The organism is Micromonospora sp. NPDC048842 (assembly GCF_040649935.1).
GTDB lineage: Bacteria > Actinomycetota > Actinomycetes > Mycobacteriales > Micromonosporaceae > Micromonospora > Micromonospora hortensis.
Genome location: NZ_JBEZGK010000005.1, coordinates 230,687 through 287,472, shown reverse-complemented (window position 1 = coordinate 287,472; position 56,786 = coordinate 230,687). Strand labels below are relative to the sequence as shown.

Annotated in this window: 48 protein-coding genes, 3 pseudogenes and 2 riboswitches (2 of these 53 running past the window's edge); of the genes and pseudogenes, 27 read left to right on the top strand and 24 right to left on the bottom strand. The window is 71.5% G+C overall.

Translation table 11 applies throughout. The annotated features are described in order from the left end of the window. From AB0C19_RS10095 to AB0C19_RS10080, 4 genes are all read left to right on the top strand, one after another. Positions 1-498 carry the 3' portion of an ABC transporter permease gene (locus AB0C19_RS10095; protein WP_238686279.1) on the top strand. The gene continues 396 nt to the left of window position 1, outside the view, so only the last 498 of its 894 coding nucleotides appear in the window; its start codon lies off the left edge, out of view; it ends in the stop codon at positions 496-498. 34 nt (positions 499-532) lie between these two features. Next, the gene (locus AB0C19_RS10090; protein ID WP_036412239.1) at positions 533-1,309 is read left to right on the top strand and encodes an ABC transporter ATP-binding protein; all 777 of its coding nucleotides are present in this window, start codon (positions 533-535) and stop codon (positions 1,307-1,309) included. Between the two features lie 145 nt (positions 1,310-1,454). Continuing rightward, the gene (locus AB0C19_RS10085) at positions 1,455-2,972 is read left to right on the top strand and encodes a bifunctional cytidylyltransferase/SDR family oxidoreductase (protein ID WP_357182277.1); all 1,518 of its coding nucleotides are present in this window, start codon (positions 1,455-1,457) and stop codon (positions 2,970-2,972) included. 33 nt (positions 2,973-3,005) lie between these two features. Continuing rightward, positions 3,006-4,676 carry a CDP-glycerol glycerophosphotransferase family protein gene (locus AB0C19_RS10080; protein WP_357182274.1) on the top strand — a complete coding sequence of 557 codons (1,671 nt, stop codon included), beginning with the start codon at positions 3,006-3,008 and terminating at the stop codon, positions 4,674-4,676. Positions 4,677-4,680: 4 nt separating this feature from the next. On the opposite strand, the gene AB0C19_RS10075 is transcribed toward AB0C19_RS10080, so the two are convergent. From AB0C19_RS10075 to AB0C19_RS10055, 5 genes are all read right to left on the bottom strand, one after another. Next, positions 4,681-5,427, bottom strand: a complete 747-nt coding sequence (locus tag AB0C19_RS10075) for an alpha/beta fold hydrolase (protein WP_357182271.1) — start codon at positions 5,425-5,427, stop codon at positions 4,681-4,683. Positions 5,428-5,550: 123 nt separating this feature from the next. Next, complete coding sequence (locus AB0C19_RS10070) at positions 5,551-6,399, bottom strand: C39 family peptidase (protein ID WP_357182268.1); 849 nt, start codon at positions 6,397-6,399, stop codon at positions 5,551-5,553. A 232-nt stretch (positions 6,400-6,631) separates the two neighbouring features. After that, positions 6,632-6,772: riboswitch (cyclic di-AMP (ydaO/yuaA leader) on the bottom strand. Between the two features lie 284 nt (positions 6,773-7,056). Further along, positions 7,057-7,821 (bottom strand): hypothetical protein, encoded by a 765-nt coding sequence (locus tag AB0C19_RS10065; RefSeq protein ID WP_357182265.1) that lies wholly within the window; start codon positions 7,819-7,821, stop codon positions 7,057-7,059. Between the two features lie 135 nt (positions 7,822-7,956). Then, positions 7,957-8,379 (bottom strand): hypothetical protein, encoded by a 423-nt coding sequence (locus tag AB0C19_RS10060; protein WP_357182262.1) that lies wholly within the window; start codon positions 8,377-8,379, stop codon positions 7,957-7,959. A 92-nt stretch (positions 8,380-8,471) separates the two neighbouring features. Then, on the bottom strand, positions 8,472-9,707 hold the full coding sequence (locus tag AB0C19_RS10055) for an acyltransferase (protein WP_357182259.1): 1,236 nt from the start codon (positions 9,705-9,707) through the stop codon (positions 8,472-8,474). 299 nt (positions 9,708-10,006) lie between these two features. Here AB0C19_RS10055 and AB0C19_RS10050 point away from each other — a divergent pair, with 299 nt between their 5' ends. Continuing rightward, positions 10,007-11,170: a glycosyltransferase gene (locus tag AB0C19_RS10050; protein WP_357182256.1), complete on the top strand. Its 1,164-nt coding sequence runs from the start codon at positions 10,007-10,009 to the stop codon at positions 11,168-11,170. Positions 11,171-11,303: 133 nt separating this feature from the next. After that, complete coding sequence (gene pseI, locus AB0C19_RS10045; RefSeq protein WP_357182253.1) at positions 11,304-12,356, top strand: pseudaminic acid synthase; 1,053 nt, start codon at positions 11,304-11,306, stop codon at positions 12,354-12,356. Between the two features lie 190 nt (positions 12,357-12,546). On the opposite strand, the gene AB0C19_RS10040 is transcribed toward pseI, so the two are convergent. The 4 genes from AB0C19_RS10040 to AB0C19_RS10025 are packed head-to-tail and all read right to left on the bottom strand — an operon-like array spanning position 12,547 to position 15,322. Then, positions 12,547-13,062, bottom strand: coding sequence for a hypothetical protein (locus tag AB0C19_RS10040; protein ID WP_357182249.1), 516 nt, complete (start codon positions 13,060-13,062; stop codon positions 12,547-12,549). After that, the gene (locus AB0C19_RS10035) at positions 13,046-13,801 is read right to left on the bottom strand and encodes an SDR family NAD(P)-dependent oxidoreductase (protein WP_357182246.1); all 756 of its coding nucleotides are present in this window, start codon (positions 13,799-13,801) and stop codon (positions 13,046-13,048) included. Before AB0C19_RS10035 ends, AB0C19_RS10040 begins: the two co-directional genes overlap by 17 nt. After that, positions 13,794-15,074: an AMP-binding protein gene (locus tag AB0C19_RS10030; protein ID WP_357182243.1), complete on the bottom strand. Its 1,281-nt coding sequence runs from the start codon at positions 15,072-15,074 to the stop codon at positions 13,794-13,796. Before AB0C19_RS10030 ends, AB0C19_RS10035 begins: the two co-directional genes overlap by 8 nt. Next, positions 15,071-15,322 carry an acyl carrier protein gene (locus AB0C19_RS10025; RefSeq protein ID WP_091401397.1) on the bottom strand — a complete coding sequence of 84 codons (252 nt, stop codon included), beginning with the start codon at positions 15,320-15,322 and terminating at the stop codon, positions 15,071-15,073. Before AB0C19_RS10025 ends, AB0C19_RS10030 begins: the two co-directional genes overlap by 4 nt. 100 nt (positions 15,323-15,422) lie before the next feature. Between AB0C19_RS10025 and AB0C19_RS10020 the strand changes: the two genes are divergently transcribed. Beyond that, positions 15,423-15,932 carry a GNAT family N-acetyltransferase gene (locus AB0C19_RS10020; RefSeq protein WP_357182239.1) on the top strand — a complete coding sequence of 170 codons (510 nt, stop codon included), beginning with the start codon at positions 15,423-15,425 and terminating at the stop codon, positions 15,930-15,932. 102 nt (positions 15,933-16,034) lie between these two features. Here AB0C19_RS10020 and AB0C19_RS10015 read toward each other — a convergent pair whose 3' ends face one another. Then, positions 16,035-17,771 (bottom strand): hypothetical protein, encoded by a 1,737-nt coding sequence (locus AB0C19_RS10015; protein ID WP_357182237.1) that lies wholly within the window; start codon positions 17,769-17,771, stop codon positions 16,035-16,037. A 365-nt stretch (positions 17,772-18,136) separates the two neighbouring features. Here AB0C19_RS10015 and pseB point away from each other — a divergent pair, with 365 nt between their 5' ends. From pseB to AB0C19_RS09980, 7 genes are all read left to right on the top strand, one after another. Next, positions 18,137-19,120: a UDP-N-acetylglucosamine 4,6-dehydratase (inverting) gene (gene pseB / locus AB0C19_RS10010; RefSeq protein WP_210816822.1), complete on the top strand. Its 984-nt coding sequence runs from the start codon at positions 18,137-18,139 to the stop codon at positions 19,118-19,120. After that, positions 19,117-20,274, top strand: coding sequence for an aminotransferase class I/II-fold pyridoxal phosphate-dependent enzyme (locus tag AB0C19_RS10005; RefSeq protein WP_357182233.1), 1,158 nt, complete (start codon positions 19,117-19,119; stop codon positions 20,272-20,274). The genes pseB and AB0C19_RS10005 overlap by 4 nt, the downstream gene beginning before the upstream one ends. Positions 20,275-20,284: 10 nt before the next feature. Further along, positions 20,285-21,133, top strand: coding sequence for a hypothetical protein (locus AB0C19_RS10000; RefSeq protein WP_357182230.1), 849 nt, complete (start codon positions 20,285-20,287; stop codon positions 21,131-21,133). Beyond that, complete coding sequence (locus AB0C19_RS09995; protein WP_357182227.1) at positions 21,123-22,949, top strand: class I SAM-dependent methyltransferase; 1,827 nt, start codon at positions 21,123-21,125, stop codon at positions 22,947-22,949. The genes AB0C19_RS10000 and AB0C19_RS09995 overlap by 11 nt, the downstream gene beginning before the upstream one ends. Further along, positions 22,946-23,719: a glycosyltransferase family protein gene (locus AB0C19_RS09990; protein ID WP_357182224.1), complete on the top strand. Its 774-nt coding sequence runs from the start codon at positions 22,946-22,948 to the stop codon at positions 23,717-23,719. The genes AB0C19_RS09995 and AB0C19_RS09990 overlap by 4 nt, the downstream gene beginning before the upstream one ends. Further along, positions 23,716-24,819, top strand: a complete 1,104-nt coding sequence (locus tag AB0C19_RS09985) for a spore coat protein (RefSeq protein ID WP_357182414.1) — start codon at positions 23,716-23,718, stop codon at positions 24,817-24,819. The genes AB0C19_RS09990 and AB0C19_RS09985 overlap by 4 nt, the downstream gene beginning before the upstream one ends. Before the next feature lie 78 nt (positions 24,820-24,897). Next, positions 24,898-25,533, top strand: coding sequence for an alpha-ketoglutarate-dependent dioxygenase AlkB (locus tag AB0C19_RS09980; protein ID WP_357182221.1), 636 nt, complete (start codon positions 24,898-24,900; stop codon positions 25,531-25,533). 12 nt (positions 25,534-25,545) lie between these two features. On the opposite strand, the gene AB0C19_RS09975 is transcribed toward AB0C19_RS09980, so the two are convergent. Next, positions 25,546-28,293 carry a BTAD domain-containing putative transcriptional regulator gene (locus AB0C19_RS09975; protein WP_357182218.1) on the bottom strand — a complete coding sequence of 916 codons (2,748 nt, stop codon included), beginning with the start codon at positions 28,291-28,293 and terminating at the stop codon, positions 25,546-25,548. A 415-nt stretch (positions 28,294-28,708) separates the two neighbouring features. Between AB0C19_RS09975 and AB0C19_RS09970 the strand changes: the two genes are divergently transcribed. After that, positions 28,709-29,281, top strand: coding sequence for a peptidoglycan-binding domain-containing protein (locus tag AB0C19_RS09970; protein ID WP_357182216.1), 573 nt, complete (start codon positions 28,709-28,711; stop codon positions 29,279-29,281). 175 nt (positions 29,282-29,456) lie between these two features. Here the strand turns inward: AB0C19_RS09970 and AB0C19_RS09965 are convergent. The 5 genes and pseudogenes from AB0C19_RS09965 to AB0C19_RS09945 all read right to left on the bottom strand — a co-directional run. Beyond that, positions 29,457-31,538: pseudogene (locus AB0C19_RS09965) on the bottom strand (DNA gyrase subunit A); the annotation flags it as partial. Positions 31,539-31,931: 393 nt separating this feature from the next. Next, positions 31,932-32,813, bottom strand: a pseudogene (locus tag AB0C19_RS09960) (LAGLIDADG family homing endonuclease); the annotation flags it as partial. 12 nt (positions 32,814-32,825) lie between these two features. Further along, positions 32,826-33,227, bottom strand: a pseudogene (locus AB0C19_RS09955) (DNA gyrase subunit A); the annotation flags it as partial. A gap of 74 nt (positions 33,228-33,301) precedes the next feature. Then, a complete protein-coding gene (locus AB0C19_RS09950) occupies positions 33,302-35,410 on the bottom strand; it encodes a DNA topoisomerase IV subunit B (protein WP_357182411.1) in 2,109 nt (702 codons plus the stop codon). Between the two features lie 168 nt (positions 35,411-35,578). Further along, positions 35,579-37,663: a hypothetical protein gene (locus AB0C19_RS09945; protein WP_357182213.1), complete on the bottom strand. Its 2,085-nt coding sequence runs from the start codon at positions 37,661-37,663 to the stop codon at positions 35,579-35,581. A 304-nt stretch (positions 37,664-37,967) separates the two neighbouring features. On the opposite strand from AB0C19_RS09945, the gene AB0C19_RS09940 reads away from it, so the two are divergent. The 3 genes from AB0C19_RS09940 (at position 37,968) to AB0C19_RS09930 (ending at position 41,112) form a co-directional block, all read left to right on the top strand. After that, positions 37,968-38,666 carry a hypothetical protein gene (locus tag AB0C19_RS09940; RefSeq protein ID WP_357182210.1) on the top strand — a complete coding sequence of 233 codons (699 nt, stop codon included), beginning with the start codon at positions 37,968-37,970 and terminating at the stop codon, positions 38,664-38,666. Between the two features lie 183 nt (positions 38,667-38,849). Then, complete coding sequence (locus AB0C19_RS09935; protein WP_357182207.1) at positions 38,850-40,106, top strand: hypothetical protein; 1,257 nt, start codon at positions 38,850-38,852, stop codon at positions 40,104-40,106. Positions 40,107-40,248: 142 nt separating this feature from the next. Continuing rightward, complete coding sequence (locus AB0C19_RS09930) at positions 40,249-41,112, top strand: alpha/beta fold hydrolase (protein ID WP_357182204.1); 864 nt, start codon at positions 40,249-40,251, stop codon at positions 41,110-41,112. A gap of 19 nt (positions 41,113-41,131) precedes the next feature. Here the strand turns inward: AB0C19_RS09930 and AB0C19_RS09925 are convergent, their stop codons facing one another. Beyond that, positions 41,132-41,302 carry a hypothetical protein gene (locus AB0C19_RS09925; protein ID WP_158629581.1) on the bottom strand — a complete coding sequence of 57 codons (171 nt, stop codon included), beginning with the start codon at positions 41,300-41,302 and terminating at the stop codon, positions 41,132-41,134. 197 nt (positions 41,303-41,499) lie between these two features. On the opposite strand from AB0C19_RS09925, the gene AB0C19_RS09920 reads away from it, so the two are divergent. Beyond that, positions 41,500-42,117 carry a hypothetical protein gene (locus AB0C19_RS09920; protein ID WP_357182200.1) on the top strand — a complete coding sequence of 206 codons (618 nt, stop codon included), beginning with the start codon at positions 41,500-41,502 and terminating at the stop codon, positions 42,115-42,117. Positions 42,118-42,311: 194 nt separating this feature from the next. Continuing rightward, positions 42,312-42,683, top strand: coding sequence for a hypothetical protein (locus tag AB0C19_RS09915; RefSeq protein WP_357182197.1), 372 nt, complete (start codon positions 42,312-42,314; stop codon positions 42,681-42,683). Positions 42,684-42,719: 36 nt separating this feature from the next. Here the strand turns inward: AB0C19_RS09915 and AB0C19_RS09910 are convergent, their stop codons facing one another. Continuing rightward, positions 42,720-43,625, bottom strand: a complete 906-nt coding sequence (locus tag AB0C19_RS09910; protein ID WP_357182194.1) for a DUF72 domain-containing protein — start codon at positions 43,623-43,625, stop codon at positions 42,720-42,722. A 133-nt stretch (positions 43,626-43,758) separates the two neighbouring features. Here AB0C19_RS09910 and AB0C19_RS09905 point away from each other — a divergent pair, with 133 nt between their 5' ends. After that, entirely contained in the window at positions 43,759-44,262 is a 504-nt protein-coding gene (locus AB0C19_RS09905) for a DinB family protein (RefSeq protein WP_357182192.1), read from the top strand. Positions 44,263-44,305: 43 nt separating this feature from the next. Here the strand turns inward: AB0C19_RS09905 and AB0C19_RS09900 are convergent, their stop codons facing one another. The 3 genes from AB0C19_RS09900 to AB0C19_RS09890 all read right to left on the bottom strand — a co-directional run bounded on the left by AB0C19_RS09900 (position 44,306) and on the right by AB0C19_RS09890 (position 47,357). Beyond that, positions 44,306-46,363 carry a glycogen debranching N-terminal domain-containing protein gene (locus AB0C19_RS09900; RefSeq protein WP_357182188.1) on the bottom strand — a complete coding sequence of 686 codons (2,058 nt, stop codon included), beginning with the start codon at positions 46,361-46,363 and terminating at the stop codon, positions 44,306-44,308. Beyond that, positions 46,360-46,767 (bottom strand): SCP2 sterol-binding domain-containing protein, encoded by a 408-nt coding sequence (locus AB0C19_RS09895; RefSeq protein ID WP_357182185.1) that lies wholly within the window; start codon positions 46,765-46,767, stop codon positions 46,360-46,362. The genes AB0C19_RS09900 and AB0C19_RS09895 overlap by 4 nt, the downstream gene beginning before the upstream one ends. Positions 46,768-46,847: 80 nt before the next feature. Beyond that, complete coding sequence (locus tag AB0C19_RS09890; RefSeq protein WP_357182181.1) at positions 46,848-47,357, bottom strand: DUF664 domain-containing protein; 510 nt, start codon at positions 47,355-47,357, stop codon at positions 46,848-46,850. 78 nt (positions 47,358-47,435) lie between these two features. Between AB0C19_RS09890 and AB0C19_RS09885 the strand changes: the two genes are divergently transcribed. Both AB0C19_RS09885 and AB0C19_RS09880 read left to right on the top strand, forming a co-directional pair. Then, complete coding sequence (locus AB0C19_RS09885; RefSeq protein ID WP_357182178.1) at positions 47,436-47,951, top strand: 2'-5' RNA ligase family protein; 516 nt, start codon at positions 47,436-47,438, stop codon at positions 47,949-47,951. Positions 47,952-48,160: 209 nt separating this feature from the next. Beyond that, positions 48,161-48,346 (top strand): hypothetical protein, encoded by a 186-nt coding sequence (locus tag AB0C19_RS09880; RefSeq protein ID WP_238677098.1) that lies wholly within the window; start codon positions 48,161-48,163, stop codon positions 48,344-48,346. Between the two features lie 15 nt (positions 48,347-48,361). Here AB0C19_RS09880 and corA read toward each other — a convergent pair whose 3' ends face one another. After that, the gene (corA, locus tag AB0C19_RS09875; RefSeq protein ID WP_357182173.1) at positions 48,362-49,492 is read right to left on the bottom strand and encodes a magnesium/cobalt transporter CorA; all 1,131 of its coding nucleotides are present in this window, start codon (positions 49,490-49,492) and stop codon (positions 48,362-48,364) included. Positions 49,493-49,660: 168 nt separating this feature from the next. On the opposite strand from corA, the gene AB0C19_RS09870 reads away from it, so the two are divergent. The 4 genes from AB0C19_RS09870 (at position 49,661) to AB0C19_RS09855 (ending at position 54,521) form a co-directional block, all read left to right on the top strand. Next, on the top strand, positions 49,661-51,619 hold the full coding sequence (locus AB0C19_RS09870) for an amino acid transporter (RefSeq protein ID WP_357182170.1): 1,959 nt from the start codon (positions 49,661-49,663) through the stop codon (positions 51,617-51,619). An 86-nt stretch (positions 51,620-51,705) separates the two neighbouring features. After that, a riboswitch (SAM riboswitch) is annotated at positions 51,706-51,817 on the top strand. A 269-nt stretch (positions 51,818-52,086) separates the two neighbouring features. Beyond that, positions 52,087-52,968, top strand: a complete 882-nt coding sequence (locus AB0C19_RS09865) for an ABC transporter substrate-binding protein (RefSeq protein ID WP_357182167.1) — start codon at positions 52,087-52,089, stop codon at positions 52,966-52,968. Positions 52,969-53,007: 39 nt separating this feature from the next. Continuing rightward, positions 53,008-53,781: an amino acid ABC transporter permease gene (locus AB0C19_RS09860; protein WP_266303144.1), complete on the top strand. Its 774-nt coding sequence runs from the start codon at positions 53,008-53,010 to the stop codon at positions 53,779-53,781. Further along, the gene (locus tag AB0C19_RS09855) at positions 53,778-54,521 is read left to right on the top strand and encodes an amino acid ABC transporter ATP-binding protein (protein WP_357182162.1); all 744 of its coding nucleotides are present in this window, start codon (positions 53,778-53,780) and stop codon (positions 54,519-54,521) included. Before AB0C19_RS09860 ends, AB0C19_RS09855 begins: the two co-directional genes overlap by 4 nt. A gap of 8 nt (positions 54,522-54,529) precedes the next feature. Here AB0C19_RS09855 and AB0C19_RS09850 read toward each other — a convergent pair whose 3' ends face one another. Then, on the bottom strand, positions 54,530-56,107 hold the full coding sequence (locus AB0C19_RS09850; protein WP_357182159.1) for a Na+/H+ antiporter: 1,578 nt from the start codon (positions 56,105-56,107) through the stop codon (positions 54,530-54,532). Positions 56,108-56,220: 113 nt separating this feature from the next. Further along, positions 56,221-56,786: the 3' portion of a BTAD domain-containing putative transcriptional regulator gene (locus tag AB0C19_RS09845; protein ID WP_357182155.1), read on the bottom strand. Its footprint extends 2,776 nt past the window's final position; the window shows 566 of its 3,342 coding nt (coding positions 2,777-3,342); its start codon lies off the right edge, out of view; it ends in the stop codon at positions 56,221-56,223.

Below are 56,786 nucleotides of genomic sequence, written 5' to 3'. Positions count from 1 at the left end.
TTCCCCCGGGCCAGCCTGCCGCTGTCCACCACGATCACCCAGTTCCAGCAACTGCTGGCCTCGATGGTGGTGCTGGTCGGCATCGTGCTGGTCACCGGCGAGCCACTCACCTGGGAGTGGTTGCTGCTGGTGCCGGCGTTGCTGCTGCAGGCGGTGTTCAACGCCGGAGTGGTGCTGCTGGTGGCCCGACTGGGCGCCAAGTCGAGCGACCTGAAGCAGGTCATGCCGTTCATCATGCGGACCTGGATGTACGGCTCCGGCGTCCTCTACAGCGTCAGCCTCTTCGACCGGCTGCCCGGCTGGGCGACGACCCTTGTGCAGTACAACCCGCTGCTGGTCTACATCGAGCTGGCACGGTACTCGCTGCTCGAGGAGGCGCCGCTGCTCAACGAGTCGCTGACCCAGCTCTGGCTGGTCGGCGCCGGTTGGGCGCTGGTCGCCGGCATCGGCGGTTTCATCTACTTCTGGCGCGGCGAACAGGAGTACGGCCGTGGTTGATCACTTCGACGCCCCCACCGAGGCGAGCGCGACGATGACCCGAACCCAGGAGCGCATCCCGACAGTGGTCGTGGACGACGCGCACATCATCTACCGGGTGCACCAGGGTGCCGCCGGTGGCACCACGCCGGTGGCCGCGCTGCGCCGGCTGGTCAAGCGCACCCACGCGCCGAACGTCCGGGAGGTGCACGCGGTCAAGGGCATCTCGTTCACCGCGTACCGGGGCGAGGCGATCGGGCTGATCGGCAGCAACGGGTCCGGCAAGTCCACCATCCTGCGGGCCATCGCCGGTCTGCTGCCGGTGAACCGGGGCGCCATCCACACCCAGGGGCAGCCGTCGCTGCTGGGCGTCAACGCCGCCCTGCTCAACGACCTCTCCGGGGAGCGCAACGTCGTCCTCGGGTGCCTGGCCATGGGCATGCACCCCGACGACGTGGCCAAGCAGGCCGCGGGGATCATCGACTTCTCCGGCATCAACGAGCGGGGTGACTTCGCCAGCCTGCCGATGCGGACGTACTCGTCGGGCATGGCGGCCCGGCTCCGGTTCTCCATCGCCGCCGCCAAGAAGCACGACGTGCTGCTCATCGACGAGGCGCTCGCCACCGGCGACAAGGGCTTCCGCAAGCGCAGCGAGCAGCGGGTGCGGGAGCTGCGGGAGGGCGCGGGGACGGTGTTCCTGGTCAGCCACCAGCTCTCCTCCGTACGGGACACCTGCGAACGGACGATCTGGCTGGAATCGGGCGTCATCCGGATGGATGGCCCCACCGACGAGGTCATCCGGGCGTACGAGGCGTACGCGAACAGCAAGTAGAGTTCCGGCGAACGTCCGGCACCGACATGCACCTGAGGACCGCGTCGCCCGCGTTGGGGCGACGCGGTCCGCGCGTTAAGGTTCATTCCGTCGCCGCTCGGGCGGAACCTTCCGTTAACGCATCCCTGAGAGTGAGGATCCGGCAATGACGCAGGACCAGACCCCTGGCCCGGACGCCGAAGCGGAGACCCCGACGCCGTGGCGGCCCTCGCGGACAGTGGCGGTGGTTCTGGCCGGCGGCACAGGGACCCGGCTGGGCCTCGGCATCCCGAAGCAGCTGCTGAAGATCGCCGGTAAGCCGATCATCGAGCACACCCTGGCGGTCTTCGAGGCGGCACCGGAGATCGACGAGATCATCGTGTTGATGGCCACCGGCCACGTCGAGGACGCCCAGCAGATCGTCGAGAAGGCCGGCCTGCGCAAGGTCACCAAGGTGATCGAGGGCGGTGACACCCGCAACGCCACCACCCGGATCGCCCTGGACGCTGTCGGCCCGGAAGACTGCAACATCCTCTTCCACGACGCGGTGCGCCCGCTGCTCAGCGGCCGGATCGTGCGCGAGTGCGTCAACGCGCTCTGGAGCTACGACGCCGTGGACGTGGCCATCCCCTCCGCGGACACGATCATCCAGGTCGACGACAACGACTGCATCACCGACATCCCGGTGCGCTCTCGGCTGCGCCGTGGTCAGACCCCGCAGGCGTTCCGCTCCCCCACGATCCGGGCGGCGTACCAGATCGCCGAGGACGACCCGGACTTCGCCGCCACCGACGACTGTGGCGTGGTGCTGCGCTACCTTCCCGGCACCCCGATCAAGGTGATCGACGGTTCGGACGAGAACATCAAGGTCACCCACCCGGTCGACGTACACCTGGCGGACAAGCTCTTCCAGCTCGCCGCCGCGCAGGCCCCCCGACTGACCGACCACCGCAGCTACAGCGAGGAGCTGACCGGCCGCACCATCGTGGTGTTCGGCGGCAGCTACGGCATCGGCCACGAGTTGACCGAGCTGGCCCGCCGCTACGGCGCCCAGGTCTTCCCGTTCAGCCGTTCCAGCACCGGCACCCACGTGGAGCGGGCCGCTGACGTCGAGGCCGCGCTGACGACCGCCTTCGAGGCCACCGGCCGGATCGACCACGTGGTGGTGACCGCCGGCATCCTGGAGAAGGGCGCCCTCGCCGAGATGGACGAGGAGACCATGGACCGGCTGCTCCAGGTCAACTTCGTCGGCCCGGTGACCATCGCCCGCCAGGCCCTCCCGTACCTCCAGCAGACCAAGGGTCAGTTGCTGCTCTACACCTCCAGCTCCTACACCCGGGGCCGGGCCCGCTACGCGCTCTACTCGGCCACCAAGGCCGCCCTGGTCAACCTCACCCAGGCGCTCGCCGACGAGTGGGCCGACGTGGGCGTGCGCGTCAACTGCATCAACCCGGAGCGCACCGCCACCCCGATGCGGACGCGGGCCTTCGGCGAGGAGCCGGAGCACACCCTGCTCGCCGCGGAGGCCGTCGCCCAGTCGTCGCTGGACGTGCTGATCTCCGACCTGACCGGTCAGGTGATCGACGTACGCCGGGCTCCCGGTGACGGGCCCACGCCGAGCGTGCCGGCGCAGTCCGGGGCGGGTCGGGTCGAGGCACCCGCCGGCGCGACGTCCGCCAACTGACGCCGACGGCTGCGGAACCACGAACGGAGCGACATGCGCGGCGACCTGGTCCGAAAGCTGGCCGCCCGGTGCCTGACCACCGGGTTGGCCGTGCTGGCCTTCGTCGTGCTGGCGCTGACCGGCGCGACCGGCTGGGGGCTGGCGTTGGCCGTCGCCGCGCTGGCCGCCTCGGCCGCTGAGCAGCGGATCCGGCCCAGCGCCGACCTGGTGGCGGAGACCGGGTTGATCGCCGCGGCGATCCTGGTCGGCTACTCCCGGCGGCTGGACGACGGGCTCAACCTCGCGCTGGTCGCCACCGGGCTGGTCCTGCTGGGGCTGGTGCTGCTGGTGGGGCCGCTGCGCACCGCCGGCGGTCTGGAGATCCGGGCGGCCAATCTTCCGGTACGCGCCTGGACGCCGCTGATCGCCGACCGGCTCGGCACGGCACTGCTCGGGCTGCTCGCCGCCCTGGCGCTCGCCGCCGCGCTGGCCCTGCCGGCCGGTGTGGCGCTGGCCGCCAGCCTGCTGGTCGGCGCGGGCGCCGGTGCGGTCGCGCTGGACCTGGCCCGGCGACGGTTCCGGCCGCGGGCCGGTGGCGGGTCGGTGGCCGCCGCGCTGCGCCGGCACCAGCCGGAGTTCCTGCTCTACTTCTCCGCGCCTCCCGGCTCGGAATACCAGGTCACCATGTGGCTGCCGTACCTGGAACGGATCGGCCGGCCGTTCCTGGTCGTGCTGCGTGAGCCGGAGTTCCTGGCCCCGATCGCGGCGGCCACCGACGCGCCGGTCGTCTACTGCCCCACCCTGGGGGCGATGGACGAGGCGTTGGTGCCGAGCCTGCGGGCGGCGTTCTACGTCAACCACGGTGCGAAGAACAGCCACTGCGTCCGCTTCACCCAGCTCACCCACATCCAGTTGCACCACGGCGACAGCGACAAGGCGCCGAGCGCCAACCCGGTGTCGGGGATCTTCGACCGGATCTTCGTGGCCGGGCAGGCGGCGATCGACAGGTACGCACGCGCCGGCGTGCAGATCCCGGCGGACAAGTTCGTGGTGGTGGGTCGCCCACAGGTCGAGTCGATCGAGGTACGCCCGGAGCCCGCACGAGGGTTGGCGCACCCGACGGTGCTCTACACGCCGACCTGGACCGGGCACCACGCCGACGCCGACTACTGCTCGCTGCCGGTGGCCGAAAGCCTGCTGCGCCGACTGTTGGAGCGCGGCGCGAGGGTGATCCTGCGAGCCCACCCGTACACCACGCAGAACCCGGCATCGGCCCGCCAACTGGGCCGCCTGACCGAGTTGCTCGTCGCCGACCGGGCCCGCACCGGCCGCCAGCACGTGGTCGGCGCGGCGGCTCGGGAGCTGAGCCTGACCGAGTGCGTCAACTCCGCCGACGCACTGGTCTCCGACGTGTCCGGCGTGATCTCGGACTTCCTCTACTCCGGCAAGCCGTACGCGGTCACCGACATGGGCGACGAGGGCGACCGGTTCGTGGAGCGGTTCCCGCTGGCCGGGTCGGGTTACGTGTTGCGTCGGGACATGTCCAACGTGGACGAGGTGCTGACCGCCCTGCTGGACACCGATCCGCTGGCCGAGGCTCGCTGGGCCACCCGCCGCCGTTACCTGGGTGACTTCCCGGCCGAGGCGTACGCCGAGGCGTTCCTGACCGCCGCCCGCCGCGAGCTGGCACCGGCCGAGACACTGACCGCGTCCACAACGGCGTAGCCGCTCAGCGGTACGGGTGGAGCAGCGCCAGCACCGCCGCCGGGTCCTCCACGTGCGCGTTGTGCCCGAGACCCGGAAGCGTGGCCACCGGTACGCCGTACTCCTTGAGCTGTTCGTCGGTGACCATCGGGTCGTTCTCCCCGCGCGCCAGCACCACCGGCACGTCGGTCGCCGCCAGCAGCGCGGCCAGGTCGGGCTCGCCGACGGCGAAGGCGCTCGGGTCCATGGCGAGGCGCCATCGGCCGTCGACCTGGCGCAGCCCGGCGTCCACCACCGGGTGGTCCGGCGAGACCAGGCCGGCCAGCCCGGAGACCCGCAGGTAGCGGCGCGCCGCCTCGGCGCGGCTGGCGAACCAGCTCACCGGGCGGGCGGCGACCTCGGCGGCGCGGGCCAGCTCGGCGGGTGACCAGAGTGCCTTGATGCCCAGCCCGACGACAGCGTCCACCGGCGTTCCGGCGTCGCGGGCGGCGAGCACCAGGCCGACCACCCCACCCAGCGAGTGCCCGAGCACGACCAGCCGGTCGTCGGGTGCGAGGGCCTGCGCGACCTGCTGGGCGAAGCCCGGGAAGGAGTACGACGGCAGCGGCGACGCCCAGCCGTGGCCGGCGAGGTCCGGTGCCAGCCACCGCCCGGGCCAGTGCTGCTCGAGGTACGGGGCCCAGGGCAACCACACGTCCCCGGTCGCTCCCATGCCGTGCAGCAGCAGCAGGACCGGCCTGCGGCCGGCGTGACCACCCGTTTTCTCCACCACGGCCGCAGTCTCCCACGGTTCACGGCCCGGTACGAGAGCCGTCGACGCCGGACCGCGCGCACAAACGCCGCGGGCGCCGGCCCCTTGTGGAGGACGGCGCCCGCGGCGGTCAGCGTGCCCGGGTCAGGCGGAGTAGCCCCGGCTGGTGATCCAGTTGGCCAGGTCGATCGTGGTGATCCAGTACGACGGGTCGGCCGGGTTCGCCGAGTCGGCGATCCGCACGGTGCGACCGTTGTCCTTGTAGCCCACGACGGCGATGTAGTGCCCACCGCCGTAGGAGTGCCAGCTGCCGTCGGTGTCGGTGGCGTCCCCGACGACGTTCGCCACCACGCCCCGACCGTCGGTGATGGCCTTCACCACGTCGGCCTGCAGCCGGTCCATCTGGGCCGGGCTGGGCGCGCCGGGGAACATCCGGGTCCGGTACGGGGAGCCCTTCACCTCGGCGTTGAGCACCCGGGTGGTGTCCTCGGCCGAGTTGGTGCCCATCTCGGTGGTGCCCAGCTCGGCGCCGAGCTCCTCCTGGGTGCGGTCGATGCCGGCGGCGCTGAGCGCGTTCCGGGTGGCCGCCGGGCCGCAGTTGTAGTAGGTGTTCTGCGCCTCGTAGTCGTAGTCGAGCACCTTGGTCGCGGGCGGCTTCGGCCGCTCCGGCTTCCGGGTCAGGTCCGGGTTGCTGCTGGCCTTGGCGGCGGGCGACGCGGCGGTGGTGGCCGGGGCGGCAGTGGTCGGCGCGGCGCTGGCCGAGGGGGACGCGTCCCGAGCCTCGCCGCGGGAGGCGGCGACGTCGCTGCGCATCTCGGCGACAGTGGTCGCGGTGCGCTGGCCGGCCGGGGCGTCGTCGGCAGTGGTGAGCAGGGCGCCGGTGGTGGTGGCGATCGCGAGGGCCGCGGCGGAGGCGGCGACGATCTGGTACGGGCGCTCGGTGGCGAGGCGGCGGAGCTGACGCTGCAGGGTGTGCTTCACGGGGTCCTCCACGGATCGGGGGGAGAGCGGCACACCGGGGCCGGACCGGTATCCGGGCAGGCGCCAGCGCACGGACCGTGGTCCGCGGATGGTGAACCGCTCAGGGGAACGCCCGGCGCGGCCGGGCGGGGAAGGCGATGACCCGGGGGTCAGCTCACCGTCACTGGACGAGTGAGCGGGTGCACCGCCGCGCCGTGGAGGCGAGGGAACAACCGAGGGGTGGAAAGGTGCTGCACGAGGATGGGACTCCTTCCGACACCGCCTACCGGGTTAGCTGACGGATTCGGGCGGGAAGACGCCCTACCGCGGGCCGTGGCTCGCGGATTCACCCCGGACTTACTGGTGGGTCCCCGGTTCGTTGATCACGATTAAGCGGGTCGATGCGGCGTCGCGTCTTGCGATCGGTTACCGCACCGGACGGGACGACACTACTGGCGTCTCAACGCCCTGCCAAGCCAGGTTCACCTGCGTAAACCCCAATTGGCGCGACAATTTCTGCGCGTATTGCCGCTGATGTGACTCGATGGGACAACGGGTTACGGCGACACCTCCGGGCGACAACCGGACAGGCCGTAAAGAACGCGCCCACAATCGCGGGAACAATCCCGCCGACTGCGTCGGACGTCCGCTTTCGTGATTGGGTGAGCGGCCTCACATCACGGATTGGGCTCAACCCACCCGGGCCGGGCGCCACAGTGCCACGGGACGCAGCGCCCCGGCCACCGTGCGGCGCGCGGGGACCAGGGTCGGGCGTAGCCGGGCCGCCGCCGCGTACGCCTCCTCGGCGAGGGCACGAGCGGACTGTGCGGCCAACTCCGCGTCGCGCCAGGCGGCCCGCTCGCCGTCGGCGGCCACCTGGTAGTCGGCCAGCCGCGCATCCCGGACCACCCGGCTGATCAGCACCTCCTGCTCGACCGGGTGTCGCCGGGGATCCCAGCCACGCCGGTGCCCGAACACGTCGCCGAGCTGCGCCATTGTCAGGTCGCCTCGCCAGTACGCCGCCATCGCCGCCCGGTGCAGATAGCGTTCCCGAGCGGCGTACTCGGCGGGGGTGTGCGGGGTCTGCGGGGTGGGCAGTGCCCCGGCGTCGGCGAAGCGACGCGCGGCGGTGTCCGCCTCGTCGTACCCGGTCCAGGCCTGCTCCAGTTGCTCCTGAGCGGTCAGCCAGGCGGCGCGCCGCCGCTGGGCGGTGGTGGCCGCGCCGGCCGCGGCGACGGCCACCTCCTCGGCGTAGCGACGCAGGTCGACGGCCTCGGCGGCGGCCACCTCCCGAGGCGTGGGCCCGGCCGGGAGCGGGTCGTCAGTGGGCCGGTCCCGTTCGGGGCGGGCGGCCAGCACGGTGAGCAGGCCCAGGGTCAGCAGGAACAGCGTCGACCAGATGGCGGCGGCCCGCGGCATCTCGGTCACGAACTGGTAGAAGACGACGGTCTCCATGGTCGGCACCTCGGGGAGAGAGCAGTGCGATGGGGAGCCGCGCCGATCAGCGGGCCGCTGTGGGCCACGGGTCGGCGGGTCAGGGAGCGGGTGGGTCGACAGGGTGCGCGGTGACGGGACGGTCGTCCCGGTGGCTCAGCGTCCGGGTGGGGCCCGGGAAGCCCGACCGCTCGTACCGTCGACGAGGGGCAGCCGGTCAGATTCGGCCGCGCGGACCGGCAGCACGCCGGCCGCGATGGTGCCCTGATCACCGGGGAGCGCCACCGGCGTGTCGACCGACCAGGTCGGGACCGGCTCCTCGGCGGCCTCCGGCGGTATCGCCGGGGCCGGGCGGGCCACAGTGGGCGCACCGCAGTGCCGGTACGAGGCCGCCAGCGACCCGGCGGCGACCGAGGCCGGCACCGCGCTCGACGTCGGCACCGGGCCGGGTGTTGGCGTGACGGCCGTGGTCGGGCCTGCGCCGAGCGCCAGGGCCGCGACGACGGCGAGGCTGGTCAGCACCCGAGTCGCCCAGCGCGCCACCCACCACAGCGGACAGGTGAACGCGACCGGAAGCACGTCCCAACGGTACCGTCGCGCAGACCCGGGCGCACCGGCCACGGGCGTGTCGGATCACGCCGCGCCGACCCCGTTGACCAGGGTGGACGTTGTCAGCGCAGGTCGACGTACGTTGATCGACCGTCAGCCTGACCGACCTCGTCGGCAGGTCCGTCGACCTCGCCGCGGGCGCTGCTTCCGGGTTCCCGTGCGTCGTCGTCACCTGCGGCGCGTTGTCGGGGGACGGGCGCCGGACGGGCCGCGCGGCGCGGCGCGAGCCGGCGCATCATCGGGGTTTCGACGAAGCGGTGCAGCAGCCCGGCGAGGACCAGGTTCGCCGCCAGGAAGCCGAGCACCACGGCCGGGCCACGCCAGCCCGCGAAGCCGATCCCCCAGGTCCCGCTCCAGCGCAGCACGCTCGTCATCACCAGCACGTGCACCAGGTAGAAGGCGAACGAGACCTCACCGAGCCAGACCAGCGGCCGGGACCGCCACGGCGAGCGCCGACCCCGCACGTCCGCGTCCGCGGCAGCGGTGATCACCAACAGGTACGCGACGGCGAGCAGCGTGGTCCACAGCTCGGCGCGGATCCACTGCGCTGCCGCCACCCAGGTGACCAGGAAGATACCGCTGGCCACTGTCAGTCCGGGACCGCGCCAGAGCCCTCGGCGCATCAACTCGGCAGCCACCGCGCCCAGCCAGAACTCCAGCGACCGCACCGGCGGGAAGATCTGGGTGAACCACCAGCGGCTCACCTCCGGCACCAACTCCTGCGCCGGCCAGAGCGCGAGGATGAGCAGCGGCAGCGCGACGACCAGCGCCCAGAGCAGCTTCGGTCGGGCCCGGCGCAGCAGTGGCAGCGCCAGCGGCAGACACAGGTAGAAGAAGAACTCGCAGGACAGCGACCAGCTGACGGTGTTGATGCTGTAGAACCAACCAGGCCGAGGGTCCCACGCCTGCAACAGCAGCAGGTTCTCCAACGCCGCCGCCGGCAGGACCGGGTCGGCGAACCACCAGGCGACCACCAGCGTCGCCGCGAACAGCACCAGGTGGTTCGGGTAGATCTTGGCGATCCGTCGCCGCCAGAACGTACGCCGGGAGTCTCCCTCGCGGGCCGACCAGACCAGCACGAAACCGCTGAGGATGAAGAAGAACTGCACCCCGGAGAGACCGAGGGTGAACAGCGCGTCGATGACTGCCTTGTAGTCCGGCTCGGCGATGATCCGCATGGTGCCGGCGTGGAAGCCGAAGACCAGCAGAGCGGCGATCCACCGCAGCCCGGTCAGCGAGGGCAGCCGGGGCACGGCCGGTGCGGGCCGGGCGGCCGACGTCGCGGCGACGCTCGTCATGCCGGGATCCCGGCGCTCGGCAGGGTCACCAGCACGGTCGTAGCCTCCTCGTCGCGGCGTCGGACGGCGCGACGGCGACGCCCACGACGACCCGGCAGGGCCGCACCGAGGCACCCTACCGGGTCACTCCCGGGTGAACCGGACGCATCCCACCCGCCCCACGAGCCTGCGTTCCCCGGGCCGGAAACCGCCCACCGGCCCGGCGTTAACCTTCCGCTGGGCGGGAGTTCAGAGAGTTCACCATCGGCGGCAACGTCAGGTTCCGGGGCCGGCCACCCGGGTCGTCGAAGGTGGCGGACGTGGTCAATGAGCCGACGCACGCACCGCTGCTGAGCATCGTCGTGCCCGTGTACGGCGTCGAGGCGTACCTGTACCAGTGCCTCGAGTCGATCCGGGCCGACATCCCGGCGGGCGAGTCGGACGCGGTCGAGCTGATCGCCGTCGACGACGCCTCCCCGGACGGCTGCGGCGACATGCTCCGCTCGTACGCGGTCAGCCGCGACGGCGTGCGCGTCGTGCACCTGAGCAGCAACGTTGGTCTGGGGCTGGCCCGCAACGCCGGGCTCGACGTGGCCACCGGCCGCTACGTCTGGTTCGTCGACAGCGACGACTGGTTGCCACCGGGCACGATCGCGGCGGTGCTGGACCGGCTGCGCCAGCACCAGCCCGACGTGCTGATGCTCGACCACCTGCGGGTGCACGAGGACGGCCGGCGGGAGGTCGACGCGAGCAGCCCGCTGCTGCGCGGGATCAACGGCGTGACCCGGTTGGCCGACCAGCCGCAGCTCCTGCGGGTGCAGCACACCGCCTGGAACAAGGTGGTCCGCCGGGACTTCATGGACGAGCTGGAGCTGCGGTTCTTCCCCGGGTGGTACGAGGACATCCCGTTCAGCCATCCCCTGCTGATCGGGGCCGAGAAGATCTCCGTGCTGGACCGGATCTGCTACCTGTACCGCCAGGGCCGCCAGGGCGCGATCACCTCCACCCGCAGCGGCCGGCACTTCGACGCCTTCGCCCAGTACGAGCGGCTGATGGACTGGGTCGCCCGGAAGCACCCGGACGAGCGGTTGCAGGCCGAGCTGTTCGAGCTGATGATCAGCCACTACCTGGTGGTGGTGGGCAACGACGGCCGGCTGCACCCGCACCTGCGGCGCGACTTCTTCCACCGGGCCGCCGCGCACTACCGTCGCTACCTGCCCACCGGCGGCTACCCGCTGCCCCCGGGCGTGACCGGGCTCAAGCACCGCCTCGTCGGGCGGGGTGACTGGGTGGCGTACTCGGCGCTGCGCCAGGCCCACCGGGTCGCTGGTCGCCTGCGTCGGTCCGACCCGGTGGGCGGCGCCGACGGTGGTTCGCGCGCCGCCGACGAGGACCCGGGGCGAGGGGCGAGCGCCGGGCCGACGCGCGACGGTGGGCTCGCGCCGGAACGGCGCGACGCGCTGGCCGTCGGCCGGTTGCCGTGAGCGACCCCACCGCGAAGCACGCCGGGAGCCGGGGCGGCTCCCGGCGCCCTGATTTCCCAGGTCGTCCGCCTGTCCGGTGGACGACGACAGCACCACCGCACCCCGGTGCGGGCGTACCTGAGCAGAGGTCGGAATGACAGCGACAATCAAGATCGGACCGCACGCGGTCGGTGCCGGGGAGCGACCGTTCGTGGTCGCCGAGATGTCCGGCAACCACAACGGCGATCTGAACCGGGCGCTGGCCATCGTCGACGCGGTGGCCGCGAGCGGGGCGCACGCGCTCAAGCTCCAGACGTACCGGCCGGACACCATCACCATCGACGTCGACACCCCGGCGTTTCGGATCTCCAGCGGGCACGAGTTGTGGGGCGGGGAGAACCTGTACCGCCTCTACGAACGCGCGCACACCCCGTACGAGTGGCATGCCCCGATCTTCGAACGGGCCCGCGAGCGGGGCCTGACCGTCTTCTCGTCGCCGTTCGACGCGACCGCCGTGGAGCTGCTGGAGTCGCTGGACGCGCCCGCTTACAAGATCGCCTCGTCGGAGCTGGTCGACCTGCCGCTGATCCGACTGGTGGCCAGCACCGGCAAGCCGATGGTGATCTCCACCGGAATGGCGACGGTCGCCGAGATCGACGCCGCCGTGCGCACCGCTCGGGCCGGGGGCGCGGCGGGCATCGTCCTGCTGGCCTGCACCGCGTCCTACCCGGCGCCGCCGGCCGACAGCAACCTGCGCCGGTTGCCGGTGCTGGCCGGCGCGTTCGACGTCCCGGTCGGGCTCTCCGACCACACCCCCGGCATCGGAGTGGCGGTCGCCTCGGTGGCGCTCGGGGCCTGCTTCATCGAGAAGCACGTGACGCTGGACCGGGCCGACGGCGGCGTGGACTCGGACTTCTCCCTGAACCCGGCGGAGCTTACGGCCCTGGTCGCCGAGTCCGGCCGCGCGTACGAGGCGCTGGGCGGCACCGCTGTCGGACCGACCCCCGCCGAGCGGGAAGGGCTACGGTTCCGCCGGTCGCTCTTCGTGGTCGAAGACGTCCGGGCCGGCGATCCGGTGACCGCGCACAACGTCCGCTCGATCCGGCCGGCCGGCGGGCTGGCACCCGTGGAGATCGACCGGGTGCTGGGCCGTACCTTCGCCACCGACGTCCCCCGAGGCACCCCCCTGAGCTGGGACCAGATCTAACCCACCCCACCCAACCCCACCCCACCCCGCACTAGGCCCACCCGGGTCGATCATGGACTTGTGGTGGCCGTTTGGACCCCCGGTGACTGCTTTGTGAGGCACCACAACTCCATGATCGACCGGTGGGGCGGGGGCGGCGGGCGGGGCGGGGGCGGCGGGCGGCGGGGCGGCGGGTGGGTGGGGGTTGGGTTTACCGGGGTCGGCCGTTGGCAGCGGCACCTCGACCGTTGGAGGCGAAGCCGACGGTGAGCACCAGGTCGGCCAGCCAGAGGGTCCGCCAGACCGCCGAGCCGTCGGCCGGCGTACCCAGGCCGTGACGCCGCCACCAGGCCGCCACCGGCACGTCGGCCAGCTTGCAGCAGCACTCGGCTCGGGTCCACCGGGCCCAGAAGTCACCCGCGCCAAACCGGCGGGCCAGCGCCGGCGGCACCGGGGCGTCGGCGCGCTCCGCGTCGATGGCCACCCGCCAACCGGGCGTCGATGGGCCGTACCAGCCGACGCAGCGGCCGTCGTCGAGGTGGCTACGGGTCACCGCGTCGGCCAGGTCGGCGGGGGCGCCGATACGCAGGTGCCGCTCGGCAGCGACGAGCAGCCCCGGCACCGGACGCGGCGCAGCCCCGCCGCCCGCCCCCGACGACAGGGCCGGCCCGGTGCGGCCGATCCGCCCCGGGATCGGAACCGGCCGCAGGTCAGATGGCGGCGGCACCGTCCACCACGATGACCTGGCCGTTGATGTTGGTGTGCTCCCGCAGCAGCATCCGCACGACCGGCGTGACCTCCACCGGCTCGGTCAGGTGACCGGTCGGGGTGCGGCGCACGATCTGGTCGAGCTGGGTCGGACCGAGCACGGCGGACATCTCCGAGGCGAAGAACCCGGGCGCCACCGAGTTGACAAGCATCCGGCCGCCCAGTTCGCGGGCGAGCGAGCGGGTGGCGGCGTCCATGCCGCCCTTGGTAGCCGAGTACGCGACGAGGCCGGGGAAACCGCGCTGCCCGCAGATCGAGGTGATGTTGACGATCCGCCCGCGCAGCCCCTTGGCGAGCATCCGGCGGATCACCAGTCGGGTCAGCTGTAGCGGGGCCGTCAGGTTGGTCTCGATGATCCGGGCGATGTCGTCGGTGGCGGTGTGCGCGTGCAGGGAGTCCTGCCCCATTGCGGCGTTGTTGACGATGCCGTCGATCGGGCCGAGGCGCTGCTCCACCTCGCGGACGAAGCTCTGCGCGGCACGCAGGTCGGTGACGTCCACCGAGCCGACATGCACCCGGTCGGGGTGTTCGGCGGCGAGCTTCTCCAACTCCGGGGTGATGGTGCGGGCGAACGCGGCCACGCGTACGCCCGCGTCGAGCAGGTCGGTGACGATGGCCAGGCCCAGGCCACGGGAACCGCCGGAGACGAGGACCACGGAGCTGGGCGGGACGAGTGGGGTGTCAGCGGGCTCAGACATCGCTCTTCAGGGTCTCCTTGACGGGAATGTCGGTCAGGACGCGAATGCGGCGCGGCACCGCGTGCTCGGGGAGCCGGTCGGCGCACCAGCGGACCAGCGCGGCCTCGTCGGGCACACCGGTGTCAGCGGAGGACGGGTCGGCAGCGGCGAGGACCACCTCGGCGACCACCATCCGCCCGAGTACCGGGGCGCGGCGGCCGGTCACCCGGGCCCAGGCCACCGCCGGATGACCGGCGAGCACGCCGCGGACCACACCGGCGGAGACCTTGCTTCCACCGACGTTGATCTCGTCGGAGTCCATTCGGCCGGTGATCAGCACCCGGCCGTCGAGCACCTGCACCCGGTCCCCGGTGCGGACCGGGCCGGCGAGACCGGCCCCGTGGTACGGGGAGGTGACTACCAGTTCGTCGTCGCGGACGGAGAGCGTCGGCCGGCCCGGGGTTTCCCGGTCCAGCCAGTCGACCGGGAACCCGGCCCGCCCGTCGTGCACCACAATGGACGCCCCCACCTCGGAGGACGCGTAGATCCAGGAGATCCGGGCCGTCGGGAACACCTCCCGGAGCTGGTCCAGGATCGCCTGGTCCACCGGTTCCCCGCCGAGGGTGATCTGGCGCAGCGGCACCCGAGCGAGGGCCTCAGCGTCGCGGTAGAGGGTGCGCCGCCAGAAGGTAGGGGTGCCGGAGGCCGCATCCACCCCGTGGGTGGCCGCGACAGTGGGCCAGTCGTCCAACTCGTCGGGCTCGACCACCACCAGGTGCTGGCCGGGCTGGGTCAGCGACAGGGTGACGACCTGCCACCAGGCGTACGTGCCCGGGGCGTACGGGCAGAGCCAGGTCCGGTCGGGCTGGTCGGCCCGCACTGTGGTCAGCGTGTCGAGGGTGTGCCCGACCCGCTTCGGACGCCCGGTGGAGCCCGAGGTCAGCAGCCAGAGCCGGCCCGGCTCGGCGGCTCGCGGCCGGGCCGGTGCGCTCGGGTGCACGCCGTCGTCGTCGAGGACGCCGACGGTGAACCCGGCCTCGAGCAGTTCGGTGCGCAGCGCCGCGTCGACCCGACTGGCGGTGCTGAGCAGCAGCTCGGTGCGGTGCACGGCGTGCTGTCGCGCGGCGGTGAGCGCGTGCACTGCCGAGCGGGCGAGCACCGCCGCCGGGTCGGGCAGGATGGGCGTCGGCAGCGAACGCCAGGTCAGCGCGGCGCCACCGACGACGAGCCGGTTGTCGACACCGGCTGGCTCCGGGCCGGCGGGGGTCAGGGGGCGCGACGTCGCGACGGTCACTGGTGCTGAAGCTCGACGAGGAAGTCGAGGACGTCCCCGACCGTGGCGATGCGACGCAGCCCGGGGGCGTCGAAGTTGAGCTCCTCCCCCGTCTCGTCCTCCACCCGCAGGGCCAGCTCGGAGAAGTCGAGCGATCGGAAGCCGATCTCCCGCAACTGCGCCGCGTCGTCCGCGGGCAGCTCCTTGTCCTGATTCTTCAGCACCTGAGCCATGAGGTCGCGGATCTGCGCGCGACTCAATTCGTTCATGCGCCGCAGTCTACAACCCAACGAATGCATATCTGATTTCCCGGTAGGCCCGGGTAAGGTGCCGGAACCCGACGTGAACGGCTAGGAAAGCGAGACGCACGTGCTGCGCGAAGCGACGACGGACGACGTTCATCTGATGTTGTCCTGGCGTAATCAGGAAACCAATCGACAGGTCAGCAAGACCAGCCACGAGATCACCGCCGAGGAGCACGCCCGGTGGTGGTCGGCGGTCCGCGACGACAGGTCCCGGCGGGTGCTGGTGTACGTCCGCGACGACAGGCCCTGCGGTGTGGTCACCTTCTTCGACCTGCGGTTGGAAGGCCCCCGCACCGGCGCGTGGGGTTTCTATCTCGACGCCGAGGGGCTGGACGGGCGGGGCGAGACACTGCCGGCCTGGCTGGGGGTCATGCGGGAGGCCGTCGAGTACGCCTTCGACGGGCTGCACCTGGACCGACTCGACGGCGAGGTGCTCGGCCACAATACCGTCGTACGACAGATGAACCGACGTTTCCGATTCGTCGAGGGCACCCCGCGACAGGAGCTGTCCGACGGTCGGGAAATCACCGTCGTCCCGATTTCCCTGGCTCGGGCGGACCGCCGCCAACGCTGATTTTCGGACCCTTTCCCGCAATGGACGGGAACCATTAACCGACAGTGCTCCCGGTGGACATCCGCCGTTAACGAATAGCGGTGTCCACCGGGGTGCGGTGGATCAGGCCCGTCGCCAGGCTGCCCAGTGCTGCTCGGGGTTGCCGCCGAGTCGGACGAAGCCGTACGCAGTGCCGTCCCAGTCGTCGGCCTGCCCGGGTGCCCAGCGGGCGAACACCACCTGCGCCGCGGCCGGCGGCTGCTTGTCGCCGAACCACCGGACGTCGGTCCAGGTCACCTGGTGGCTGAGGTTGAACCGGAGGACGTAGTGCACACCGGTCGAGGCCCACACCCGCTCGCCGGGGCGTACGCCGACGTCGGCCACCCGGGGCGTCGGGGCGGTGCTCTCGGCGGTCGGTCGCACGATCCGTTGGTCGATCACCTGCATCGTGACGAGGTTGACCACCACGAGGGCGCCGAGGATCGGCAGCCGCAGGCGGGGCACCCGGGCCGCGGCGACGAGCAGCACACAGCCGGCGATGCCGACCAGCAACCCGACCACCGGTCGCAGCTCACGCCAGCCCCCGGTCAACGCCACCAGGTCCGGCGCGCTGAAACCGCCGTAGCGCAGCTGGTGGCCCTGGCTGGCCACGTACGCGAGTCGGGCGGCGATCAGCGCACCGCCACCGACCAGCAACGCCACAGCGACCGCCGCCCGGCGCAGCACCACCCGCCACCCGGCGGTGAACAGCACCCCCAGCCCGACCAGCAGCCAGAACGGCGCGAGCATCTGCACGTACCGCCCGTAGATGGCGTCCAGCGGCTTGCCGGTGATGCCGGACAGGATCACCGACGCGCCGCCGGCCACCCCGACGGTCACCACCAGCGCCACGCCCATCGTCCAGCGGGCCGCGTCGCCGTGCCGTGGGCGCCACAGCTCGCGGACGGCGCCGGCCCAGGCCACCCCGGCCAGTCCGAACGTGATCACCACGAGGTACCAGAGCTGGGTGGTGACCGCGGCGCTCACCCGGACCACACCCTGCGCGGAGGCGATCGCGTCGAGCGTGCCGCCGCCGGGAGTGCTGCCGAGCAGGTAGACCTTGCCGCCGAGGTAGCCGATGGCTGCCTCGTTGACCAGCGCCATGGCGAGCACCGGCAGCAGCGCCGCGAGCACCACGGGCGGGCTGATCCGGCGGCGGACGAACAGCAGCAGGACCAGCCCGGCGTGCACGGCCACGATCACCAGGCCGCGGGAGTGCAGCAGATGGAAACCGCCGACGAGCAGGCCCACCGTGGCGGCGGCGAGCGGGCCGGGCCGGGTGATCCAGCGGTGCACGGCGAGCAGCCAGGCGACCACGAGCGGCGCCATCACCGCGTCGATCATGGCGACGCCCGCGTAGAAGGCGGTGGCCGGCAGGGTCGCCGCCGCGACCGCGCCGAGCAGCGCGTACGAGCGGCGCAGTTGGAACAGACGACGACCGAACAGGTACGCCAGCGGCAGCAGCGTCGAGTTCACCATCGCGTTGATGAGCTGGACGATCCGGTAGCTGTCGGTGAAGTCCCGGTCCCCGAGGAACGCCGGCGAGATCAGCATCGGGTAGCCGACCCGGCGCAGCAGGTCGTTCTCGCTGCTGAAGCCCCCCGGGCCGCCGGCCAACGCACGGGCGGTGTTCAGGTAGCTGTCCTCGTCGGTGTGGGCGATCGGCAGCACGATGTGCCGGGACCACCACATCCGCCAGGCCACGCTGAGCACCCAACCGACGACCAGCAGCAGCGGCACCAGCCAACGTCGGGCGGGTGGGCCGCTCGGCGTCTCGGCCGCCACCACCGGCCGTTCGATCACGTCACTACCGGGTGCCATGAACGCCTCCAGAATTGCCGGCCGGACCGGGCCCGCGCTGATCCGACGGGCCCACCGGCCGGTGTCGGTGACGCCCGGGGTGGCCCGCTCGCACCGAGCCGGTGTGGATGTCAGGTGAACGTGGGACCCGGCTGCGCGCCGCGTCGCCGGGTCGTTCGCGCGGTCACTGTAGCGGCCCGATCAGACCAGGTCAGCCCACATCCGGGGTGGTCGGAAGTGTTCGCCTGCGCGGTGTTCGGCATTCACGGAGGCACAGGTTGTGGTTCACCCGCGAGCGCCGAGGAGTTAACCCGCCATGGCTAGCGTGTCACCCCGGTCGGCCGGCCCACTGCCGCTCGTTCATCCACTGACACGGGAGCACCACATTGAGTGAGTTGAATGGATCGTCCATTCTGATCACCGGGGGAACTGGTTCCTTCGGCAGGACGTTCCTCCGGCACATCCTCAACGAGGCCGACCCCGCCCGCGTGGTGGTGTTCTCCCGCGACGAGCTCAAGCAGTACGAGCTGCGCCAGCAACTCGGCGACGACCCGCGGCTGCGCTGGTTCATCGGCGACATCCGGGACCGGCACCGCCTCACCCGGGCCATGCACGGCGTCGACCACGTGGTGCACGCCGCCGCGCTGAAGCAGGTGGACACCGCGGAGTACAACCCCTCGGAGTACATCGCCACGAACATCACCGGCTCGCAGCACGTCGTTGACGCGGCGATCGAGGCCGGCGTCAAGAAGGTCATCGCGCTCTCCACCGACAAGGCGTCCAGCCCGATCAACCTGTACGGCGCCACGAAGTTGGTCGGCGACAAGCTGTTCGTCTCGGCCAACCACTACGCCGCCCAGCACCCCACCCGCTTCTCCGTGGTGCGCTACGGCAACGTGGTGGGCAGCCGCGGCTCGGTTGTCCCGCTGTTCCGCCGGCTGGCCGCCGAGGGCAAGAGCCTGCCGATCACCGACAAGCGGATGACCCGCTTCTGGATCACCCTGGACCAGGCCGTGCAGTTCGTCATGGACTCGTTCGACCAGATGCAGGGCGGCGAGCTGTTCGTGCCGCGTATCCCGAGCATGCGCATCCTCGACCTGGTCGAGGCCGTGGCCCCGGACGCCACCACCCACGAGATCGGGATCCGGCCGGGCGAGAAGCTGCACGAGGAGATGATCGCGCCCGACGACAGCCGGCGGACGCTGCGCGCCGACGGCCGGTTCATCGTCCAGCCGACCATCGCCACCTGGGGCTACCAGGCGCCGGTCGACTGCGACCCGGTGCCGGACGGCTTCGCCTACCAGTCGGACACCAACGACGAGTGGCTCACCGTCGAGCAGTTGCGCGACATGCTCGGCATCAACGGATGACGGGGATGCTCCCGTACGGCCGGCAGTCGATCAGCGAGGACGACGTCGCGGCCGTCGCCGACGTGCTGCGCGGCGACTGGCTCACCACCGGTCCGCAGGTCGACGCGTTCGAGGCCGACCTCGCCCAGTGGACCGGCGGGGTCGGTGTCGCCGCCGTCTCCAACGGCACCGCGGCGCTGCACGTGGCGTACGCGGCCGCCGGGGTGGGGCCGGGCGACGAGGTGGTCGTCCCGCCGATGACGTTCGTGGCGACCGCCAGCAGCGCTGTCGCCCTCGGCGCGACGATCGTGTTCGCGGACGTCGACGACGAGACGTTCTGCCTCGACCCGGCGGCGGCCGCCGCCGCTGTCACCTCGCGGACGAAGGTCGTCGCCGCTGTCGACTACGCCGGCCACCCCGCCGACTACGACGCGCTGCGCACGTCGGTCGAGGGCAGCGACGCGCTGCTGCTCGCCGACGCGGCGCACTCGATCGGCGGGACGTACCACGGCCGGCCGGTGGGTTCGCTCGCCGATCTGACCACGTTCTCGTTCTTCCCCACGAAGAACCTGACCACCGCCGAGGGCGGCGCGGTCGCGGCGCTGGACCCGGAGATCCTGAAGCGGGCCCGCCGGTTCCGTGGCGTCGGCGTGGTCCGCGAACGCGACGACCTACGTTTCCCGGACGAGGGTGGCTGGCACCAGGAGGTGCACGAATTCGGGCTGAACTACCGGCTGCCGGACGTGCTCTGCGCCCTGGGCCGCAGCCAACTACGTCGGCTCGGCGAGTTCACGGCCCGCCGCAGCGCCCTGGTCGCCCGCTACGACGAGGCGCTGGCCGACCTGGACGGCGTACTGCTGCCGAACCGCAGGTCGTGGGCCGACCCGGCGTGGCACCTCTACCCGATCCGGGTGCTCGACGGACGTCGCCGCGAGGTGTACGACAGGATGCGGGCCGCCGGCATCGGCGTCCAGGTCAACTACATCCCGGTGCACTGGCACCCAGCCTTCGCCGACCTGGGTTACCGGCGCGGGTCCTGCCCGGTGGCCGAGTCGTTCTACGCCCAGCAGCTGTCGCTGCCGCTGTACCCGGGGCTCAGCGACACCGACCAGGACCGCGTCATCGACGCGCTGACCGCCGCGGTGCGGCGCGGCCCGGTGCGTTCCGCCGCGTGATGGGAACCTGATGCACCACGCCAACCACTTCTACGGCCACGCGCACGTGCTGGCCCGGTACGCCGGCCTCGGCGACCGGCACCCACCCCGGATCAACGGGTACGTGCAGCACGGCTGGAACATCGGCGACGGCCTGGCCCCCGGCCACCCGTACGCCGACCGCACCCCCAGCCTGCTCTGGTCGGAGCAGACCCGCCGCCGGGCCTGGTCGGTGGGGCGACGCAACGTTGTCGTCATCGGCGCGCCGTTCAGCTACCTGTTGGCCATGCGCCCCGAGGAACCACCGGCCGAGGAGCGCGACGGCACCATCTGGTACCCGTTCCACGGCTGGGAGGGTCAACACGTCAAGGGCGACCACCGCAAACTGATCGCCCTCATCAAGGACACCGAGCCCGGCCCGGTCACCGTCTGCCTCTACTGGCACGAGTACCGGATGCGCAACGTGCGCCGGCTCTACGAGCGCGCCGGGTTCCGGGTGATCTGCCACGGCTACCGGGGACACTGGTGGAAGGACACCGATCCGGAGTTCCTCGACCGACAGCTCACCGAGCTGCGGCGTCACCGCCGGGTAGCATCCAACCGGCTGACCAGCGCGATCTTCTACGGCATCGCGGCCGGGTGCGAGCCTGCGGTCTACGGCGACCCGATGATCCTGTCCAACGAGGACCCCACCTTCGGCGGCACCGCTCGGATCCGACGGCAGTGGCCAGAGCTGCACGGCAGCACTGTCGACCTGCCCACGGCTGTCGAGATCGCCCGCGCCGAGCTGGGCACCGACCACCGCTGCACGCCGGCCGAGCTCCGCGAGCTGCTCGGTTGGGCGAACCTCCAGGAGGAAGAGGAAGACCGTGACGACTGAGACGGCACCCGCCGACCGGATCACCCTGCCGGGCGGCGAGATGCTGGCCTGGTCGGACCTGCCGCAGGAACGGCTGGCCAACGGTGGACCGCTCGCCGCACTGGCCGCACGGTTGGTGCCGCCCGGCGCCCGGGTCCTGGTGGCCGGTCCACACGACCCGGCACTGCTCGACCAGCTCACCCACGCCGAGGTCACCTGCCTGCTGCGCAGCCACCCGGACGCTGTGGCGCTGGCGCACCGAGCCGCCCGCGTGGTGGTGGGTGGTCCGGCCGGGCTGCCCGACGACGAAACGTACGACGTGGTGATAGCGGCTGCCGGGCTGGACCCGGTGGAGTCGGTGGAGGGCGCCCGGCTCGGGTGGGACGGTGTGCTGGCGCGACTCGTCGCCGCGGTGCGACCGGGTGGCGCGTTGCTGCTGCGCCTGGACAACCCGCTGGGCCTGCACCGGCTGGTCGACACCACCCCCTGGTACGCCCGCCGGGACGACTCCGCCTGGGTGATCGGCGGCGTGCTGGACCGGGCCCACCCGGCCAACCGGGACCAACTGCGCGAGCGGCTCGGCGCGGCGGGGCTGCGGACGGCCGCGTGCTGGGCCGCGTACCCCGGTGTCAACACCCCGACGGCGCTGCTGGACGCCGACCACCTCGACCGGGACGCCGGCTCCGGTCTGTTCGACGCGGTGCTGCACGGCGCCTGCGCCGGGGGTTTCACCGGCGCCACGGTGCTCCAGGACCCGGCCCGGCTCGCGGTGGACGCGCTGCACGCCGGGCGCGCCGCCGACCTCGCACCGGGCTGGCTGACCCTCGCCCACCGGCCCGCCGACCCCACGGACCCGACCACGCCGACCGTCGAGGCGGACCTGCCGGTGGCCCTCGTGCAGACCGGTCGACCCGGGATCGGCGTGCTGGAGGTGCTGCACGGCCCCTCCGGTTGGCGCTGGGGGCTCATCCCGGCCACCGACGCGACGACGCCGGCCGTCGCGCCGTTCGCCAGCCGCGAGGCCGCGTACCGGGACGCGGAGGCGCTGTCCGGACCGGTGCCGTCCGGCCGGCTGCTGCGTACCCTGCTGCTCGACGCGGCAGTGCGCCGCGACCTGGCCACCCTGCGCGCGCTGCTGCGCGGGTACGCGGGCTGGCTCACCGACCAGGCCGACACCGACGGCCGGATCGCCGGCGCGGCGGCGCTGGCCGGCACCGACAACGTGGTGGTCGACGGCGAGCGGTACGCCGTGCTCGACCCCAGCTGGCGGGCCACCGCCGCGCTGCCCGGCGACGTGGTGCTCGCCCGCGGGCTGTGGCGCTTCGCCACGGGCCTGCTCACCGGCGGGTACGCCCACCCGTGGTCGTCCACTCTCGACGTCGCGGGCCTGACAGTGGTGCTCGGCGGAATCGCCGGCCACGACCTCGACCGCGCGACAGTCAGCGAGGCCGTCGAGGCCGAGGCAGCCATTGCCGCCGCGCTGCACGGGCTGGACGCCGGCGCCACTGTCGGCCTCGCCACCGAACTGCACGCCGTCGCGCCGACCGACCCGCCGGTCGGCGGGCACAGCTACCAGCAGCTACGCGAGGCGTGGCTGCGCCAGCGCGAGGAACTCACACGGTTGGCAGCGCTGACCGCGTGGACCGAGGAGTTGCTCACCTCGCGGGAACGGGCGCTACGCCGGGCCGAGACGACGATCGGCCTGCTCAGCGGGTCGCTCAGCTACCGGGTGGGCCGGCTCGCCATCACCCCGGCCCGGCTGGCCAAGCGGGGTGCCCGCGCCGCCAAACGCCGGGCCACAGCGGTGCTGGCCCCCAAGCAGGAGGAGCAGCAGTGACCGCCGTACCGGTGCCCGTGGTCGCCGCGGACGACGCGGGGCCACGGATCGTCGGCATCGTGCAGGCACGCATGGGTTCGTCCCGGCTGCCCGGCAAGGTGCTCCGCCCGCTCGCCGGACGCTCCGTGCTGGGCCGGGTCGTACGCGCCGCCCGGGACAGCGGCGTCCTGGCCGACCTGGTCGTCGCCACCAGCACCGACGCGGTCGACGACGCGGTGGCCGCCGAGTGCGCGCGGCTCGACGTGCCGTGCCACCGCGGGCCGGTCGACGACGTGCTGGACCGGTTCGTGGGCGCCCTCGCGGCGCACCCGGGAGACGCCGTCATGCGCTTCACGGCCGACTGCCCCCTGCTCGACCCGGAGATCATCACAGTGGTCGCGTCGGTGTACCGGGCGGTCCCCGGGCTGGACTACGCCAGCACGTCGATCGCCCGGACCCTGCCCCGAGGGCTGGACGTCGAGATCATCCGAGCGGAGACGCTGCGCACCCTCGGCCGGCTCGCCACCGACCACCACCGGGTACACGTCACCTCGTACGCGTACACCCATCCGGAGCTGTTCCGGGTGCTCGGGGTGACGCTCACCCCGGACCGCTCCGCGCTGCGGCTCACCCTCGACACCGAACAGGACTGGGCGCTGGTCAGCGCGATCATCGACCACTTCGGTGACGTCAGCGTGCCGCTGGCCAAGCTCGCCGACTGGCTCGACGGTCAGCCCCGGCTGCGCGCGCTCAACGCCGACGTACGACAGAAGCACCTGGAGGAGTCCTGAGGACCCTGAGGGTCGGGTTGCGCTGCGACGCCGGCCCACGGCGCGGCGTCGGCCACCTCGTCCGCTGCCTGGCGCTCGCCGAGGAGTTCCTCGCCCGGGGCGCCGACGTCACGGTGTTCGGCACCGTCGAACGGCTCGACTGGGCCACCGCGGAGCTGGCCGCGCGGGGCATCCCGCTGCTCCCCGGCCCGGACTCGGCGGCCGAGCTGGTCGCGGCGGCCCGCCGACACCACCTGGACGTGCTGGTCCTCGACTCCTACGAACTGGACCCGGCCGGGGCCGGCGCCCTGCGCGCCGCCGGCGTCTACACCCTCGCCATCATCGACGGCGACAGCCGAGGCCAGGTCGCGGACCTCTACCTCGACCAGAACTTCGGAGCGGAGCTGTCGGGGTTGGGTTCCGGGGCGGCACTGCCGGGGCCGGGGTTCGCAGCGGAACTGCCCGGTCGGCTGCTCGCCGGGAGCGCGTACGCCCTGCTGCGCGACAGCGTGGTCAGCGCCCGGCCGCCGGTCGTCCCGCCCGCCACTGCGGTCAGCCGCCCCCGGGTGCTGGCCTTCTTCGGCGGCACCGACGCGGTCGGCGCGGCCCCGGTCCTGACCCGGGTGCTGATGGCCACCGGTCACCCGATGGACCTCACTGTCATCGTCGGACGACCCGAGATCGAGGCGGAGGTCGACGATGTCGCGCCCGGTCGGGGGCAGACCATCCGACCGGTCCCGCCCACCACCTCGCTGCCGGCGCTGATAACCGAAGCCGACCTCGTGGTCAGCGCCGCCGGCACGTCCACCTGGGAACTCTGCTGCCTCGGCGCGCCCAGCGCACTGGTCTGCGTGGTCGACAACCAACATGAGTCGTACACCCGGGTGGTGCGGCACGGCCTGGCCGCCGGCCTCGGCGAGCTGCCGGAGCTGACCGCCGGCGGCGTCGCCGGACGAGCCGCCCGCGCGACGGCGGCGCGGACCCTGCACGGGCTGCTCAGCTCACCGCAGCGGCGCGCGACGCTCGCCGCGCGCGCCTGGGCCACCGTCGACGGGCAGGGCCGGGCGCGGGTGGTGGACGCGGTGTTCGACGCCGTACGCGCCGCCGCCGTCCCCGGCTGACCGCAAGGCCAAGGTCGGAGCGGGCCGACACGGCTCACCGCTAGTACGGGTGTACGAAAGTGCTGCTAGGGTGGTCGCATGACGCAGGCCGCCTACCAGCCGTCGATGCTCGACCTGGCCGACGCCGGGCCGGCCCTGGGGCCACTTCCCGGCCAGATCCGCCGGCACCAGCTCAGCCGGGGCGCCTGGGTCGACCACCTCCCCGGCTGGGTGCAAGGCTCCGACACGGTCCTCGACACCCTGCTCACCGAGGTGCCCTGGCGTGCCGAACGGCGCACCATGTATGACGCCGAGGTCGACGTCCCCCGCCTGCTCTGCTGGTACGACGCCGCGAGGCCACTCCCCCACCCCGTGCTCACCGCCGCGCGGGCCGCGCTCACCGGGCACTACGCGCCCGAGCTGGGAGAGCCCTTCGTCACCGCCGGCATGTGCCTCTACCGCTCCGGTCGCGACAGCGTGGCCTGGCACGGCGACACCATCGGCCGCTCGGCGCACACCGACACGATCGTCGCGATCGTCTCCTTCGGAGCACCCCGACCCCTGCTGTTGCGCCCACGCGGCGGCGGCGAGAGCCTGCGCTTTCCGGTGGGCCACGGCGACCTGATCGTCATGGGCGGCTCCTGCCAACGCACCTGGGAACACGCCATCCCCAAGACCACCCGACCCGTCGGCCCCCGGGTGAGCGTCCAGTTCCGCCCCCACAACGTCGCCTGACTCTGGCCCGTACTAGGACGGAACCAGACGTTCAAGGCGGTGGCGGACCTCCTCGGCTGCGGGGTCGCCCACGTCCTCGTAGATCCGCGCCGCCAGGCGCCAAGCGGCAGCGGCAGCGTTCCGGTCGCCCATCCCTTCCCGGGTTTCCCCGAGACGGATGAGGGTCTCCGCCTCGTGATACCGGTCCGCGGAGTCGCGGAAGAGTGTGATCGCCTGCTCGTAGCAGTTGGCCGCGCGGTCGCGTTCACCGAGGCGGTCGTAGGCGAAGCCGAGGCTGTCCAGCGTCGCGGCCTGACCGTTGCGGTCGTCGGTCCGCCGTTGTTGGTCGAGGGCCTCGGTGCAGCTGGCGATGGCCTGGACATAGTCGCCGGTGGTGGCGAGCAGCCAACCGATCGCGTTGAGGGTCCGGGCTTCGCCCGCGTGATTGCCGACCTGTCGATAGAGCCGTAGCGCCTCGCGACCGTGCGCGAGCGCCTCGTCGAGCCGGCCGTCCAGGTAGCAGAGTTCGCAGTAGTTGTGCAGCGTCTGCGCCTGGCCGATCGGGTCGCCGAGACGTTCGTGCAGCTCAAGCGCGCGCTTGAGCCGGTACTCGGCCGTGGTGCGGTCGCCCAGTCGGGTCAGCGCGCGGGAGACCAGCCGGTTGGCGACGGCCTGACCGGCTAGGTCGTCGATCTTCTCCGCGGCCCCCAGCGCGACCTCTTGGATGGCGAGCTGGTTCTGCCAGAGGCCGCGCGGCGCCACGAAGGTGGTCAGCGCCCAGGCGAGCTGCCAAGCGTACGTTTCGAAGCCGTTCTCGGCGGCCTGTCGGACCACCCGGACCAGCACCCGATACTCCGCAGTGAACCAGGCGAGCGCGCCGTCGTGATCGGTCACCGGCCGCCTGGCGGGTACGGACAGCGGCGGCACCGGCTCGATCGGGGGCCACTGCGGCTGGAGTAGCCGGGCGGCCGGATAGGCGGCGTGCAGGTAGTGGTCGTACAGGCGCTGTCGGGCCGCGACGTGTTCGTCGCCGCGCTCCGAGGACTGTGCGAGCTCGGCCGCGTAGGCCCGCAGAAGATCGTGGAAGGCGAACCGGCCGGGCGCGTGCTCCGCCAGCAGATGGAGCCGGGTCAGCTCCCGCAGGATCGGCGTGACGGCAGCGGCAGACACACCGGCGAGCGCCGAGGCCGCAGCGGTTGTCAGGTCCGGGCCCGGATGCAGCCCCAGCAGGGTGAACAGCCGGGCCGCGTCCGGGCCCAGGGCCAGGAACGACCACGAGAAGACGCGCCGGACGTCGCCGTCGGCCAACGCGTCCAGCCTCGCCTCGGCCGAGTACAGTTCGGCGGCGATCGCGCTGAGCGGGAAGGTGGGATGTGTCGCGACGCGCGCCGCCACTATCGACAGCGCCAACGGAAGCCGGCCTGAGGCCTCGATGATGTCGGCCACCGCCACCGACTCGGAGGCGATCCGGCTGACCCCGAGACGTCTGGCGAGCAGGCTCCTCGACTCCTCCGCCGTGAGCACGTCCAGTGTCAACGGCGTGGCACATTCGGCGGCGATCAAGCCGCCGAGCCGGTCACGGCTAGTGACCACGACCATGCAGCGGCCCGCACCGGGCAGCAGGGCGCGCACCTGGGCGGAGTCACGAGCGTTGTCGAGCACCAGGAGCATCCGCCGCGAGGCCAGCAGGCTGCGGTAGAGACCAGTCCGAGCCTCCATGTCGGAGGGTATCCGGGCGTGGGGCACGCCGAGCGCTTCGAGGAAGCCGGACAGGGCGTCGGGTGGGGACACCACGCCGGCTTCGTCGTAGCCGCGAAGGTTCACATAGAGCTGGCCGTCCGGGAAGCGGTCGGCAACCGAGTGCGCCCAGTGCATCGCCAGGGCCGTCTTGCCGACTCCGGCCATGCCGGACACCACGGAGATGGCGCCGCTCGTCGGCGCCTCAGCCCCGCCACGCAGAAGCCCGTCGAGGCTGGCCAGCTCGGCGCTGCGTCCGACGAACTCCGGCACCGCACGCGGCAGTTGCTCGGGGCGCTGAATGAGCGGCCCCACTGCCGTGTCCGGCAGCAGCCGGTCCGACCCCGTTGGCGGTTGCGCCGCCAGTCCCGGGCGGTGATGCAGGATGTCGTCGTACAGCGCGACGAGCTCAGGTGCGGGATCGAGGCCAGTCTCCTCCGCTAGCGTCTGTCGGGCCTGCCGGAAAGCATCCAATGCGCCGGCTACGTCTCCGATGCGGTACAGGCCCACCATCAGCTGGCCCCACGCCCGCTGCCGCAGCGGGTGCCGGTCGAGCAGGCCGCGCAACCGGTGCACGACGTCGGCCGACGCGCCGAGGGCCAGCACCGCCTCGGCGTAGTCCTCCTCGACGAGCAGCCGGCGCTCCTCCAACTGCGCCACCCGCCGAGCCAGCGTCGAGCGCAGCGGCAGGTCCGACAGCGGTGCACCACGCCACAGGCGCACCGCGGCGGACAGTTCGGCCTCGGCCCGGCCCAGATCGGAAGTGGCGAGCGCCTCGCGGCCACGCACCGCCGCGGCGTCGAACAGGTCCACGTCCCGTTCGCCTGGGCCCACCCGCAGCAGGTAGCCGCCGGCCGCAGCGGTTATCCCATCCCAGGTCGCCCCATCGCCCAGCGACCGCCGCAACCCGCGCACATAGGTGCGCAGATTCGCCGCGGCCGACGCCGGCTCTTCGTCACCCCACAGCATCGCGGTCAACTCGTTGGTGCCGACGACCTCATTCGGGCGCAGCAGCAGGGTCGCCAGCAGGAGACGCTGCTTCACCGAGCCCAGTGGAACCGGTCGGCCGTCGCGGTACACCCGGAACGGGCCAAGGAGTTCGAAACGCAACCAGGCACCTCGCATGTGGACGCTGCCATGTGCCACCACGCGTACCACACCCGGACAAGCGGGCGGGTAAATGAGCTGTGCGTGAGTTGTGCGGGGGCTGTACCGGCCCCACCGTACCTTCTCCAAGGGGGGCCCGGAGCGGTGAGGACGGCAGAACCGTCCTCACCGCCCCATCCAAGAGCACCAATCGCCTGGCCTGGTCGCACGACGACGGGGCGAGGTCAAACGGGACCGTCTGCCCACACCTGCCGCGAGGCCACCTCGCCTCGTCGTGCCGGGCCTGACACTGCCGGCTGACACGACGCCTCAGCACCGTTGCCCCCTCATGATTGCCGACCAAAGGAGATACATGTCGTCGCTCCGCTCCACCCGCCGCATCCTCAGGAGAGTTGCCGTGCCCGCCATCGGCGCGGCATTGGCCATCGGCGTCAGCGTCACCGTCGCCACGCCGGCCGTGGCCAGCGGCTCCTACACGGGCCGGGCCTTCGTCCATGGCACCGGCGCGGTGTCTGACGACTTCGATGACGAAGGCGTCACCAACGTCACCACGCACCGCAACTCGAACGTCGCCTGTCTCTGGCAGACCATTCTCTGGGCGAACGGCTACCTGCCCTCGTCCGGGGTCGACGGCGTCTTCGGCGACCAGACCGATGCCGCGACGAGGAACTTCCAGCGCGACAAGGGCCTCTCAGCGGATGGCTCCGCAGGCCGGAACAGCTGGACGAAGGCCGGCGACAAGCTGGTGCAGCACGACAACCAGAACGGATGGCTGTACGTGGTGTACCACGGGGCGACGGGATCCCGGAGCCCGTACGGCTCGCACCAATTCGTCCTGCAGCGTTCGCCCGACGGGAACTACCGCTTCTACCCTCCTCAGGGCAGCGGCCCCTACTGGGCCGCCTACAACTCCCGCACCTGCTGACCTCGCCCAGGGATGATCGTGCTCGATCCGGGATCGAGTGGCATCACCGCGTCGGTGAACCACTACTTCCAGGATCGAGCACGATCGGCGCGCCGGGCGCGCCGGACGCACGCCAGGAACACCGGGCGCACGCCGGGCGTGCGCCCTGGGGACGGCACGACAACGCGGGTGGGGGTCAGTCGCGTTCGATCAGATGGCCTACGACAGTTGGGCCGAGCATCACCGCGAAGCCGCTGCCGTCGCGGCGTGGGTCCGCCGCGGGCAGCTCCACCGGGTCGCCGGTGCCGGTCGCGCCGACCGGTCGCGGGCCCACCCAGGCGACGGCCACGTCCGTCTCACCCTTGAGGAACCGGTGTGCGCGCACGCCGGCGGTCGCCCGGCCCTTCGCCGGGTACGCCTTGAACGGCGTCACCTTGACCGTCGCGCCGGTGGAGGTGACCACCATCGGCTCGCCGTGCCCCGGGTCGTCGGTGCGCACCGCGCCGAAGAACGCGACCCGCGCCCCGGCCGGCAGGTTGATGCCGGCCATACCGCCGCCCTTGAGGCCCTGCGGCCGCACCAGCCCGGCGGGGAAGCGCAACAGTGACGCCTCCGAGGTGACGAAGGTCAGCGTCTCGGTGCCGTCGGTCAGCCAGGTCGCCCCGACCACCTCGTCACCGTCGCGCAGACCGATCACCTCGAACTCGTCGGAGCGCACCGGCCACTCCGGTGAGCAGATCTTCACCGCGCCCTGCCGGGTGCCCAACGCCAGCCCCGGTGAGCCCTCCGCCTGCCCGCCGAGCGGGGCCAGGCCGACGACGGTCTCCCCCGCCGCCAACGGCACCAGCTCGGCCGCGGACATACCGCCCCGCAGTGACACGGTGCCCGCCTGCTCGGGCAGCACCGGCAGCGGCAGGACGTCGACCTTGAACGCCCGACCGGCGCTGGTCAACAGCAGCACCCGTCCACGGGCGGTGGAGTGCGCGATGGCGCGTACCGTGTCGTGCTTGACCCGGCCGTTGCGTCGGCGCCCCTCAGAGCTCTCCTCCGACTCGGCCGCGGTCCGGGCGACCAGCCCGGTCGCGGAGAGGATCACCTGGCACGGGTCGTCGGCGACCTCCAGCGGGCCGGCCGGCGCGGACGCGGCCAGCACCTCCTTCAGGTCACCGTCGACAAGGGTCGTACGACGTTCGGTGGCGAACTGCTTGACCACTGCGGCCAGCTCGTCGGAGACCACCTTCCTGAGCACCCGCTCGTCGTCGAGAATCTTGCTCAGCTCGGCGATCTCGGAGCGCAGCCGTTCCTGCTCGGCCTCCAGCTCGATCCGGTCGAACTTGGTCAGCCGGCGCAACGGAGTGTCCAGGATGTAGGTGGCCTGGATGTCGGAGAGGCCGAACCGACTCATCAGCCCGTCCTTCGCGGCCTGCGCGTCGTCGCTGCCCCGGATCAGCCTGACCACCTCGTCGATGTCCAGCAGCGCGATCAGCAGACCGTCGACCAGGTGCAGCCGTTCCTGGCGCTTGCGCCGACGGTACGAGGTGCGCCGGGTGACCACCTCGTACCGGTGGGCCAGGAACACCTCCAGCAACGCCTTGAGGCCCAGCGTGCGCGGCTGCCCGTCGACCAGGACCAGGTTGTTGACGCCGAACGACTGCTCCAGCGGGGTCAGCCGGTAGAGGTCGGCGAGCAGCGCCTGCGGGTTGACCCCGACCTTGCACTCGACGACGAGCCTGGTGCCGCTCTCCCGGTCGGTGAGGTCCTTGACGTCGGCGATGCCGGTCAGCCGCTTGGTCTTGGTGACCTCGTTGGTGATCGCGGCGATGACCTTCTCCGCGCCGACGCCGTAGGGCAGCTCGACCACTGTGATCGCCTGGCGGCCCCGGCTGCCCTCGATCGGGCCGATCTCCACCTTGCCGCGCATCCGCACCACGCCGCGCCCGGTCTCGTACGCCCGGCGCACCTCGTCGAGGCCGAGCAGCACGCCGCCGGTGGGCAGGTCGGGGCCGGGGACGAACTCCATGAGTTTGTCCAGGGTGGCGTCCGGGTGGTTGATCAGCCAGCGGGCCGCGGAGACGACCTCCGCCAGGTTGTGCGGGATCATGTTGGTGGCCATTCCGACCGCGATCCCGGACGCGCCGTTGACCAGCAGGTTGGGGAAGGCCGCCGGCAGCACTGTCGGCTGGGTCAGCGAGCCGTCGTAGTTGGGCTCGACGTCGACGGTGTCCTCGCCCAGCTCACCGACGAGCAGCATGGCCTCGCGAGACATGCGGGCCTCGGTGTTGTGGTTGACGAAACCGCCAGCGAGGAAGGAGTGGTCCTCGGACTTGACCCGAACCGAGTAGACCTCCGCCGGCTCGCAGGGCGTCACCTCGGTGACGCGCTCGAACCGGTAGCCAGAGTCCATGATCGGGAGAATGGTCGCCAGAAGTTCCGGCTCTTTGATGCGATCGATGATCCGGAGGCGCTCGGTCTCCCATCGCTCGACGCGATCGAAGTTGTGCGTCGTCAGCCACTTGCGGCCGCTACCACGACGGTCGAAGTCCAAGGTGTCACGCACGTAACTGGCAACGAAGGGAACGTGGTCCTTGCTCAGCCGATGTGGGCGCAACGGCGCGTGTCGCAGAACCTTGTTCAGCTTTGCCTGTTTGGTGCGGAGGAAGCCCACCCGATTGGCGAATGCCTTGATGTTTCGCAGGCCGGAAATCACCAAGCGATGCTCGACCGAGCCGCTGGGGCGCGTGTAACGGCGCCAGCAGGCAACAACCCCGAATTCGGTGAGCAGCTCCTGGACCTCCCTGGTGAGCCGCTCGCTGTAACTCGTGTACTGGATGGTAAAGCTGTCCTTGGCGACCCGCACCCTGCCGTCCCCTTCGAAAAGGGACATGAGGAAGGCGCGCTTAACACCCCAGCCACCGTTCCAGACGAATTGCGGTACGAACTTGTCCCGGGCCTGGTGCCCGATGAATTCGGCCAGCGGACTTGCACGGAAAGCGTCCATACCGCCGGCATAAATCTGAACATCGATTTCCTGGACACGCTTCCGGTCGCGACGGGTCTGCCGTTCGCTGACGTACCGCCGACCACCAACCACTTGATCGTACGCATGCAGAACCTCACCGAAGAAGTGCTCGTCGGTGTTGTTGAACCTGGCCCTGGACTCACTCGCGAAGCCCTCGGACGCCCACGCGCCGCCGAGGACGCCCAGCGAGTATTCACGAGCGGTGGGTATGACCTGGGACCAAGCGTTCCGTGCCACACAGACGATCGAACCAACTGCAAGCTCGTCTAGCCGTCGCCATTGGAAGAGGGGAACGCCCGCGGGCGCCTCAAGACAGAGCACGAGGTGATTCTCGCTGCCCCGGAGCGAGAACCCGGCCTCCGTGCCGATCCGGACCGTCGGATGGACGCCGGAGTTGAACACCTTGTCGACCTGGACAGCTTTACCGTCTTTGTCGAGCACCTCGAAGTCAACATCGGCTTCGCTGTCTGCAGGGAGGCTTACCAGGTCAGCAATTCGAGGGCTGGTGCCGTCAACAAGTCGAATGCGGGTATCTCCGGTAACGCAGTATCTCGACGCGGCCGGTCCATCGTCTGGGGACCCGAAATTTCCATGCCCGTCGATGAGCGGGACGTTGAGGGAGAAGTCCTGGGCGAGCCGGACCATGGCGTCATAGATCGCCGTGTCACCGTGCGGATGGTACTTTCCCATTGTATCCCCGACAATTCGGGCAGACTTCACGTGCCCGCGATCCGGGCGGTAGCCCTGCTCGTACATCGACCAGAGGATGCGCCGGTGCACGGGCTTGAGGCCGTCACGGGCGTCGGGCAGGGCGCGGGAGTGGATGACCGAGAACGCGTACTCCAGGTAGGAGTCGGAAACCTCGGTGACCAGCGGGTTGTCGAACACCCGCGCGCCGGCCTGGTCGAACGAGGAGAGGTCGACCTTGTTTTCCTTACGGCGTGCCATGACTCAGCTCTCCATCGGAACTGGAACTGGAACGGAACGGGCGCTGCACCGAAGATTCGCTCGCTGTCGCTCGCTCACGCGTCGATCGCATCCCGGTCGACGCGGTCGGCGGAGTCGATGAGCCAGTTGCGGCGCGGCTCGACCTTCTCGCCCATCAGCAGTTCGAGGATGCGTTCGGCGGCGTCGACGTCGTCGAGGGTGATCCGGCGGACGGCCCGGGTGGCCGGGTTCATCGTGGTGTCCCACAACTCGTCGGCGTCCATCTCACCGAGACCCTTGAACCGTGGGATGGGCGTGACGATCTGCTTGCCGGCCTTCTCCAGCTTGCGGACCGTCGTCTCCATCTCGGCCTGGGTGTAGGTGTAGACGGTCTGCGGGCTGCGCCCCTTGGTGGTGATCTTGTGCAGGGGCGGCATCGCGGCGTAGAGCCGACCAGCCTCGATCAGCGGCCGCATGTACCGGGCGAACAGGGTGATCAGCAGCGTACGGATGTGGGCGCCGTCCACGTCGGCGTCGGCCATGATCAGCACTCGGCCGTAGCGCAGCGCGGAGAGGTCGAAGGTGCGCCCCGAACCAGCGCCGAGGACCTGCACGATGGCCGCGCACTCGGCATTGTCCAGAACCTGCTGGAGGTTGGCCTTCTGCACATTGAGGATCTTGCCGCGGATCGGCAGCAGCGCCTGGTATTCCGAGGAACGGGCCATCCGGCTCGTGCCCAGGGCGCTGTCACCCTCGACGATGAACAGCTCGCTGCGATCGATGCCGGTGGCCCGGCAGTCGACGAGCTTCGGCGGCATGGACGCGCCCTCCAGGGCGGTCTTGCGCCGGGCGGCGTCCTTCTGTTGCTTCTGGGTGAGCCGCACCCGAGCGGCGTCGACGATCTTCTGCAGGACTGTGCGCGCCTCGGCCTTGGTGCGCCGATCTTCCAGCCAGGCCTTGATGTGCGCGTCGACCAGGGACTGGAGGACCTTGGTGATGCCGGTGGTGGACAGCTCGTCCTTGGTCTGCGAGGTGAACTGCGGCTCGGGGATCCGCACGTGCACCACCGCCGTCATCCCCTCCAGGACGTCGTCCAGGGTGGGCGGCTCCTCCTTGGCCTTGAGCAGACCGCGGGTGTTGCGGATCGCGTCGGCGAGCGCACGGACGAGGGCCCGCTCGAACCCCTTGCGGTGGGTGCCGCCGTGCGCGTTGCGGATGGTGTTGGTGAAGCATTCGACGGTGCGCTCGTAACCGGTGCCCCACCGGAACGCCACCTCGACCTCGGCGCGCCGCTGCACGTTGGACTGCATGACGCCGTTGGCGTCGGCGGCGTTCTCCCGGTAGGTGCCCTCGCCGTTGACAAGCAGGGTGCCGGAGACCGGCCGGTCGCCGGCCGGGGCGAGGAACTCCACCATGTCGCTGAGCCCGTTGGGGTAGTGGAACCGCTCCTCGGCGGGCGCCTCACCGGTCAGGTCGCGCAGCAGGTAGGTCACGCCGGGGACCAGGAACGCGGTGTTGCGCAGCTTCATCCGGACGGCGTCGATGTCGAGCGCGGCGCCGGTCTCGAAGTAGCGGGCGTCGTGCCACCAGCGGATCGAGGTGCCGGCGCGCTGGCCGCGCTTCATGGCGCCGGTCACCTGGAGCCCGGGGCCGGCGGTGAAGGGGGCGTCCGGCCCGTCGCCGTCGAAGATGCCCGGAACGCCGTGCCGGAACGACATCGCGTGGATCTTGCCGGCCCGGCGGACGGTCACGTCGAAGCGGCGGGACAGCGCGTTGACCGCCGACGCGCCGACGCCGTGCAGACCGCCGGAGGTCTTGTAGCCGGAGCCGCCGAACTTGCCCCCGGCGTGCAGCCGGGTCAGCACCAGCTCGACGCCGGAGATGCCGGACTTGGCGTGCACGTCGGTGGGGATGCCCCGGCCGTCGTCGTCGACCTGCACCGAGCCGTCGGCATGCAGGATCACCTCGACGTGGCTTGCATGACCGGCGACACCCTCGTCGGTGGAGTTGTCGAGGATCTCGTTGACGAGGTGACCCACGCCACGGCTGTCGGTGGAACCGATGTACATGCCGGGCCGCTTGCGGACAGCGTCCAGCCCCTCAAGGTGAGTGAGGTCATCGGCCCCGTACAGGGTGTCAGGCTCTGCGGTCAACTGGTCGTACTCCCCGGTCTCGGCGGTGTGGTGCCGCGTCCGAACTGTCAGTCGGCCGGCGCGCGCCGCAGCGAGCCTAACCGGCAGATGCGACACGACGACGGCACCCCGCAGTCGGGGCCCGCATCCTCGTTGTGGATGCGGGCCCCGCCATCGTGTGCCGCTGTCCGGATTCGACGCGTTAGCCGCGCCGTGACCGGTTGTCTCTCAGCCGTCCGACTACGGTGCCACCTCGACAACAAGCGAGCCGTGGCCGACGTTCCCGGCGCTGTCCACCGCGGCGACGTACAGCGTGTTGGTGCCGTACGCCGGCGTGGCAAGGGTCACTGACACGGTCTTGCCGGAGTAGCCGAGGCTGGTGCCGGCCTCCGCCTCCTCGGTGGGCGGGCTGCTCCAGCCGTAGCGGAAGCTGACCACGTCCGGGTCCGGCGAGCGCAGCTTGTAGGTGTAGAGCTGCCCGGGTGGGGCCGGGGTGGAAACGGCGTCGACACTCACCGCGGGCGGCTGGTCGTCGACGGTGAATTCACACCAGGCCGACCAGGGGCTGATCACGTAGCTGTCGTCGCTGCGCGCCCGGAACGCGTACGACTTCCCGCTGGCAGTGCCGGTCACCGCGGCCGTGGTGGACCGCGCGCCGGCAACCACTGTCGAGCCCGTCGGCGGGCTCATCCGGGGGGTGGAGCTGTCGTAGGTGCCCGAGGCGGGGATCTCCAGCAGTTCGTACGACGTCTGGAGGACCTGGCCCGTGTCCGCGTCGGGGAAGACGGCGGAGAGGGTCGGCGGGGTGGTCCGGGTGACCCGGCCGCCCGCGACGCAGGCCGCGCCGCCGGCCTGGAGGCTGGTGGGCTGGGTGGGCGCCGAGTCGTAGTCGACGAGCAGGCGCGCCGTGCTCGGGTCGAACTTCTTCCACCGATCCAAGGTGCTCTCGCCGGTCCCTGCCGAGTCGCTACAGGCACAGAGCCCGTAGGTGATCGAGGACTGGTGAGCGGCCGTGGCGCTGCTGAGGCCGGCGGCGACGCTGCCGGTGAATCGCACGGTCATGGCTGGTTGCGGTGAGCCGGCGCAGCCAGTCGCACCGACGTGCGAACTTGCGGAAGCCCGCAGCGTGGTCAGTGCGGGGGCCCACGCGGTGCGAGGAGTGCTCGCGATGCCCGCCGACTGGTAGAGGTAGGTCGGGGTGTCGAAGCAGGACCAGGTGTGGGTCACCCCCACCTGGACGGAGGCCGACCTGATGAGCTTGCCGCTCAGCGCCGTGATCGGGAACTCGAAGTAGGAGCGGTAGATGACGCCGGAATCGACATTCTTGCCGACCCGGGCGGCCGTCGTGTCGCTGTTGGTGGAGTTGTTGTTCGTGGCGTACGCCCAGCGGGAGCGGGTGGCGGACCAGGCCGGGTCGATGAACACCGGGAAGGTGGCCTTGGCCGGGTCGAGCAGGTCCGGCGACGGACGCAGCACGAGGTCGCCGGCGCGGTCGACAGCGGTCGCCACGGGGGCGGTGCGGGCGGCTGCGCCGGGGCCGGACGGCGACGAGGTCGCCGCCGAGCGGGCCGAGCGGCCGGAGCCGGCCGAGTCCCACATCTCGGCCGCCGCGCCGCGCGCCACCTCGGTCTCGCCGGCGAGCGCCCGCAGCGAGCCGTCGGCCTCCCGCCGGACCCGCACGTCGCCGCCGAGGTCGAACCGGATCTCCCGGAGCGCCGGGTTCGCCGCCGCCTGCGGTGTCTTCACCACGAGGACATGGGTGAAGCCGGTGTGGGTCGCCGTGAGCACCAGGTCCACACCGGGCAGTACCTCGGGGTAGGTGGCCGCGTCCTTGGACACGGTCGGCGCGGGCAGCCCACCCGGCCAGCCCAGCGTCATCGCGCTCTTTCCGCTGGTCAGCGTGGCCGCGGGACCGTGCCCTCCGGACGAGAACACCAGGTCGGTCGGGGAGACCGCCGGTCGGAGGCCGGTGGCGCCGCGCCGCAGGGACAGGTCGACGTCGGACCAGGATCCGTCGCTCTGACGGATTCGCTGGGGAACGGCGGCGGTTTCGGACACGAAGCCCCCGCCCGGCTTGGCGAAGACCTGGGTCAGCTCCGTGCGGGCGGAGACGATCTCCACCCGCTGGCCGGTGCGCGTGGCCGTGGCGGTTGCCTGGACGGCCTCCGGGCCGGCCGCGCCGCTCGCGGCGGCGCCCCCCGCCGGTGCGGCCGACGCGGGTGCGGCCGACGCGGGTGCGGCCGACGCGGGTGCGGCGAGCAGAGCGACGCCGATGGACGCCGCGATCCCGGCGGCGAGCAGGCCGCGCGTGGGTGGTCGGTACATCGTGGACGGTTTGTGGATGTGGACAGCATGCATGGAGCGGCCAGTGGCCACCGCAACCCCCGTGGATGTAAGACAGCCAGACGGGGGAACTCTAGAGAGCGGTATCGGGCACTGTCCACGTCTGTCACATCCGGTGAGCACAAATGGAACGAGGTGCCGCATTACGTGCGAGGCGCGGGCCTCGACCGGGACGGTCAGTGACAGCACGAGGAGCAGCTCGGTACGGCTGTGATCGCCGGATCACGCAGAGGCATTAACCTCCGGTAGGCTCACCCACCCGACCGGTCCTCGGAGGGTGCTCCCGGTGGACGAGACGATTCGCGACGCGCTGCGGCGCTCCCTCGGCACGCAGGCTCGGCGGTGGCTGCTGGTGGGCACCCTGGTGACCGGGCTGCTGGCCGCCGTGGCGCTGGTCTCTGCGGCGGATCCCGCCGACCGGGCCTTCGCCGAACTCTCGGGCACCGTGCAGAGCCTGATGTCGGTCGCGACCCCGCTCTTCGGCATCCTGCTGGTCCGCGACCTGCGCCGGGCGCCGGTTCGCCTCCCGGTCCTGCCCACAGTGCTCGCGGTGGGGCTGCCGGCGGTCGTCATCGGCGTGGTCGGTGTGCTGATCTGCGCCGCGACGCTGGCCCTCACCCCGGCCGACGTCGACGACGCGCCGTGGCGGTTCGCCGGGACGGTCGCGGTGGGCAGTGTGCTGGTGCAGGTCGTCGCCGGTCTGGTGGGCACCGGGCTGGGCCTGCTGCTGCGCTCGGTGATGCTGGCGTTCCTGGCCACGATCATCCTGCCGTTGGTGTTGTTCGCACTGCTGGGCGCTGTGGACGCGCTCCGTCCGGCGCAGCCGTGGCTCACCCCGTTCGGCAGCGTGCGCAACCTGCTCTCGGGGAACATGACCGCGCTGCGGTGGGTGCAGTGGCTGTGCGTACTCCTGATCTGGGGTGTCGGTCTGAATGCCGTGGGCGCGGCCCTGCTGCGCCGCCGCGATCGCCCGACCGGTCGCTGACTCCGCGCCGAGGGCTGTCGACAGCCCGGGGTACGGGTCCAATCTCGACGCGGTAGCCCGTCATGTCTACGGACGCATGTCTTTCGTCGAACGAATCTGTTACGGGCCATTGACGCCTGTCGCGCAGGGGTGATCTGATCGCGCTCTCAGAGAATCTTTCATCTTTCGATGGTTGGGGGCCCCATGCCCAGGTTCCGGCGTACCGCGCTCGCCGCGGGACTAACGATCGCCATGGCCGCGTTGTCGACCGCCGTGGCGCTGCCCGCACCCGCGTCCGCCGCGTTGCCCACCGCCGCGGTGGCGCTCGGCGACAGCTTCATCAGTGGCGAGGGCGCCGGGGCGTACACCCCTGTCGTCGACGTCAACGGAGTCAGCCAGGGCTTCCCCGGTTGGACCGCGGCGAACAACAACGCGTTCTTCTGCCACCGCTCGGCGAACGCCTCGCTCAACCAGGCCAACCTGCCGGGCATCCAGAACCGATTCAATCTGGCCTGCTCCGGTGGTCAGCCACACGACATCGCCAACGCCTCCCAGGCGCGGACCAACGGTCGTACCGTCGCCTCGCAGCTCAGCCAGCTGCGCGCCGTCGCGCAGACCCAGGACATCGACCTGGTGCTGATCGGGCTCGGCTCCAACAACAGCTCGTTCACCTTCGGCAGCGTCGCGGAGAAGTGCGCCAACCGGTTCATCGCCGACGCGTGGACCGGCTGGTGGGAGTTCTGGGCGTACCTGAACGGGCCGGTGGAGCAGAAGCCGTGCAGCGACGCCGACCTGGCCACCGCCGCGCAGCTCAGCGCGGCGACCGCGGAGACCACAGCGGCCGTACGCCAGATCCTGACCACCCTCGACCAGGTGGATGCCGACGGGCAGCACCGGGTGGTGTTCCAGGACTACACCAACCCGCTGCCGCTGGACCTGAACCAGCAGTTCCACGAGGAGGACAGCCGGGACGACACCCGGGACAAGTTCCGTGACCTGGGTGCCGAGCGGTACGCGGCCGGTTGCCCGATCCACCGGGCCAGCCTGGCGCCGGGGCACCGCTTCTCCCAGGGTCTGGGCAGCATCGTGAAGTCCACCCGGGACACTCTGGCCGCCGAGTTCCCCGCCGACGACCTGGTGTACCTGAGCGTGCAGCAGGCCTTCAACGGCGCCCGGCTCTGCGAGCAGACCAGCAGCCCGAGCGGCGCGCTGGCCACTCCGATCCGGCTTCAGGACGGCGCGACCGGCACCTTCGTCACCAGCCTCGCCGGCAAGGACAAGATCGCCATCCAGCGCATCGCCAACACCTGCGTCACCTACTTCCAGACCTGCCAGGAGTCGTGGCACCCGAACGCCACCGGGCACCAGGTGCTCGGCCAGTGCCTGAGCGGCGCGGCCTCCACCAGCGCCCGTGCGGTGGCCTGCGTGCGGGCCAGCAACGGGGCGATCTCGGTTTCCTGACCGCAGCGTCCTTCGGAGGGCTCCGCCATTCGGCGGGGCCCTCCGTCGCGTCCGTCGAGCGCGCGGCACGTCTGCCCAGCGTTGTCGTGGACCCCGCGGCCTACTGCTACCCGTCGGTAACGTCAGGCCGTAGGCTGGGCCGGTGAACGGGGACCCGGAGTACGCGCAGGAGTTCGTCGACGTCGACGGTGGCCGGTTGGGTGTGCAGGTCTATCCGGAGCCGGCCGGGGTGTCGGGCGCGCCGGTGGTCGTGATCTGGCCCGCGATGGGGGTCCGGGCCCGCTACTACCGGCCCTTCGCCGCCGCGCTGCGCGCTGCCGGGCTGGCAGTGGTCGTGGCGGATCTGCGCGGCACCGGGGCGAGCACGCCCGCGCCGAGTCGGGCGGACCGGCACGGTTACGCCGAACTGGCCGGCGACGTCGGCGCCGTCCTGGCCGCCCTCAAGCCACGTCTGGACGGCCGAACCCGACTGCTCCTCGGGCACTCGCTCGGCGGGCAGGCAGCGCTGCTGCACCTCGCCGTGCACGGCAGCGGCGAGGTGGACGGGTTGGCGCTGGTGGCGGTCGGCATCCCGTACTGGCGGAGCTACCCGGGCCGGCGCGGCCTCGGCGTACTGCCCTACACCCAGGGGATCGCCGCCACGGCGGCCCTGCTCGGGGTCTGGCCGGGCTGGGGCTTCGGCGGTCGGCAGGCACGCGGCGTGATCCGCGACTGGGCCCACACCGCGCGGACCGGCCGGTTCCCCCGGCTCGACGGTACTGACACCGAGGCCGCCGTCCGCGCGGTGCGGACCCCGGTGCTGGCCGTCAGTGTGGACGACGACCAGTTCACCCCGCACGAGACCATGGACCACCTCTGCGCGAAGCTCGCCGACGCGCCGGTGACCCGGGAGCGGTACACAGTGGCGCAGGCCGGTACGACGGTGGACCACTTCACCTGGGTCCGCGCCAGTGCTCCGCTGGCGCGGCGGATCGCCGGGTTCGTCGGCGACCTGCCGCCCCGCTGAGCCGTACCGGCCGGTCGGCTCACTCGTCCTGGTCCAGCGGCACCAGCTCACCGTCGCGTTCCACCTGGATCTCGGCGTGCTCCTTGCGGGGTGCGACCTCCGCGGTGTTCCGGTGTGGGTCGTTGTCGGGGTGCATGAGCACCGCGTCTGTTTTGGGGGTCTTCTCCCGGCTCTCGTCCGGCTGCGACATCGCGTTCCCCTCTCGTCGGCGTCGCTCGGGATCTACCCGCCACCGGGCGAACGACTCCTGCTCGGGGCAGGTCGACCCGCCGACGCCACGGATGTCCGGTAACGGCTCGCCACGGCAGGGATCGGCCCGCCCGGGGCGGGGTTAGCCGCCCGACCGGCGGGTAAGCCGCACCGCCCGACACGGCGGAAGGGGATCACATGTCCGAACGGCATACCGCACTGCGCTCGATGCACGATCTGGGCCTGGCGGCCTGGTTTGGCGGCTCCCTCATGGGTGCCTTCGGCGTCAACGGCGCAGCTGCGAAAATCAGCGACTCGACCCAGCGGCTCCCGGTCGCCTCGGCCGGATGGTCCAAGTGGACACCGGTCAACGCGGCCGCGATCGGCGCCCACCTGGCCGGCGCCGTCGGCGAGCTGGTGACCGAGAGTCCACGGGTGGCGGCCCAGTCCGGCGTGGGCCGGGCCAGCGCCATCAAGACCGCGTTGACAATCGGCGCGCTGGCGGTCACCGGCTACAGCCGATTGATCGGTATGCGGCTGGAGAAGGCGGGCGGTCCGTCGGTGAGCGGTGCCACCGAGCCGAACCACCAGACTCCGGCCAGCGTGGCCTCGTCGCAGCGGCAGATGAAGCTGCTCCAGTGGGCCATTCCGGCGCTGACCGGGACCCTGGTCGTGGTCACCGCGTACATGGGTGAGCAGCAGAAGCCCGGGCAGGTGTTCCGGGGAATGCTCAGCCGGGGCGGTGGAGCGAAGAGCATGATCAAGATGGCGGGAATGAGCAACGGCAAGCGGCCGATGGCGATGGCCGGACGCTGAACGTCGGGCCGACCGGCGTCCCGCCGCCACCTCGACGGCGGGGCGCTGGCCGGCCTGTGCGCGCACCGGAGCGATGACGGGTCGCGCGCGGCGGCGTGCCGGCGACATGTCGTGCGCCGCGCCGGGGCGGGCGGTCCCGCAACCGAGGACGGCACATCGTCCGCCGTGGCGGCGGACCGACGAGCGGGGTGGCCATGACGGCGCACAAGGGACGCAGCGGTGACAACGACCGGCTGGAGCCGGAGGCGACCAAGCCGTGGGGCACCAGCGACGGCTTCGACGCCGACGCGCCCTGGGGCACTGACGACGACTCACCGATGGACGAGGGCAGCGAGGAGACAGCGGTGCCCGAGGGACGGCGCGGAGAGCGACGCGCTGGTGCCCCTGCGGGCCGGTCGGACCCGGCGGGACGACACGGCTTCGGCTCGGTCGAGCCGACCCGTACGACGATGGCCGGACCGGGTGCCCCACCCGATCCCGCCCCCAGCGGCCGGAGCTTCCCCGACGACGCGGACATCGGCGAGTCGACCCAGGACGCCCTGCGCAGCCGGGGGCGGCGGTCCTGAGCGGACCGGCGTCGGGCCGGGCGGCCCGTGCGGCGATCAGCCGGTCGCCGGGACGGCCTGCTCGACGACCATCGTCTCGGCGAGCAGTTGCGCCAGCCGGGTGGCGTCGTGCTGGGCCTGCCCGGCGCAGCAGTTGTTGAACAGCACGTGCAGCTCGTCGGAGACATCGGCGAACTCGGCCAGCCGTCCGGCCCAGTGCCGCAGCTCGGCCTCGGCGTACGCGTAGCGGAACTTCTCCTGCTTGTCGCCCTCGCCCCAGGCGTCGCTGTGACCGTGGAACCGGACGATCGCCGGCTCCGCCGTCATGGTCAGGATCGGCGGCACCGACGACGGGTGCCCCTGTGGCATGTCGACGCAGACCACTGACAGGTCGTGGGTGCGTAGCAGGTCCAGAGTGTCCGCCGCGGCGTCGTCGTCCAACCAGGAGCCGTGCCGCAACTCCACACCGACCCGCCACGGCCGGCAGCGCTGCGCCAGTTCGATGATCCGGCGTTCGGCGGCGGGGCTGCGCACCAGCCACGGCGGGAACTGCAACATCACCACACCGAGCTTGCCGGCCGCCGCGATCGGGTCGAGGGCCGCGCGGAACCGGGCCCACAGCTCGTCGTACGCCGGCTCCGGCAGGTCTCGGCGGCGGATCCGGCTCGGGCCGCTGGCCGGTCGCAGGTCCCGGGGTAGCACGGCCACCGGTGTCGGGTGACCGGTGAAGAGGCTGAACGCCTTGACGTCGAAGGTGAAGTCGTCAGGTGTGGCGTCCACCCAGCCCTGTGTCGTCTCCGGCACCGGGATGGCGTAGTAGGACGTGTCCACCTCGACCATCGGGAACCGGCTGGCGTAGAAGCCCAGTCGACGGGCCGGCGTGCTGGCCGAGCGGGGGTACCACCCGGAGCGCAGCAGGGACTGGTCCGCCCAGGACGACGTGCCCACCTTAATCACACCCATGTCATTCAGTGGACCGCCGCCGGCGCGGATCGGCAACCGCTGGGGGGTCTTCGGTCGAGGAGGTGTCGTACCCGGAAAGTGTCGGTGCCTCGCCCTACGGTGGCACCGGTGGACATCAACGAAGGGTGGCGGCATGACCAGCACTGAGCAGCTCACCGGTGAACGCGCCGACCTCCTGCAGACACTCCGCAGGCACCGCGGTTTCCTCTTGCAGACGGTCGACGGGCTCACCGACGAGCAGGCGGCGAGCCGCCCCACAGTAAGCGGGCTCTGCCTCGGCGGCCTCATCAAGCACGTGTCCGGCGTCGAGCACCGGTGGATGCTCTTCGCCGTCGGTGGCGCGGAGGCGATGGGCCGTGAGGAGATCGACTGGGTTGGTCAGTTCCAGATGTTGCCGGGCGAGACCCTCGCGGGGCTGGTCGAGCGCTTCCAGGAGGTGGCCGCCCAGACCGACGAGTTGGCAGCCTCCCTTGACCTGGACGCGGCGCACCCGCTGCCTCAGGCGCCGTGGTTCGAGCCGGGGGCGAGTTGGACGGTCCGCCGGGTGCTGCTGCACCTGATCGCCGAGACGGCCCAGCACGCCGGGCACGCCGACATCCTGCGGGAGTCGATCGACGGCGCCAGGACCATGGGCTGACTTCGACGCCGACCGTCGCCGGGCCGAGGGCTGCCGCGCCGCCTCAACGCAGACGCTGCCGACGTTCGGTGGTCCGGTCTCTCGCGTAGGCGTCGGAGTGACCCCAACGGCCCGGGATGTCCAGCAGCTCCAGCCGACCGAACCCTTCCGGCACGGCCGGGTTGACCAAAAGGTTGTCGCCGGTGGGTCGCAGGCCCAGCATGGTGCCGAGCAGCATCAGCAACGCCCCCGACGCCCACGCCTGCGGGCGACAGCTCGTCGTCAACTGGACGGGGTAGGTCGTCAGGTCGCGCGCGTAGCCGGCGATCACTCCCGGCACCGCGCCACCGAGCGTCTGCGCCATGTCGAAGATGCCGTCCGCGATCCGGGCCGCCTGCGCGTCGAGGCGGTAGCGGCGCAACCCGGCGGCGATCAGCGCGTTGTCCGACGGCCACACCGCGCCCAGGTGTGTGCCCACCGGGTTGTACGTGCGCTGCCCCGTGGCGAACGTGCGTACTCCCCACCCACTGAACAGTCGCGGCCCGACCAGGTGCTCGGCGACAGCCTCCGCTCGGTCGTCAGCGACGATCCCACTCCAGAGCAGATGCCCGATGTTGGAGGCCAGCGCATCGACCGGTTCGCCGTACGGGTCGAGCGCCAACGCGTAGTACTCCCGGTGTGGCAGCCAGAAGTCCCGGTTGAAGCGCTCCTTCAGCGCTGCCGCCTCCCGTTCCAACCGGTCGGCGTACTCGGGGTCCCCCCAGAACTCCCGGGCCAGCCGGGCGCCACGCCGCTTCGCGTCGTACGCGTAGCCCTGCAACTCGCAGGTGGCGCGGGGGAAGGCGGGTTGTCGACCGTGGGCATCGACGATGGCGTCCGGGGAGTCCTTCCAGCACTGGTTGATGGTGCCGTCGCGCTCGTTTCGACTCTGGTAGCGCAGGTAGCCGTCCCCGGTCAGGTCGCCGTACTCGTCGATCCAGTCCAGCGCCATCCGGGCCGGGTGGCGCAGCGCGCGGACAAGTTCCGCGTCACCGGACCAGCGCTCGTACTCGTCGAGCAGCACGACGAACAGCGGTGTGGTGTCCGCCGCGCCGTAGTACAGCGCGCTAGCCCGGTCGCTGAACGCCCCTGTCTCGCCGTACCGGAGCTGGGCCAGGATCTTGCCGGGCTCCTCGTCCAGCGCGTCGTCGAGTTGGCCGCCCTGCATGAGCGCCAGCATCCGTAGCGTCGCGGGAGCCAGTTCGGGGGTGAAGGCCATCGTCTGGAGGCAGGTGATGAGGGCGTCCCGCCCACACAACCCCATCGACCACGGCAGACCACCGATCGGCACCCGCTCGCGGTACGACAGCGGCCTGTAGCGCAGCGCCGCCAGGTCGGCGAGACTGCCCTGGTAGAGCTCCTCCAGGCCCTTGCGTTCGGCCACCAGCTGCGGTGCCCGGTCCAGCCAGTCCACCAGGTCCTCGCGCATCCCCGTCCGCACGGTCTGCTGGTGCGACTCGATGTCGGCGCGGATATCCCGGCCGTCCTCGCCGCCCATTGTCACGCTGACGTGCAGGTCGGTCTCCCACTTGCCGTCGGGTGCGATCCGGATCCGGAACGTCATTCCCCGCTCGTCCACGTCGGCGGGGACGGTGCTGCGCACCGTGGTCTCACGGACGAAGCGGTCCCGCTGGTAGCGCAGCACGAGCCGCTGCCTCGCCGGGTCGGCGCTGACCTCGACGGCCCGCCGCCGGAGCTGCCCGACCTCGATGATGTCGGTGAAGTCGCTGGCCATCTCCACCCGGACGGTGAACTCGGCGGGCTCCGACGAGTGGTTGAGCACTGTGATGTTCTCGTGGAGGCAGTCGTGCACCGAGCGGTGCCTGATGATCGACACGTCGGCGTCGACGTAGTGACTCGCCGCACCGGGGACCAGGAAGAACCGGGTTTCGAAGTAGGTGAGGTCGTCGCGGGAGAGCGCGTTGATCCGTTCGCCGTCGATCCTGAGCACCCAGTGCGACAGAAACCGGGTGTCGTAGGCGAAGAGCCCGAGCGGAACCTGCGGATCGGCCTCGATGTCGCCCTGAGCGTCGCTGATCGCGAACAGGTTGCCGGCGATGACGTGCACCTGTTCCTGCTTCACGACCGCTCGTTCCGAGCTGTCGTCGCGGCCCGGCCAACCAACGCGGCACGACCCAGCTCGTGCGGATGACGGGCGCCGTCCGGTCCGGAGAAGATCCGCCGCAGCAGCATCAGCAGTTGCATGTTGCCCTGCACCGTCAGCTCGTTGCGCAACAGGCCCGCGCCCGGGTGCAGCTCACCACGGGCCATCCGGTCGAAGACCGCCCGGTCAGCTCGCACCACCAGCTCGGCGTCGTCGGCCGAGCGGGTCACCCGGACTCGTTGGTCGGCGATGGTCAGGTACCAGTGATCGGTGCTGCCGTCGTCGCGGACGTCCAGCCGCAGCGTCCCGGCTGTGGTCTCCGGCAGGTCGGGCCGCCGACCGGTGTCCAGCTGTCCCAGGTACTGCTCGGCCGTCGCGCCCATCGGGTCCCCTCCCCACGGTTTCCCGCAGGATCACCCGCGTCGGGGTGAGCCCGGCTCACCTGAAGAGGGTGAGGGGCGCGTCAGCCGGCCTCGATCAGGCCGCGCACGTAGGCGGCCTGGCCCACGTGTTGCAGGTCGTCGTCGACGATGCTGACCAACCGGACGCCGAGGGTGACCGGCGGGTCCCACGCCTCGTCGACCACACGGTCCAGGTCCGCCGGGCCCAGACCGGCCAGGAAGCTTCCGGTACGCGCCGCGACCGCCTGGTAATAGTCGATCAACGCCTGCGCGCTCTCCGGCCGCACGGCGGCGACCTGAGCGGGCGAGTGCCCGTAGCCGGTGTTGTCGGGGTCGGCGGCGAGCCCGAACCGACCCGCCCAGTCGCCGCTCACCCAGATCTGCTCGGCGTCGAGCAGGTCGGCGACGTGGTGGTCCTGCACCCGGGTGAGGTGCCAGACCAGCCAGCCGACCGAGTTGGCGCCCGGCCCGGGCTGGCGGCGCAGTTGCTCGGGGCTGAGGCCGTCCACGGCCGCGCGGACGAGGTCGGGCAGCCTGTCGTACGCCTCGGTCAGCAGGTCACTCACGTCCACGGGTACGCCTTTCTGGTCGGTTTTCCAACAGGTACCGCCGCACCAGGGCACGCAAACCTCGGCCGCTACGGTGATCGAATGGTCGCCGCGGTGGAGTTGTACCTGGACCCCGACGCCACCCGCCGGATCGGGGTTCTCTGGGACGCGCTGGAGGCCGAGGGGGTGCAGAGCATGCGCTCGCTGCTGGAGCAGCGCCACCGTCCGCACGTCTCGCTCATGGTGGCGCCCCGTTTCGATCCGGAGCAGGTCGCCGAGGCGCTACAGGGGACGGTGGTGGCCGCCCCGCTGCGGCTCGACTTCCAGCACGCCGGTCAGTTCGTCGGTCGGGTGCTCTGGCTCGGCCCGGCGCCCACCCCGGAGTTGCTGGCGCACCACCGGCTGGTGCACGACCGGCTCGCCGGCGCCGGCATCGCCCTCGCCGCGCACTACCAGCCGGGGCGGTGGGTGCCGCACTGCACGCTGTCCATGCGCGTGCCGAACACGCTGATGGCCGCCGCGGTGCGCCGCTGTCTGGAGGTGTTGCCGCTGGCCGCGACAGTGGTCGGCGCGGCGCTCACCGACCACGCGCGTGGCATCGCCCACCCGCTGCCTTGACCACGCCTCGACCGTCAAGGCGTAATGTCCGGTTTGGCGGGCGACAGTCGGAAACCCGAAAACAAGCGGTGCGGATGCGGCCGGGCGTGGGAAGGTTCGAGTGGCTGTCGTACCGGTGGTGGGCTGCTCACAGGCGGTCCGCCCGGCCGGTGTGGCGCGAGGTCACCCCGCGCCACCCACGGCGGCTTCGACGAGGAGAGGCAGGGCCCATGCAGGCTCAGCGCAGGCCACCGCGCACGGAGCGGAGCCAGACCCGGGACGACCGGACCGGCGGCGGAATGACCGGAGCGGCCACACCACTGACGATCTGGGCGGCCGCCGTACTGCTCGGCCGGATCAGTGCCGGCGACGACGACGTCGAGGACGAACGGCACATCCTGCGCGGCATCGAGTGATCCCGGCCGCACGGCTCAGAGCCAGCCGCGCCGCTTGAAGATCACGTAGAGGGTGCCGCAGACCAGCAGCATCAACAGCAGCGCGAAGAGGTAGCCGAAGCGCCAGTTCAGCTCCGGCATGTGGACGAAGTTCATGCCGTACACGGTGCCGATGAGCGTGGGAGCGAAGAGGATCGCCGCCCAGGAGGAGACCTTCTTCAGCTCCTCGTTCTGGCTGTAGCTGGCCGCGGTGAGGCTGCGCATCTCCTCGTTCTGCTGCTGCGAGACGAGGGTGGCGTTGACGGTGAGGATGTTCTGCAACAGGTGCCGGAAACCGTCCACCCGCTCCACCACCTGGGTCAGGTGGTCGGTCACGTCGCGCAGGTAGCGGCGTAGCTCCTCGTCGGCGCTGGCACTGCCGGCGCCGTCGGCCAGCGCGTCGAGCACGCTGAGCAGCGGGCGGGCGGCCCGCTGGAACTGGATGACCTCGCGGCTGAGCCCGTAGATGCGGCGGCTGGCGTTCGGGTCGCCACCGAACACCTGGGTCTCGATCTCGTCGATGTCGTTCTCCAGCCCGGCCACCACCGGCGCGTACCCGTCGACGACCTGGTCGAGGATCGCGTACAGGACCGCCTCCGGCCCCCGGGCGAGCATCTGCGCCTCGGTCTCCAGCCGCCGCCGCACCGCGGCCAGGTCGGGCGCCTCACCGTGTCGGACGGTGACCACGAAGCCCGGGCCGATGAACAGGTGCAGTTCGGAGAACTCGACCTCCTCCCGGAGGTCGTCGTAGCGGGCGGCGCGCAGCACCACGAACAGGGTGTGCCCGTACCTCTCCAGCTTGGGCCGCTGGTGGGCGTTGATCGCGTCCTCGACCGCCAGGTCGTGCAGCCGAAACTCGCGGGCCAGCGAGGTGATCTGCTCGATGTCGGGTCGGTACAACCCGATCCAGGCCATCGCGCCGTCCTGCTCCTGGAGGCAGCGGTACGTCTCGGCGAGGCCGGACGGCGAGGCGAACCGGTGCCCCCTGATGTAGACGGCGCTGTCCACTACGCCAGCGGCGGGTGGATGGGGCGACTCCGTCGATGGCGGCACGCCGACCCTGGTCTCGTACTCGTCCAGTTGGCGACCGAACCCATCACCTGAGCGGGAGCGCCGGCCACCGACCATGCCCTGTCCCTCCCCCGGTGACGTCCGGTGCGGCGTGACTCCGCCAACCCGGGGGCGCTGCTTCCCCCCTGTATCTGACCCGAAACCCGTGCTGACGCCGGGCGAGTTCCGGGCACCGGCGGACGGGCACGCCCCGGCGGGCGGATACTCACGGTGACCATGGGCGGGATGACGGGGGACGCGCCGATGGAGGTCAACAGGCGCGCCGGTCGGTTGCGGGGGTGGCTGCTCGACGCCGACTCGGACCAGGCCGCGCAGCACCCGGGACCAGGCGGACGTCCGCCGGAGCACCGGCACCACCCGTGGTGGAAGGTGATGTGCCTGACCGGGGTCGACTACTTCTCCACGCTGGGTTACCAGCCGGGCATCGCGGCGCTGGCCGCCGGGGCGCTCTCACCGGTGGCGACCCTGGTGCTGGTGCTGGTGACCCTGCTGGGGGCGCTGCCGGTCTACCGACGGGTGGCGGTGGAGAGCCCGCACGGTGAGGGTTCCATCGCGATGCTGGTACGCCTGCTGAGCTACTGGCCGGGCAAGTTGCTGGTGCTGGTGCTGCTCGGTTTCGCGGCCACCGACTTCATCATCACCATCACCCTCTCGGCCGCCGACGCGACGGCGCACATCGACGAGAACCCGTTCTGGCCGAGCGGGCTCAAGGATCACGAGGTGCTGGTCACGCTGCTGCTGGTGTCGCTGCTGGGCGCGGTGTTCCTCAAGGGATTCACCGAGGCCATCGGGATCGCCGTCGTCCTGGTCGCTGTCTATCTGACGCTGAACGCCGTGGTGGTGGCCGACGCGCTCTGGCGGGTGGCGACGCATTCGAGCGCGGTCGGCGACTGGGCCACGATGCTGACCACCGGGCACGGCGATCCGTGGTTGGTGGTCGGGCTGTCGCTGTTGGTCTTTCCGAAGCTGGCGTTGGGTCTGTCCGGCTTCGAGACCGGGGTGGCTGTCATGCCGAGCGTACGGGGTGACCCGCAGGACTCGGAGGCACGACCGCTGGGCCGGATCCGTGGCGCCCGCCGGCTGCTCACCACAGCAGCCGTGATCATGAGCGTCTTCCTGATCACCAGCAGCGTGACGACCACAGTGCTCATTCCGCCGGAGGCCTTCCAGCCGGGCGGGCCGGCGAACGGGCGCGCGCTGGCCTACCTGGCGCACGCCCACCTCGGCGAGGTGTTCGGCACCATCTACGACCTGTCCACCATCGGAATCCTCTGGTTCGCCGGGGCGTCGGCGATGGCTGGCCTGCTCAACCTCGTACCGCGCTACCTGCCCCGCTACGGCATGGCGCCTACCTGGGCGCGAGCCGTCCGGCCGCTGGTGCTGGTCTTCACCGCGGTGGCGTTCCTGATCACGATCGTCTTCGAGGCCAGCGTGGACGCGCAGGGCGGCGCGTACGCCACAGGGGTCCTGGTGTTGATCACCTCGGCCGCGACGGCGGTGACGCTCGCGGCGCTGCGGCAGCGTCAGCGCGGCCGGACCATCGCGTTCGGGGTCATCGCGGTGATCTTCGTCTACACCACTGTCGCGAACGTGGTGGAGCGTCCGAGCGGCGTCAAGATCGCGGCCTGTTTCATCGGCGGGATCATCCTGGTGTCGGTGCTGTCCCGGCTGATGCGGGCCTACGAGCTGCGCGTCGACCACGTCGAGCTGGACCACGCCGCGGCCCGCATGATCGACGAACGCGCCGGACGACGGATTCGCCTCATCGCGCACGAACCCGACCGGCGCGACGAGACGGAGTACCGCGCCAAGCTGGCGCAGACCATGGCGGACAACGACTTTCCCGACGACAGCGACGTCATCTTCGTCGAGGTCACTGTCACCGACCCGTCCGACTTCGAGACCGAGTTGCTGATCCGCGGCAGTGTGGTCGACGGCCGCTTCCCGGTGCTCAGCCTGGCCAGCTCGTCGGTGCCCACCGCGCTCGCCGCCCTGTTGCTGGAGATCCGCGACCGCAGCCGTCGGCGCCCCCACATCTACTTCGAGTGGTCCGAGGGCGGCCCCACCCGCAACTTCCTGCGCTACCTGGCATTCGGACAGGGCGCCATCGCCTCGGTGACCCGGGAGATCCTGCGCCGCCAGGAGCCCGACCCGCACCGTCGACCGCACGTGCACGCCGGCTGACCTGCGAGCCGGCGGACCGTCGCGCGGCGTGAGCGTGGTCATAACGACTGGACGATCCACAGGTTCGTGCTGCTAGCCTCGGCGCAGGTCATGAGTGCCAGCGCGAAGCCCCGGCTCGCTGGCCGGCAACCCTCCTCCGCGGTGGGGTGCCCCGGGTGAAGACCAGGCACCGGCAGGACGTCGGTGCAAGCGTGGCCTGGCACCCAGGTCAGCACAGACCCGGGAGAACCATGCGCATCCTCAGCACCACACCACCGACCGACGTCGCGGACTCCCGCACCGGTCGACCCTCGCCCGCACTGATCCGGCGACGGCACGTGGACATGATGCGAATGTGCAGCGCCGCCTGTCGCGGCACCGCGCTCTAGCACCCCCTTCCCCAGCTCTTTCCCACCGGTACGCCCATCGGGCGCGCCGTCGGTGGCGCACGTCCGTGCGCGCCGAGACACCACCCTTCGGAGACACCAGTGCGATTCCTTCCTGCCCTGACCCGCGCCGCCGCCCTGGGCGCCGCCACGATCCTTGCCGCCACCGCCCTCACCGCCTGCGGCGACGACAGCTCGTCCGACGCCACCGCCAACCCGTACGGCCTGGCCCAGGCGGGTGTGCTGCGCGCCGGAACGCTGACCGACGCCCCGCCGAACGTGTACCTCAAGGACGGCAAGTTCACAGGCTTCGACAACGACCTGCTGACCGCCGTGGCCGGCAAGCTCGGCCTCACCGTCGAGTTCGTCGGCACCGACTTCTCCGCGCTGCTCAGCCAGGTCAACAACCGCAAGTTCGACGTGGGCAGCTCCTCGATCACCATCACCGAGGCCCGCAAGAAGACTGTCGACTTCGGCGACGGCTACGACTTCGGCTACTTCGGCCTGGACGTCCCGGCCGGCTCGCCGATCACCGGCTTCGACCAGCTCGCCGGCAAGCGGGTAGTGGTGGTGCAGGGCACCGTCCAGGACGACTACGCCAGCGGCAAGCAGCTCAACCCGGTGCGGGTGCCGGACTACAACGGCGCGATCAACCAGCTCAAGGCGGGCACCGCCGACGCCTGGATCGCCCCGGCGGAGATCGGCGAGAAGTCGGCCACCGACAGCAACGGCAAGATCACCGTAGCGGCCAAGGAGCTCAGCCCGGCACCGACCGCGTACGCCGTGGCCAAGGGGAACGACAAGCTGCGCGAGGCGCTCAACAAGGGCCTCGACGAGGTCGTCGCCGATGGCACCTGGAGCCGGTTGCAGGCGCAGTACTACCCGGGCCGGCCGATCCCGGCGGACTTCACGCCGGGCAGCGGCACTGTGCAGGCCCCGTCCGCGTCGGCTGCGCCGTCGGCGTCCGCGTCGACCGCGTCCTGAGCCGGTGACGAGCGAGCGGGGCGGTAGGAGGAGCGACCGATGGATCCGTTGAGCACCCTGTGGGAGACCTTCTTCGACTGGGACGCGATGCGCGAGGCACTGCCCGAGATGCTGACCGTCGGGTTGCCCAACACGCTGATCCTGGCGGTCTCCGCCGCCCTGCTCGGCTCGGTACTGGGCCTGCTGCTGGCCGTCGCCGGGATCTCCCGCAGCCGCTGGCTGCGCTGGCCGGCGCGGGTCTACACCGACGTGTTCCGAGGACTGCCGGCCGCGGCGACGATCCTGCTGATCGGCGTCGGGCTGGCCCCGCTGGGCATGCAGGTCTGGGGGCCGGACCCCTACCCGTTGGGCATCCTGGCGCTGTCGCTCATCGCCGCCGCGTACATCGGGGAGATCTTCCGCTCGGGCATCCAGTCGGTGGAGGCCGCCCAGTTGGAGGGCTCGCGGGCGCTCGGCTTCTCCTGGGCAGACTCGATGCGGCTGGTGATCATTCCGCAGGGCATCAGGCGGGTGCTGCCAGCCTGGGTGAACCAGCTCATCGCGCTGATCAAGGACTCCAGCCTGGTCTACTTCCTCGGCCTGGTGGCCAGCCAGCGGGAGCTGTTCCGGATCGGGCAGGACTACGCGGCCACCACCGGCAACGAGTCGGCGCTGCTGCTGGCGGGGCTCTGCTACCTGGCGTTGACAGTCCCGCTGACGCACGTCGTCAACTGGATCGACAGGCGGCTGCGCAACGGTCGGCCGGCCACCGCGTCGACCGAAGAGGACGACGACATCGCGTCGTACGCAGCGACGGAAGGAGATCGGCGATGACCACCGCCACGACGACATCGGTCAGCCTCGACGTACGCGACGTGCACCTCGCCTTCGGACCGAACCGAGTGCTGCGCGGCGTCGACCTCTCGGTGCCCCGGGGCGCGACGGCCTGCGTCATCGGGCCGTCCGGGTCGGGTAAGTCCACCCTCCTGCGCACCATCAACCGGCTGATCGAACCGGACCGGGGCGACGTGCTGCTGGACGGGCGCAGCGTGCTGGGCGACGACCCGGACGCGTTGCGGCAGCGGGTGGGCATGGTGTTCCAACAGTTCAACCTCTTTCCGCACATGAGCGTGCTGCGCAACGTCACGCTGGCCCTGCGCCGGCTGCGCAAGCTCGGTGCGGACGAGGCGGAGACCGTCGCCCGGGCCCAGTTGGAGCTGGTGGGGCTGGCCGGCAAGGCGAACTCCCGGCCGGCGCAGCTCTCCGGTGGTCAACAGCAGCGGGTGGCGATCGCCCGCGCGCTGGCGCTGCGGCCCGAGGTGATGCTCTTCGACGAGGCCACCTCGGCGCTCGACCCGGAGTTGGTCAAGGGCGTCCTCGCGGTGATGGCCGACCTGTCCGCCGCCGGCATGACCATGGTGGTGGTGACCCACGAGATGGGCTTCGCCCGGCAGGTCGCCGACACCGTCGCCTTCATGGACCGGGGCGTGGTGCTGGAGGCCGGCCCACCCGAGGCGATCTTCGAGCGGGCCGAGCATCCGCGGCTTCGCCGGTTCCTCGACCAGGTGCTCTGAGCCCTCGATCACTCGTTGGGTCCGCGCCCCAGCAGCCGGATCTCCTCGTTGTCCAACGCGGCCTGGAGTTCCTGGAGCACCAGGTCGTCGATCTCCCGGTTGTCGCGCAGTCGGGTGACCTCGCGCCGCTTGTGGGCGAGGACGCCGAGGCGCAGTCGGCGCTCCAGCCGGCGCTCCTCGGCGGTGTTTCCGCCGCTCTCGTTGAGGTCCTCCAGATGCCGCCGGTACTCGGCCTCCAGCCGGCGCACCGAGTCATCCCGGGCACCGACCTCCGCGGCGACCTGCGGTAGGGCGGCCAGGCCCACCTCGGTGGCCCGCCGCCGGGCGTTGCGGGCCTCGTCGACGCGTTCCGGGTCGCCGCTCAACCCGGCCCAGCGCACCACCAACGGCAGGGTGGTGCCCTGAAGCAGCATGATCAGCACGATCACCAGCGCGGTGACGAAGATGATCAGATCGCGTTCGACCACCGGTCGGCCGTCGACCATCACCGTCGGCACGGCCAGGGCGGCGGCCAACGAGACCGCGCCCCGGAAACCGGACCAGCCCGCGACGGTCCCCACCCGCCAGGCTGAGGGACCTCGGCCGTCGTCGTCCACCATCCGGCGGCGTCGCAGCCGCGCCGACTGCGCGGTGAGGTAGATGAAGAGCAGCCGGGTGCCGATCACAACCACTGTGACCACCAGCACGATCAGCAGCGCCCGCTCGGGCGAGGTGCTGGTGATGCCCCGGACCGCGCGGGGAATCTGCGTACCGAGCAGGACGAACAACCCGCCGTTGATCAGGAAGGTGGACAGGTCCCAGAACGCGTACGCCAGCACCCGGGACCGGGCGCGGATCACCCGTGGGCCGGCGTAGGCCAGCACCAGGCCGGCGACCACCACCGCCAGCACACCACTGGCGTGCACGGATTCGGCGAGTAGGAAGGCGCCGAACGGGGTCAGCACGCTGAGCGCGCCCTCGCGCAGCGGATCGTCGAGCCGTTTGCGGATCAGCACCACTGCGGCCCCCACCAGCAGACCCGCGACCACGCCGCCGACGCTGGCGCCGACGAACTCCTCGCCGATGCCCAGCACGCCAGGCTTGTCGCTGTGGCTGAGCAGACCCACTGCCACCGCGAAGACCACCAGCGCCGTGCCGTCGTTGATCAGGCTCTCCGCGTGCAGGGTGGTGAGCAGCTTCCGGGGCAGCCGCTTGGCCAGGCCGGTGACCGCTGCGGCGTCGGTCGGCGCGAGGACCGCGCCGAGCACCCAGGCGGCTGCGGGGTTCACCCCGAACGCCTGCGCGGCGAACGACACGGTGACCATGGTGAGCACCACCAGCACCACGGCGAGCAGCCCGATCACCGGCAGATTGGCCCGGATCTCCCGCAGGCTGATGGTGAGGCTCTCCCGGTACAGGATCGCCGGCAGGAAGATCAGAAGGACCAGGTCGGGTTCCAGGGTTACCTCGGACAGCGGCGGCGTGAGCCCGAGCAGTACGCCCAACGCGATGAGCAGGACCGGCGGGGCGACCCGGTACCGGCCGCCGAGGGTGGTGCCGACGAGGACGGTGAGGCCGAGCGCCACGATCAGGATGAGCGCCTCCACGCGTACACCCCCTCGGACCATGGCCGACGGCGGACGCGCCGGTGGTTCCATCTGACCGCACCCGCCGGTGCGTTCCGGCCCAAACCGGCAAGTCGCCAGGTAAGCAGGGGGGCTCAGGTTGGGTCGCCGTCGCGGAAACGTGCGGTGAGCACCCGGGCGGTACGGCGGTGCTCGGCGGCTTCCTCGTCGCGGCCCAGAGCAGCGGCCAGATCCGCGAGGTGCCCGGCTACCGGGCCGACGGTGACCACACCGCTGCCGGCGGCCAGTTCGGTGACGGCCGGGCGGAGCGCGGCGGCGACGCGTTCCATGGTCGGCCGGTCGTCGATGGCCAGCGCCGCCCGAGCGGTGAGGCACAGCCGCACCTCCCGCAGCAGGTCGTGCGGCCCGTCCGGCAGGGCCCGCAGTGCCGCTCGGGTGGCACTGCGGTCGCCGGCGGCGGCGAGCAGCAGGGGCTGCACCCAGGGCTCGTACGGGCCCCAGTCCAGCCGTGCCCAGCCCTCGTCGTCCGGCCCGGGAATCGGCCGCCCCTCGGCGACCAGGTGGGCGTCGCCTACTAGTGCGGCGTCGGCCAGGCGCAGGCCGAGCAGGGCGAGCGGCAGCAACCCCTGGGCCAGTCCCGGCATACCGTCGGCGGGTAGTCGTTCGGCGGCAGCGCGGTACGCCCGCGCCGCAGCGTCCG

What these genes read in the sequence shown, in the direction of transcription:
- AB0C19_RS10015 (WP_357182237.1), bottom strand. Translation starts at nt 17,771, where the DNA reads ATGGCACCCGGTAGTGACGTGATCGAACGGCCGGTGGTGGCGGCCGAG.
- AB0C19_RS10000 (WP_357182230.1), top strand. Translation starts at nt 20,285, where the DNA reads ATGCACCACGCCAACCACTTCTACGGCCACGCGCACGTGCTGGCCCGG.
- pseI (WP_357182253.1), top strand. Translation starts at nt 11,304, where the DNA reads ATGACAGCGACAATCAAGATCGGACCGCACGCGGTCGGTGCCGGGGAG.
- AB0C19_RS09885 (WP_357182178.1), top strand. Translation starts at nt 47,436, where the DNA reads ATGGTCGCCGCGGTGGAGTTGTACCTGGACCCCGACGCCACCCGCCGG.
- AB0C19_RS09855 (WP_357182162.1), top strand. Translation starts at nt 53,778, where the DNA reads ATGACCACCGCCACGACGACATCGGTCAGCCTCGACGTACGCGACGTG.
- AB0C19_RS09935 (WP_357182207.1), top strand. Translation starts at nt 38,850, where the DNA reads ATGCCCAGGTTCCGGCGTACCGCGCTCGCCGCGGGACTAACGATCGCC.
- AB0C19_RS10005 (WP_357182233.1), top strand. Translation starts at nt 19,117, where the DNA reads ATGACGGGGATGCTCCCGTACGGCCGGCAGTCGATCAGCGAGGACGAC.
- AB0C19_RS09880 (WP_238677098.1), top strand. Translation starts at nt 48,161, where the DNA reads ATGCAGGCTCAGCGCAGGCCACCGCGCACGGAGCGGAGCCAGACCCGG.
- AB0C19_RS09905 (WP_357182192.1), top strand. Translation starts at nt 43,759, where the DNA reads ATGACCAGCACTGAGCAGCTCACCGGTGAACGCGCCGACCTCCTGCAG.
- AB0C19_RS09915 (WP_357182197.1), top strand. Translation starts at nt 42,312, where the DNA reads ATGACGGCGCACAAGGGACGCAGCGGTGACAACGACCGGCTGGAGCCG.
- AB0C19_RS09970 (WP_357182216.1), top strand. Translation starts at nt 28,709, where the DNA reads ATGTCGTCGCTCCGCTCCACCCGCCGCATCCTCAGGAGAGTTGCCGTG.
- AB0C19_RS10090 (WP_036412239.1), top strand. Translation starts at nt 533, where the DNA reads ATGACCCGAACCCAGGAGCGCATCCCGACAGTGGTCGTGGACGACGCG.
- AB0C19_RS10065 (WP_357182265.1), bottom strand. Translation starts at nt 7,821, where the DNA reads ATGGAGACCGTCGTCTTCTACCAGTTCGTGACCGAGATGCCGCGGGCC.
- AB0C19_RS09910 (WP_357182194.1), bottom strand. Translation starts at nt 43,625, where the DNA reads ATGGGTGTGATTAAGGTGGGCACGTCGTCCTGGGCGGACCAGTCCCTG.
- AB0C19_RS09925 (WP_158629581.1), bottom strand. Translation starts at nt 41,302, where the DNA reads ATGTCGCAGCCGGACGAGAGCCGGGAGAAGACCCCCAAAACAGACGCG.
- AB0C19_RS10055 (WP_357182259.1), bottom strand. Translation starts at nt 9,707, where the DNA reads ATGACGAGCGTCGCCGCGACGTCGGCCGCCCGGCCCGCACCGGCCGTG.
- AB0C19_RS09895 (WP_357182185.1), bottom strand. Translation starts at nt 46,767, where the DNA reads ATGGGCGCGACGGCCGAGCAGTACCTGGGACAGCTGGACACCGGTCGG.
- AB0C19_RS10080 (WP_357182274.1), top strand. Translation starts at nt 3,006, where the DNA reads ATGCGCGGCGACCTGGTCCGAAAGCTGGCCGCCCGGTGCCTGACCACC.
- AB0C19_RS09870 (WP_357182170.1), top strand. Translation starts at nt 49,661, where the DNA reads ATGACGGGGGACGCGCCGATGGAGGTCAACAGGCGCGCCGGTCGGTTG.
- corA (WP_357182173.1), bottom strand. Translation starts at nt 49,492, where the DNA reads ATGGTCGGTGGCCGGCGCTCCCGCTCAGGTGATGGGTTCGGTCGCCAA.
- AB0C19_RS10025 (WP_091401397.1), bottom strand. Translation starts at nt 15,322, where the DNA reads ATGAACGAATTGAGTCGCGCGCAGATCCGCGACCTCATGGCTCAGGTG.
- AB0C19_RS09860 (WP_266303144.1), top strand. Translation starts at nt 53,008, where the DNA reads ATGGATCCGTTGAGCACCCTGTGGGAGACCTTCTTCGACTGGGACGCG.
- AB0C19_RS09920 (WP_357182200.1), top strand. Translation starts at nt 41,500, where the DNA reads ATGTCCGAACGGCATACCGCACTGCGCTCGATGCACGATCTGGGCCTG.
- AB0C19_RS09980 (WP_357182221.1), top strand. Translation starts at nt 24,898, where the DNA reads ATGACGCAGGCCGCCTACCAGCCGTCGATGCTCGACCTGGCCGACGCC.
- AB0C19_RS10035 (WP_357182246.1), bottom strand. Translation starts at nt 13,801, where the DNA reads ATGTCTGAGCCCGCTGACACCCCACTCGTCCCGCCCAGCTCCGTGGTC.
- AB0C19_RS10085 (WP_357182277.1), top strand. Translation starts at nt 1,455, where the DNA reads ATGACGCAGGACCAGACCCCTGGCCCGGACGCCGAAGCGGAGACCCCG.
- AB0C19_RS09945 (WP_357182213.1), bottom strand. Translation starts at nt 37,663, where the DNA reads ATGTACCGACCACCCACGCGCGGCCTGCTCGCCGCCGGGATCGCGGCG.